Origin of the sequence: Caballeronia sp. GAFFF1 (assembly GCF_023630705.1) — a bacterium.
Classification (GTDB): domain Bacteria; phylum Pseudomonadota; class Gammaproteobacteria; order Burkholderiales; family Burkholderiaceae; genus Caballeronia.
Window position 1 is genome coordinate 57,672 of record NZ_JALQEM010000040.1, and the last position, 57,671, is coordinate 115,342.

51 protein-coding genes and 1 pseudogene (2 of these 52 cut by a window edge) are annotated in these 57,671 nt (G+C 62.8%); 36 read left to right on the forward strand and 16 right to left on the reverse strand.

The window, feature by feature from the left end; all coding sequences use genetic code 11:
* From NCR37_RS24500 to NCR37_RS24520, 5 genes are all read left to right on the forward strand, one after another.
* Positions 1–978, forward strand: partial view of a sigma-54-dependent Fis family transcriptional regulator gene (locus NCR37_RS24500; RefSeq protein ID WP_250475401.1) — the 3' end only. 996 nt of this gene lie to the left of the window's left edge; the window shows 978 of its 1,974 coding nt (coding positions 997–1,974); the start codon falls outside the window, past its left edge; it ends in the stop codon at positions 976–978.
* A 170-nt stretch (positions 979–1,148) separates the two neighbouring features.
* On the forward strand, positions 1,149–2,189 hold the full coding sequence (locus tag NCR37_RS24505; protein ID WP_250475402.1) for an ATP-NAD kinase family protein: 1,041 nt from the start codon (positions 1,149–1,151) through the stop codon (positions 2,187–2,189).
* A gap of 18 nt (positions 2,190–2,207) precedes the next feature.
* Complete coding sequence (locus tag NCR37_RS24510; protein WP_250475403.1) at positions 2,208–3,206, forward strand: thiamine pyrophosphate-dependent dehydrogenase E1 component subunit alpha; 999 nt, start codon at positions 2,208–2,210, stop codon at positions 3,204–3,206.
* A gap of 18 nt (positions 3,207–3,224) precedes the next feature.
* Entirely contained in the window at positions 3,225–4,241 is a 1,017-nt protein-coding gene (locus NCR37_RS24515; protein ID WP_250475404.1) for an alpha-ketoacid dehydrogenase subunit beta, read from the forward strand.
* A complete protein-coding gene (locus tag NCR37_RS24520) occupies positions 4,241–5,365 on the forward strand; it encodes an acetoin dehydrogenase dihydrolipoyllysine-residue acetyltransferase subunit (RefSeq protein WP_250475405.1) in 1,125 nt (374 codons plus the stop codon). The genes NCR37_RS24515 and NCR37_RS24520 overlap by 1 nt, the downstream gene beginning before the upstream one ends.
* Before the next feature lie 60 nt (positions 5,366–5,425).
* Here the strand turns inward: NCR37_RS24520 and NCR37_RS24525 are convergent, their stop codons facing one another.
* From NCR37_RS24525 to NCR37_RS24535, 3 genes are read right to left on the reverse strand one after another with little or no spacing between them, the layout of a single operon-like run.
* Positions 5,426–5,830 carry a cupin domain-containing protein gene (locus NCR37_RS24525; protein WP_502800585.1) on the reverse strand — a complete coding sequence of 135 codons (405 nt, stop codon included), beginning with the start codon at positions 5,828–5,830 and terminating at the stop codon, positions 5,426–5,428.
* A gap of 4 nt (positions 5,831–5,834) precedes the next feature.
* On the reverse strand, positions 5,835–6,314 hold the full coding sequence (locus NCR37_RS24530) for a carboxymuconolactone decarboxylase family protein (RefSeq protein ID WP_250475406.1): 480 nt from the start codon (positions 6,312–6,314) through the stop codon (positions 5,835–5,837).
* Positions 6,315–6,361: 47 nt separating this feature from the next.
* A complete protein-coding gene (locus NCR37_RS24535; RefSeq protein WP_250475407.1) occupies positions 6,362–7,114 on the reverse strand; it encodes an SDR family oxidoreductase in 753 nt (250 codons plus the stop codon).
* 174 nt (positions 7,115–7,288) lie between these two features.
* Here NCR37_RS24535 and pdxR point away from each other — a divergent pair, with 174 nt between their 5' ends.
* The gene (gene pdxR, locus NCR37_RS24540) at positions 7,289–8,779 is read left to right on the forward strand and encodes a MocR-like pyridoxine biosynthesis transcription factor PdxR (RefSeq protein WP_250475408.1); all 1,491 of its coding nucleotides are present in this window, start codon (positions 7,289–7,291) and stop codon (positions 8,777–8,779) included.
* Between the two features lie 513 nt (positions 8,780–9,292).
* Here the strand turns inward: pdxR and NCR37_RS24545 are convergent.
* Positions 9,293–9,829 (reverse strand): MarR family winged helix-turn-helix transcriptional regulator, encoded by a 537-nt coding sequence (locus NCR37_RS24545; protein WP_250475409.1) that lies wholly within the window; start codon positions 9,827–9,829, stop codon positions 9,293–9,295.
* 361 nt (positions 9,830–10,190) lie between these two features.
* On the opposite strand from NCR37_RS24545, the gene NCR37_RS24550 reads away from it, so the two are divergent.
* The 10 genes from NCR37_RS24550 (at position 10,191) to NCR37_RS24590 (ending at position 20,750) form a co-directional block, all read left to right on the forward strand.
* Positions 10,191–11,513 carry an MFS transporter gene (locus NCR37_RS24550; RefSeq protein ID WP_250475410.1) on the forward strand — a complete coding sequence of 441 codons (1,323 nt, stop codon included), beginning with the start codon at positions 10,191–10,193 and terminating at the stop codon, positions 11,511–11,513.
* A 204-nt stretch (positions 11,514–11,717) separates the two neighbouring features.
* Positions 11,718–12,986 carry a M20 family metallopeptidase gene (locus NCR37_RS24555; RefSeq protein WP_250475411.1) on the forward strand — a complete coding sequence of 423 codons (1,269 nt, stop codon included), beginning with the start codon at positions 11,718–11,720 and terminating at the stop codon, positions 12,984–12,986.
* Positions 12,941–13,330, forward strand: coding sequence for a trimeric intracellular cation channel family protein (locus NCR37_RS28750; protein WP_502800586.1), 390 nt, complete (start codon positions 12,941–12,943; stop codon positions 13,328–13,330). The genes NCR37_RS24555 and NCR37_RS28750 overlap by 46 nt, the downstream gene beginning before the upstream one ends.
* A complete protein-coding gene (locus NCR37_RS28755; protein ID WP_502800587.1) occupies positions 13,267–13,629 on the forward strand; it encodes a trimeric intracellular cation channel family protein in 363 nt (120 codons plus the stop codon). Before NCR37_RS28750 ends, NCR37_RS28755 begins: the two co-directional genes overlap by 64 nt.
* 108 nt (positions 13,630–13,737) lie before the next feature.
* Entirely contained in the window at positions 13,738–14,751 is a 1,014-nt protein-coding gene (locus NCR37_RS24565; protein ID WP_250475412.1) for a GlxA family transcriptional regulator, read from the forward strand.
* A 172-nt stretch (positions 14,752–14,923) separates the two neighbouring features.
* Complete coding sequence (locus NCR37_RS24570) at positions 14,924–16,135, forward strand: M24 family metallopeptidase (RefSeq protein ID WP_250475413.1); 1,212 nt, start codon at positions 14,924–14,926, stop codon at positions 16,133–16,135.
* Between the two features lie 69 nt (positions 16,136–16,204).
* Positions 16,205–17,464 (forward strand): serine hydroxymethyltransferase, encoded by a 1,260-nt coding sequence (gene glyA, locus NCR37_RS24575; RefSeq protein WP_250475414.1) that lies wholly within the window; start codon positions 16,205–16,207, stop codon positions 17,462–17,464.
* A gap of 42 nt (positions 17,465–17,506) precedes the next feature.
* Positions 17,507–18,286: a creatininase gene (locus NCR37_RS24580; protein WP_250475415.1), complete on the forward strand. Its 780-nt coding sequence runs from the start codon at positions 17,507–17,509 to the stop codon at positions 18,284–18,286.
* Positions 18,283–19,743 carry a purine-cytosine permease family protein gene (locus NCR37_RS24585; protein ID WP_250475416.1) on the forward strand — a complete coding sequence of 487 codons (1,461 nt, stop codon included), beginning with the start codon at positions 18,283–18,285 and terminating at the stop codon, positions 19,741–19,743. The genes NCR37_RS24580 and NCR37_RS24585 overlap by 4 nt, the downstream gene beginning before the upstream one ends.
* Before the next feature lie 8 nt (positions 19,744–19,751).
* A complete protein-coding gene (locus tag NCR37_RS24590) occupies positions 19,752–20,750 on the forward strand; it encodes a GlxA family transcriptional regulator (protein ID WP_350029091.1) in 999 nt (332 codons plus the stop codon).
* Between the two features lie 53 nt (positions 20,751–20,803).
* On the opposite strand, the gene NCR37_RS24595 is transcribed toward NCR37_RS24590, so the two are convergent.
* Positions 20,804–21,847 (reverse strand): YncE family protein, encoded by a 1,044-nt coding sequence (locus NCR37_RS24595; RefSeq protein WP_502800592.1) that lies wholly within the window; start codon positions 21,845–21,847, stop codon positions 20,804–20,806.
* Positions 21,848–22,167: 320 nt separating this feature from the next.
* Here NCR37_RS24595 and NCR37_RS24600 point away from each other — a divergent pair, with 320 nt between their 5' ends.
* Positions 22,168–23,334, forward strand: a complete 1,167-nt coding sequence (locus NCR37_RS24600; RefSeq protein WP_250475418.1) for a TIGR03118 family protein — start codon at positions 22,168–22,170, stop codon at positions 23,332–23,334.
* Between the two features lie 83 nt (positions 23,335–23,417).
* Here NCR37_RS24600 and oxlT read toward each other — a convergent pair whose 3' ends face one another.
* Positions 23,418–24,698 (reverse strand): oxalate/formate MFS antiporter, encoded by a 1,281-nt coding sequence (oxlT, locus tag NCR37_RS24605; protein ID WP_250475419.1) that lies wholly within the window; start codon positions 24,696–24,698, stop codon positions 23,418–23,420.
* 196 nt (positions 24,699–24,894) lie between these two features.
* On the reverse strand, positions 24,895–25,260 hold the full coding sequence (locus NCR37_RS24610) for a hypothetical protein (RefSeq protein ID WP_250475420.1): 366 nt from the start codon (positions 25,258–25,260) through the stop codon (positions 24,895–24,897).
* Between the two features lie 258 nt (positions 25,261–25,518).
* On the opposite strand from NCR37_RS24610, the gene NCR37_RS24615 reads away from it, so the two are divergent.
* The 9 genes from NCR37_RS24615 (at position 25,519) to NCR37_RS24655 (ending at position 36,793) form a co-directional block, all read left to right on the forward strand.
* A complete protein-coding gene (locus NCR37_RS24615) occupies positions 25,519–26,358 on the forward strand; it encodes a hypothetical protein (RefSeq protein ID WP_250475421.1) in 840 nt (279 codons plus the stop codon).
* Positions 26,359–26,632: 274 nt separating this feature from the next.
* Positions 26,633–29,104, forward strand: coding sequence for an ATP-binding protein (locus NCR37_RS24620; RefSeq protein WP_250475422.1), 2,472 nt, complete (start codon positions 26,633–26,635; stop codon positions 29,102–29,104).
* 264 nt (positions 29,105–29,368) lie between these two features.
* Complete coding sequence (locus NCR37_RS24625; RefSeq protein WP_250475423.1) at positions 29,369–30,601, forward strand: AMP-binding protein; 1,233 nt, start codon at positions 29,369–29,371, stop codon at positions 30,599–30,601.
* A gap of 94 nt (positions 30,602–30,695) precedes the next feature.
* Entirely contained in the window at positions 30,696–31,121 is a 426-nt protein-coding gene (locus NCR37_RS24630; protein WP_250475424.1) for a phosphonate transporter, read from the forward strand.
* 5 nt (positions 31,122–31,126) lie between these two features.
* Positions 31,127–32,398, forward strand: a complete 1,272-nt coding sequence (locus NCR37_RS24635; protein ID WP_250475425.1) for a sensor domain-containing diguanylate cyclase — start codon at positions 31,127–31,129, stop codon at positions 32,396–32,398.
* 196 nt (positions 32,399–32,594) lie between these two features.
* A complete protein-coding gene (locus NCR37_RS24640) occupies positions 32,595–34,373 on the forward strand; it encodes a putative bifunctional diguanylate cyclase/phosphodiesterase (protein WP_250475426.1) in 1,779 nt (592 codons plus the stop codon).
* 321 nt (positions 34,374–34,694) lie between these two features.
* On the forward strand, positions 34,695–35,297 hold the full coding sequence (locus tag NCR37_RS24645; protein WP_250475427.1) for a DUF1326 domain-containing protein: 603 nt from the start codon (positions 34,695–34,697) through the stop codon (positions 35,295–35,297).
* Positions 35,294–36,091: a DUF2182 domain-containing protein gene (locus tag NCR37_RS24650; RefSeq protein WP_250475428.1), complete on the forward strand. Its 798-nt coding sequence runs from the start codon at positions 35,294–35,296 to the stop codon at positions 36,089–36,091. Before NCR37_RS24645 ends, NCR37_RS24650 begins: the two co-directional genes overlap by 4 nt.
* A gap of 183 nt (positions 36,092–36,274) precedes the next feature.
* The gene (locus NCR37_RS24655; protein WP_250475429.1) at positions 36,275–36,793 is read left to right on the forward strand and encodes a GNAT family N-acetyltransferase; all 519 of its coding nucleotides are present in this window, start codon (positions 36,275–36,277) and stop codon (positions 36,791–36,793) included.
* A 61-nt stretch (positions 36,794–36,854) separates the two neighbouring features.
* On the opposite strand, the gene NCR37_RS24660 is transcribed toward NCR37_RS24655, so the two are convergent.
* Both NCR37_RS24660 and NCR37_RS24665 read right to left on the reverse strand, forming a co-directional pair.
* A complete protein-coding gene (locus tag NCR37_RS24660; RefSeq protein ID WP_250475430.1) occupies positions 36,855–38,285 on the reverse strand; it encodes a chemotaxis protein CheW in 1,431 nt (476 codons plus the stop codon).
* A gap of 29 nt (positions 38,286–38,314) precedes the next feature.
* Positions 38,315–40,114: a methyl-accepting chemotaxis protein gene (locus NCR37_RS24665; protein WP_250475431.1), complete on the reverse strand. Its 1,800-nt coding sequence runs from the start codon at positions 40,112–40,114 to the stop codon at positions 38,315–38,317.
* 190 nt (positions 40,115–40,304) lie between these two features.
* Here NCR37_RS24665 and NCR37_RS24670 point away from each other — a divergent pair, with 190 nt between their 5' ends.
* From NCR37_RS24670 to NCR37_RS28605, 4 genes and pseudogenes are all read left to right on the forward strand, one after another.
* The gene (locus NCR37_RS24670; protein ID WP_250475432.1) at positions 40,305–40,811 is read left to right on the forward strand and encodes a GAF domain-containing protein; all 507 of its coding nucleotides are present in this window, start codon (positions 40,305–40,307) and stop codon (positions 40,809–40,811) included.
* 109 nt (positions 40,812–40,920) lie between these two features.
* Positions 40,921–42,153 carry a Zn-dependent hydrolase gene (locus NCR37_RS24675; protein ID WP_250475433.1) on the forward strand — a complete coding sequence of 411 codons (1,233 nt, stop codon included), beginning with the start codon at positions 40,921–40,923 and terminating at the stop codon, positions 42,151–42,153.
* A 115-nt stretch (positions 42,154–42,268) separates the two neighbouring features.
* Complete coding sequence (locus NCR37_RS24680; protein ID WP_250475434.1) at positions 42,269–42,526, forward strand: hypothetical protein; 258 nt, start codon at positions 42,269–42,271, stop codon at positions 42,524–42,526.
* A pseudogene (locus NCR37_RS28605) lies at positions 42,510–43,227 on the forward strand (DUF4142 domain-containing protein). The gene NCR37_RS24680 and the pseudogene NCR37_RS28605 overlap by 17 nt, the downstream one beginning before the upstream one ends.
* On the opposite strand, the gene NCR37_RS24685 reads toward NCR37_RS28605, so the two are convergent.
* The 3 genes from NCR37_RS24685 to NCR37_RS24695 all read right to left on the reverse strand — a co-directional run bounded on the left by NCR37_RS24685 (position 43,160) and on the right by NCR37_RS24695 (position 46,308).
* Positions 43,160–43,603 carry a MarR family winged helix-turn-helix transcriptional regulator gene (locus NCR37_RS24685; protein WP_250475435.1) on the reverse strand — a complete coding sequence of 148 codons (444 nt, stop codon included), beginning with the start codon at positions 43,601–43,603 and terminating at the stop codon, positions 43,160–43,162. The pseudogene NCR37_RS28605 and the gene NCR37_RS24685 overlap by 68 nt on opposite strands.
* Before the next feature lie 10 nt (positions 43,604–43,613).
* Positions 43,614–45,539: an FAD-binding monooxygenase gene (locus NCR37_RS24690; RefSeq protein WP_250475436.1), complete on the reverse strand. Its 1,926-nt coding sequence runs from the start codon at positions 45,537–45,539 to the stop codon at positions 43,614–43,616.
* A gap of 181 nt (positions 45,540–45,720) precedes the next feature.
* Positions 45,721–46,308 (reverse strand): MarR family winged helix-turn-helix transcriptional regulator, encoded by a 588-nt coding sequence (locus tag NCR37_RS24695; protein WP_250475437.1) that lies wholly within the window; start codon positions 46,306–46,308, stop codon positions 45,721–45,723.
* Positions 46,309–46,569: 261 nt separating this feature from the next.
* On the opposite strand from NCR37_RS24695, the gene NCR37_RS24700 reads away from it, so the two are divergent.
* From NCR37_RS24700 to NCR37_RS24725, 6 genes are all read left to right on the forward strand, one after another.
* Positions 46,570–47,895, forward strand: coding sequence for an MFS transporter (locus NCR37_RS24700; protein ID WP_250475572.1), 1,326 nt, complete (start codon positions 46,570–46,572; stop codon positions 47,893–47,895).
* 184 nt (positions 47,896–48,079) lie between these two features.
* Positions 48,080–49,054, forward strand: a complete 975-nt coding sequence (locus tag NCR37_RS24705; RefSeq protein WP_250475438.1) for a PDR/VanB family oxidoreductase — start codon at positions 48,080–48,082, stop codon at positions 49,052–49,054.
* A gap of 19 nt (positions 49,055–49,073) precedes the next feature.
* Positions 49,074–50,399: a Rieske 2Fe-2S domain-containing protein gene (locus NCR37_RS24710; protein WP_250475439.1), complete on the forward strand. Its 1,326-nt coding sequence runs from the start codon at positions 49,074–49,076 to the stop codon at positions 50,397–50,399.
* Positions 50,399–51,568: a Gfo/Idh/MocA family protein gene (locus tag NCR37_RS24715; protein ID WP_250475440.1), complete on the forward strand. Its 1,170-nt coding sequence runs from the start codon at positions 50,399–50,401 to the stop codon at positions 51,566–51,568. Before NCR37_RS24710 ends, NCR37_RS24715 begins: the two co-directional genes overlap by 1 nt.
* Positions 51,569–51,605: 37 nt before the next feature.
* Entirely contained in the window at positions 51,606–52,598 is a 993-nt protein-coding gene (locus tag NCR37_RS24720; RefSeq protein ID WP_250475441.1) for an ABC transporter substrate-binding protein, read from the forward strand.
* A 231-nt stretch (positions 52,599–52,829) separates the two neighbouring features.
* Positions 52,830–54,221, forward strand: a complete 1,392-nt coding sequence (locus NCR37_RS24725) for an MFS transporter (protein WP_250475442.1) — start codon at positions 52,830–52,832, stop codon at positions 54,219–54,221.
* A gap of 19 nt (positions 54,222–54,240) precedes the next feature.
* Here NCR37_RS24725 and NCR37_RS24730 read toward each other — a convergent pair whose 3' ends face one another.
* The 4 genes in view from NCR37_RS24730 to NCR37_RS24745 are tightly spaced (at most 18 nt apart) and all read right to left on the reverse strand, a layout consistent with a single transcriptional unit that may run on beyond the window.
* On the reverse strand, positions 54,241–55,056 hold the full coding sequence (locus NCR37_RS24730) for an amidohydrolase family protein (protein ID WP_250475443.1): 816 nt from the start codon (positions 55,054–55,056) through the stop codon (positions 54,241–54,243).
* Positions 55,053–56,075, reverse strand: coding sequence for a hydroxyacid dehydrogenase (locus NCR37_RS24735; RefSeq protein WP_250475444.1), 1,023 nt, complete (start codon positions 56,073–56,075; stop codon positions 55,053–55,055). Before NCR37_RS24735 ends, NCR37_RS24730 begins: the two co-directional genes overlap by 4 nt.
* Positions 56,072–57,151 carry a LacI family DNA-binding transcriptional regulator gene (locus NCR37_RS24740; protein ID WP_250475445.1) on the reverse strand — a complete coding sequence of 360 codons (1,080 nt, stop codon included), beginning with the start codon at positions 57,149–57,151 and terminating at the stop codon, positions 56,072–56,074. The genes NCR37_RS24735 and NCR37_RS24740 overlap by 4 nt, the downstream gene beginning before the upstream one ends.
* 18 nt (positions 57,152–57,169) lie before the next feature.
* Positions 57,170–57,671, reverse strand: the final stretch of a protein-coding gene (locus NCR37_RS24745) for a TRAP transporter large permease (RefSeq protein WP_250475446.1). 1,394 nt of this gene lie beyond the right edge of the window; 502 of the gene's 1,896 nt are visible here — the last part of the coding sequence; the start codon falls outside the window, past its right edge; it ends in the stop codon at positions 57,170–57,172.

Sequence of the window (57,671 nt, forward strand, 5' to 3'; positions counted from 1 at the left end):
TCGCCACGCAGCGTCGAGGTGCCCGCGCCGCTCGCCGCGCTGGGCGGCGGCGATGCCGCGCTCGCGCGTCAGCTGGAACGCGCCGCGAAGCTCGTCGATTCGCCCATCAACCTGCTGATCAACGGGGAAACCGGCAGCGGCAAGGAATTCTTCGCGAAGGCGCTGCACCGCGCGAGCGCGCGTCGCGCGGGACCGTTCGTCGCCGTGAATTGCGCCGCGATTCCGGAGACGCTCATCGAAAGCGAATTGTTTGGGCATCTGCCGAACAGCTTTTCGGGCGCGGGCGCGAAGGGCAAGCGCGGCCTGATTCAGGAAGCCGACGGCGGCACGCTTTTTCTCGACGAGATCGGCGACATGCCGCGCGAACTGCAATCCCGTCTGCTGCGCGTGCTGGCCGAAGGCGAAGTGCTCGCAATCGGCGCGTCGCGGCCCGTATCGGTCGATGTGCGCGTGATTTCCGCGACGCATCATTCACTCGATGCGCTCATGCAGGACGGACGTTTCCGCGAAGACCTGTACTACCGCCTGAACGGCGCGCGCTTCACGCTGCCGCCGTTGCGCGAACGAAGCGACCTCGACTGGCTCATCGACAAGTTCCTCGAAGGCGCGGTCACGCTGTCGCCTGCGGCGCGCGAGCGCTTGCACCGGCACGAATGGCCGGGCAATCTGCGCGAGCTGAGCAACGTGCTGCGTTATGCGCGCGCGGTGTGTTCGCACGGCGTGATCGACATAGATGACCTTCCGGAAGGATTCGCAAGCGACTCCGTGCCGGTCGAGGCGCCGCCGCGCGCCGTCGAGGACTTCGACCCGCACCGTCTGCCGCCGGAAGGCATGTTGCTGATGCAATACCTGCGCGCGGCAAGCTGGAACCTGAGCGCAGTCGCGCGTCAGATCGGCGTGAGCCGCATGACCCTCTATCGGCGCATGGCGCGTTACGGCATCCGCTCGCCGAATCAGCGCGACGCGAATGGTCACTAACGGCTGATACGCCTGTACTCCCGCCGATACACCTGCCGCTGTGACACCTGTCACGGCGGCGCTTGTCACATCGCACCGAAATGCGGCTTTTCTACGGGAAATCCCGCGTTTTTTCGATTGGCATAGGCTTTGCCTTTATCCGCCGCACACAAGAACGACGGAGACAAGGCATGTCAAAGCCGCTCGTCGGCATCATTGCCAATCCTGTTTCGGCGCGCGATATCCGGCGCGTGATCGCCAATGCCAACAGCCTGCAACTTGCGGACCGCGTGAATATCGTGTTGCGGCTGCTTTCGTCGCTGGCGTCGTGCGGCGTCGAGCGCGTATTGATGATGCCGGACCGCGAAGGCCTGAAGGTCATGCTCGAACGTCATCTCGCGCGCAAGCACGGCCCGGACGCATCGCTTGCCCAAGTCGACTTCCTCGACATGCCCGTGACCGCGCGCGTCGACGACACGTTTCGCGCCGCACGGATGATGCGCGAGGCGAGCGTCGATGCGCTCATCGTGCTCGGCGGCGACGGCACGCATCGCGCGGTCGTGCGCGAGTGCGGGCAAGTGCCGATTGCGGGTCTATCGACGGGCACGAACAACGCGTATCCGGAGATGCGCGAGCCGACCATCTCGGGACTCGCGACAGGGCTCTATGCGAGCGGCCGCGTGCCGCCCGCCGAAGCGCTCGCGTCGAACAAGCGGCTCGACATCGAGATACGCGATGCGAGCGGCAACGCCCGCCGCGACATTGCGCTCGTCGATGCCGTCATCTCGCATGAGCAGTTCATCGGCGCGCGCGCGCTCTGGAAGATCGACACGCTCGCCGCCGTCTACGTCTCTTTCGCCGATCCCCAAGCCATCGGCATGTCCGCGATCGCGGGTCTGCTCGAACCGCTCGGGCGTCACGAAACGGGCGGCGTGGCGATCGAACTCGCCGCGCCGGGGCAAGGCGAATTCGTACTGCATGCGCCGATCGCGCCGGGGCTCATCGAACCGGTGCCGATCGCGAACTGGACGCGCCTCGCCGATGGCGTGCCGCATCGCGTGAAGCAGCGCTCGGGCATCGTCGCGCTCGATGGCGAACGCGAGCTCGCCTTCGGCCCGCGCGATGAAGTCACGATCACGCTTACGGAAAACGCCTTTCGCAGTATCGACGTGGCCGCATGCATGCGTTACGCGGCTGCGTCCGGGCTGATGCGTCAGCTCGAGCTTCGCTAACTCAACCGGGAGACAACCATGACAGCGTCGCGACAGCATGCGGGCGGCTTGCCGCTCTCGAAGGATGAACTGTTGAGCGCGTATCGCAAGATGCGCACGATCCGCGATTTCGAGGAACGTCTGCACGTCGATTTCGGACGCGGCGACATTCCAGGCTTCGTGCATCTTTACGCGGGCGAAGAAGCGGCGGGCGTCGGCATCATGATCCATCTGAACGACGGCGACCGCATCGCGAGCACGCATCGCGGACATGGACACTGCATCGCGAAGGGCGTCGATCCTGTCGCGATGATGAAAGAGATCTACGGCAAGAAAGGCGGTTCGTGCAACGGCAAGGGCGGCTCGATGCATATCGCCGATCTGTCGAAAGGGATGATGGGCGCGAACGGCATTCTCGGCGCGGGCGCGCCTTTGATTTGCGGCGCGGCGCTCGCGGCGAAGTTTCGCGGCAAGGGCGAAGTCGGCATCACGTTCGCGGGCGATGGCGCGTCGAATCAGGGCACGTTTCTCGAAAGCCTGAACCTCGCGGCGGTGTGGAATCTGCCGGTCATCTTCGTGATCGAGAACAACGGCTACGCCGAATCGACGGCGCGCGACTACGGCACGGCGGTCGACAGCTACGTGGATCGCGCGGCGGGCTTCGGCATTCCGGGCGTGACGGTCGACGGCACCGATTTCTTCGCGGTCTATGAGGCGGCGGGTGAAGTCATCAAGCGAGCGCGTGAAGGCGGCGGACCGGCGCTGCTCGAATGCAAGATGATCCGTTTCTACGGCCACTTCGAAGGCGATGCGCAGACGTATCGCGCGCCGGGCGAACTGGACGATATCCGCTCCAACAAGGATTGCCTGAAGAAATTCGCGGCCGCCGTCACGCAAGCCGACGTGATCTCGCCCGGAGAACTCGACGCCATCGATCGCGAAGTCGCCGCGTTGATCGACCGCGCGGTGCAGGAAGCGAAAGACGCGCCGTTGCCGACCGCCGCCGATCTGCTCACCGACGTCTACGTCAAATATTGAATCGAGGAGACAACCATCATGGCCCGCAAACTGAGCATGAAGATGGCGATCAACGAAGCCATCGATCAGGAAATGACGCGCGATCCGAGCGTGATCGTGCTGGGTGAGGACATCGTCGGCGGCGCAGGCGCGGACGGCGAAAAGGACGCGTGGGGCGGCGTGCTCGGCGTGACGAAGGGACTCTACGCGAAGCACGGCGACAGGTTGCTCGACACGCCGCTGTCGGAAAGCGCGTATGTCGGCGCGGCGATCGGCGCTGCGGCGTGCGGCATGCGACCGGTCGCGGAACTCATGTTCATCGACTTCATGGGCGTGTGCTTCGACCAGATCTTCAATCAGGCCGCCAAGTTTCGCTATATGTTCGGCGGCAAGGCTGAAACGCCGGTTGTTATTCGCGCGATGGTGGGCGCGGGCTTTCGCGCGGCGGCTCAGCACAGCCAGATGCTCACGTCGCTCTTCACGCACATTCCGGGGCTGAAAGTGGTCTGTCCTTCGACGCCCTACGACACCAAAGGATTGCTGATTCAAGCCATTCGCGACAACGACCCTGTGATCTTCTGCGAACACAAGAACCTGTACGGCTTCGAAGGCGAAGTGCCCGAGAGCTCGTATGCGATCCCGTTCGGCGAGGCGAACATCGTGCGCGACGGCAAGGACGTGTCGATCGTCACCTACGGATTGATGGTGCATCGCGCGCTCGAAGCGGCATCGACGCTCGTGAAGGAAGGCATCGAGGCGGAAGTGGTCGATTTGCGCACGCTGTCGCCGCTCGATATGGACACTGTGCTGGAAACGGTCGAGAACACGGGACGGCTCGTCGTCGTCGATGAAGCGAATCCGCGCTGCAACATCGCAACCGATATTTCCGCGCAGGTCGCGCAACAGGCGTTCGGCGCGCTGAAGGCCGGCATCCAGATGGTCAGCGCGCCGCATACGCCGGTGCCGTTCTCGCCAGCGCTCGAAGACTTGTACATTCCGAGCGCCGCACAGATCGCCGAGGCCGCGCGAAAAACCATGCAGGGAGGAAAGCACTAATGTCCGCAATCACACCGATCGTGATGCCCAAATGGGGCTTGTCGATGAGGGAAGGCACCATCAATGAATGGCTCGTGGGAGAGGGCACGGAGATCACCGTCGGCATGCCGATTCTCGACGTCGAGACGGACAAGATCGCCAATGCCGTCGAAGCGCCCGACGCCGGCCTGCTGCGGCGCAAAGTGGCGCAGCCCGGCGACACGCTGCCCGTTAAGGCGCTGCTTGGCGTGCTCGCGCCGTCCGAGGTGAGCGACGCCGAAATCGATGCGTACGTGTCCTCTTATGTGACGCCCGCCGAGGACGAGGAACAAGGCGAGGAAGCGGCGGCGTATCACTTCGTCGATGTCGATGGCATCCGCGTGCGCTACGCATCGCGCGGCGGCGATGACGCGAGCCGCGCTGCCGTGCTCTTCATTCACGGCTTCGGCGGCGACCTCGACAACTGGCTGTTCAATCTCGACGCGCTCGCCGAGAAGCATCGCGTGTTCGCGCTGGATTTGCCGGGGCATGGGCAATCCACGCCGAAGGTGCCGGGCACGTCGCTCGCGGATCTGGGGAACTTCGTCGGCAAGTTCATGGACGCGGTGGGTCTCGAACGAGCGCATCTCGTCGGGCACTCGATGGGCGGCGGCATCGCGGCGCAGATGGCCGTCGATCAGCCGAGGCGCGTGCAATCAATCGCGCTGATTTCGCCTGCCGGTTTCGGCGATGAAGTGAACAACGCGTACACCGAAGGCTTTGTCACAGCCGAATCGCGCCGCGAGCTGAAGCCGGTCGTCGAACTGCTGTTCGCGAACCCTGAACTGGTGAGCCGCCAGATGCTCGACGATCTGCTGAAGTACAAGCGGCTCGACGGCGTGAGCGACGCGCTGAGATCGCTCAACGGCGGATTGTTCGCGGGCGGCAGGCAGAGCGCGCAGCCGGGCGCAGAGCTCGCCGCGACAGAAAAGCCGGTGCTCGTGATCTGGGGCGCGAAAGACCAGATCATTCCCGCCGCGCACGCGAAGCACGCACCGGAAGGCGCGACCGTGCGCGTCTTCGAAGACGCCGGTCACATGAGTCAGATGGAGAAAGCAAACGAAGTGAATGCGCTGTTGAAGGCGCATGTCGAGAACGGCGGCTGATGTTTTCTTCGACGTGCGCGCGCCCCGCTGGAAAAGGCCGCCAGCGGGGCGCGGTCGACGCTACTTCACCGGCGTCAGGATCGGTGCGCCTTGCTTCTTGAGCAGGAAGACGACGAACTTCGCCGGCTGCGTCGCGCTGGCATTGCGTCCGACGGTGTGGATGTCGTTGGGGCCTTCATGAAACGTGTCGCCAGGCTTGAGCGTCACTTCCTTGCTGCCCTTAACGCCCATGACGATGCTTCCCTCTAGCACATACACGAAGGCGTGAGCGTCATGACGATGCACGGGATCCACTGCGCCGGGCGGATAGTCGACGACGATCATCTGAAGTTCCTTGCCCGGATAGTCAGGCAACGGCTCCGAGCGAAGTGGCGTCACGCTTGCCTCTGGCGCGGCCATGACGGGCGGCGCGATCACTGAGCCGATACTCATTACGGTTGCAGCGACGCAAAGCATTGTCTTCATGACATCACTCCAGGCCGGCCTTGTCCAGCCCGAACGCCTTGTCGGACGAACCGGGCGCCGTGCGGAACGCGACATTGAGTCGGTTCCAGCTATTGATCACTCCCACGAGGAAGGTGAGGTCGGAGAGCTCCTTATCGGAGTACTGGGCGCGCACGCTGTCGTAAATGTCGTCCGGCACGCCCTCAGAAGGAATGTTCGTCAGCACCTCGGCCCATGCGAGCGCGGCCCGTTCGCGCGGCGAGAACAGCGTCGACTCGCGCCAGATTGCCACGTGATGCAGGCGCAGTTCGCGCTCGCCATGAATCTTCGCCATCTTCACATGCATGTCGACGCAGAAGGCGCAGCCATTGAGCTGTGACGCCCGAATCTCGACGAGCTCGCGGATGTGCGTCTCGATCGTCGATTCCTGAAGCAACGTGCCAAGCTGGATGAGCTTCTTCGAAAGCTCCGGGGATTGCTGAAAGTAGTCGATGCGTCGCGTCATAATGGACTCCTAAGTGATGATGTGTCGTGAAAGTTCGGTGAGGACAGTCAGCCGCGTTTGGCCTGAGCGAGCCACTGGTCGAGACCGATCTGACCGATGCGCGCTTCGCCGAGCGGCACGAGCGATAGTTCCTCGACCACGCCGCCGTAATACCGCGCCTTCGAATCCGTCACGACCGGGCGTGCGTCGCCTACGGATTTCAAGTATCGCGCGACAATCTCCGCGAACGGCGCGCGATCCGGGCCGGCTATGTCGATGGTGTCGTTCAGAGGCCCGGCGAGCGCGACCTGCGAAAGGATCGCCACGATGTCATCCACGGCGATCGGCTGGAACTGTCCGTCGCCGACCCGTACTGTGCCGCTCTCCGTGCTGAAGTCCGCGATGCCACCGATGAACTCCATGAACTGTGTGGCCCGCACGATCGTGTACGGAACGCCGGCCGCCCTGATGGCCTCTTCCTGCGCTACTTTGGCGGCAAAATACGCATTCTCCGGCATGCGGTCGGTTCCGACGATCGACAGCGCGACGTGATGGCCCACGCCCGCCGCCACTTCGGCCTTGCCGAGATTGCGCGCCGAGGTGCGAAAGAAATCGAGCACCGCCTGCGGTTCCCATGACGGCGCGTTCGTTACATCGACGACCGCGTCCGCGTTCATGAGCGCCGTGGTGAGACCTTCGCCCTTCACGGTGTTGACGCCGCTACGCGGCGATGCAGCGAGCGCCTGATGGCCTGCCTCGTTGAGCAGTGCGACCAGACGCGAGCCGACGAGGCCCGAACCACCGATTACGACGATCTTCATGGCAGATCCTCCAGATAGGTCAGTGAAACGGCGGGCGTGGTGACGCGTGAAGGTTCTCCGCCGTCGCATTGCCCACAACCAGTATGGGACAATGATGGTCTACAAATAAGGGGCAAGAATCGTCGACACGACTAGTCCAAGATTGCCCCGCTGCGCGTTGTCGGAGAGACGATCATGAACGCCCGAAGTCCTGCATTGGCTATCGAGATCGATCGGCTGAAGCCTTTGCCGATCTATTTACAGATATGCGAGCGATTCAGGACGGCGATCGCAGCCGGGCATTTGCGTCCGGGTGATCGCGTGCCCGCGCTGCGCAACCTCTCGACGCAGTTGAGCACGGCCCGCGGCACGGTCGAGCTGGCCTATTCGATCCTCGTCGACGAGGGCTATCTGCAAATGCGCGGTGCCGCCGGCACGTTCGTATCGCCGTCGCTACCGGCGTCGGTCGTGCATGGCGCGGAGGAAAAGCGAGCGGGCAGCGGGAAGACGCGAGACGCGCAACGTAGCCAGCCGACGCGGTCCGACGGCGCGGTCACCGTTGCCATGAGCGGCGAGCCGCGGCCGTTGCAGCCGGGGCTGCCGGCGCTGGACGCGTTTCCGCGCAAGATATGGAGCCGGCTGGTTTCGCATCGCGTGCGTAGCGGGGATCGCGCGATGCTCGCCTACCCTGATCCAATGGGCTACAGACCGCTGCGCGAACGCATTGCGACCTATCTCGGCTTGTCGCGCGGTGTCACTTGCCTGCCCGAGCAAGTGTTCATTACCGGCGGGTATCGCGCGACGCTTGAACTCGTGCTGCGCAGTCTTGCGCAATCGAACGATCGCATGTGGTTCGAGGATCCCGGCTATCTGCTCGCGCGAAATTTTCTGACGGAGACCGGCGTCCAGTTGACGCCCGTGCCGGTCGACGATGACGGAATGGACATAGCGCGCGGCATGGAACTGGACCCCGAGGCGCGCTTTGCGCTGGTCACGCCGTCGCATCAGAGCCCGCTCGGACAAGTACTGTCGCTGACGAGACGCCTCGCGCTGCTGGACTGGGCGGAGAAGGGCGCGCGCTGGATTATCGAGGACGATTACGACAGCGAGTTCCGCTACTCAGGCAGGCCATTGCCGGCCCTGAAGAGCCTCGATCGGCACGATCGGGTGATTTACACCGGTACGTTCAGCAAGGTGTTGTTTCCCGGCCTGCGGCTCGCGTATGCGGTGGTGCCGGACCGTGCTGTCGAGCGCGTCGGACGGGTGGCGTGCTCCATGAACGCCGGGTCGCCCGCGCTATTGCAAGCTGCAGCGACGGACTTCATCGAGCAGGGGCATTTCGCGCGGCATGTGAAGAAGATGCGCGCGTTGTACGGGCAACGACGCGTCTTCATTGCGGATGCGCTGGAGCAGGCGTTCGGCAAGCGGTTGCGTATCGATTTGCCGCCCGGCGGAATACAGTTCGCCGTGCGATTCGCTGAAGGCTCTGATGGGCCGGTCGACGATGTCGCTGTCGCCGCGCGTGCCCGCGAAGCGGGCCTCGGCGTGCTGCCGCTTTCGATCTGGTATGCGAACGCACGTATGCCGCGCACGCCACGGGGTCTTGTCATGGGTTTTGCGAACATCACGGATGCGAGCGAAGCGGCTCGTCTCGCCAGGAAGTTGCGAAGCTGCCTGGAACGCTGAGAGGGGCGACCGTTTCAGTTCCGACGCGAACCTCGTGACGCTGGAACATCGGTTGCTCAGACGAATAGCCTGCGGAACGCTGTCGTGCTGTTGCGATGCTCTCCAGCGGGTATTCTTTGAGAGGAACTCGGAATGAAAACACGTCATCTTGTCACGGCCGCGGCCGCCGTACTTGTCGTTGCGAGCGGCACCGCTCTCGCCCAGGAACAAAGCGCGCCGATGGCCGGCGCATCTCACACTACCGATTCGAGCATGGCAACGTACGGTCCGTCCACCTACCGCGGCTCGGACTATGGCGGCGCCGCCTACGGCGATAGCTCGGCCGGCGCCCGCAACTACGGCGAGTGGGCCCGAGCCCGCAATCCGGCGAACTGCCCGCCGGGACTCACGTGTAACGTTTATAAGGGATCCTGATTTTCTGCGTCCGGACACCGCCTCGCCCTGTATGAAGCCGGCCGCATGCGACGGCTGCATCGAGCATGCAGTGCGAGGAGGTGGCTGGACGCGAGCTGCTCAGCTTTGTCCCTTGGCCGCTCTGCGGAATTCTTCCACCAGCTTGTCGACGATGCTGTTCAACTGCCGGCGCTCGGACGCGCTCAGGATCGACAGCATCTCGGCCTCCATCGACTGCCCGAGTTCGTCGCTGGACTCGCGCATGCGCTTGCCGGCAGCAGTCGGCCACAGCTGAAAATGGCGCGCGTCGTCGGGATGGATGGAGCGCCGCACCAGATTACGATCGATCAGGTCGGACAGTAGCTTGGACAACAGCGTCTTCTCGATGAGCGTCTGCTCCTTGAGCACGCTCGCGGTGATGCCCGGCGTGTCGCAGATCGCCCGCAGCACGCGTAGCGAGCGCACATCCACGCCGAATCGGGGCCGATAGCCCGCATTCGCTCGGCTGATCATCTCGCTTTTGATCAGGTCCAACTTGAAGGTCAAATAATGCGTCGCCCCGCCACAAGCGGCGATGCTGTCTCCTGGCTTACCTCCGTCGTCGCCGTCCTCTTCCTGTCGCTCTTTCTTGAGCGCTCGTGGCCTTCCTGCTCGCATCTGATGCCGTCCTGTCGGGAGACTTCATTCGAAAAGCGTCTAGCCGCCATGTAGGCATGCCGGCAGCCGCGCTGTTATCGGTGCTGTTATCCGTGATGATAGCCCAGCTCGGCGACGCGGTCCGTTTGCGTTAGGGAATGTCATTAGTTGAATAATGCAACTATTGAAATACTATCTGAACGTCGCGCGGTCGATTGCTTTCATTAGAGGATTAGGCGGTCCGGACCGCCAAACAGGCAAGAGCTCAACACTTTCCGACGACGGAGCCACCGGCACTCGACGCGGCCGTTCACCTTCGAAGCCCGCGGGAACGTATCGCAGACGGCATCCGAGGTCATTTACGAGAGAGGACACGATGGACATGAACCGAACAGGCGCGCGCGTTCCCACACCCGCGATGGTGCGCAAGGTTGTGATTGCGTCGGTGCTGGGAAACGCGTTTGAGTGGTTCGACTTCGCAATCTACGGCCTCTTTGCCGTAATGATCGCGAAGCTCTATTTCCCAAGCGGAGACGAGTTCGCGTCGCTGTTGCTGACGCTGGCGACCTTCGGCGTCGGCTTCGCCATACGGCCGCTGGGCGGGGTTCTGCTGGGTCTGTACGGCGACCGCGTCGGCCGCAAGAAGGCGCTGTCGTTGACCATCGTTTTGATGTCGGTCGGCACCGGAATGATCGGGATTCTGCCGACGCACGAGGCCATTGGCCTTGCAGCGCCGATTCTCATGGTGCTCGCGCGACTCATTCAGGGATTCTCGGTCGGCGGGGAATTCAGCGGCGCGACAACCATGCTGGTCGAATTCGCGCCGGTGAATCGCCGCGGCTTTTTTGGCAGCTTCCAGATGTGCTCCCAAGCACTCGCGTTCTCCATAGGCGCGCTGGTCGCGTATTTGTTGACCGTCAATCTCACGCCGCATGATCTGGAATCGTGGGGCTGGCGTTTGCCGTTTCTATTCGGCATCCTGATTGGTCCGGTCGGATGGCTCATCCGGTCGACGGTAGACGAGTCGCCGGAATTCATCGCCTATGCAAACGATGTTCAACGGGGCAAGGTGAAGCGCGTGAATACACCGCTTCGTGCCGTGTTTCGCGACCATTCGCGCGCAGTGCTCGGCACACTCGGCGTGTCGATCGTCGGAACGGTGTCGGCCTACGTGTTCGTGTTCTTTCTCCCAATCTTCGCGAAAAAGCAACTCGGCATGCCGGCCTCGGATGTGAACCTGAGCACATTCATTGGCACGCTCATCGTTCTCGCTGTTTGTCCGCTCGCCGGTTATCTGTCGGACCGCTTTAGCCGCAAGTCGGTGATGCTGCCCGCAATCGTCGCCTACGGCATCGCCTCTTATGTGCTGTTCAAACAACTCGTGAACGTGCCGACGTTCAGTTCACTGCTCGCGGTGCAGATTGGCGTCTCGTTCCTGATGAGCTTTTTCTGGGGCCCCACGCCGGTCGTGCTGACCGAAGTGTTCCCTGTGAGCGTGCGCTCCACCGGCGCCGCGGTCACATACAACCTCGCGGTGTTGATCTTCGGCGGACTCGCGCCTTTCGTGAACACGTGGCTCGTGCACGTAACGGGCAGCAACCTCGCGCCGATCTACTATGTGCAGTTGAGCGTGGTGATCGGCATCGCAGGCGTGCTCGTGTTGCCGTCGACGGGACGGCGCACGTCGCCGGGTTTCGCGACTTGAGCGGCTTGGGTGGCGAAGACGCAGGGGCGAGCGTCTGCATGCAGTATCGCAAGCTGTCTCTAGAATGAAGCTATTGATGACCACAGTCGTTCTCCGGCGCGAATAGCGAGTCGGGAGGCGATACGGCCAGCTATCGACGCACGCTTGCAGCCGCGTATCAAAGTCATACGACTAATCACACGCCTCACATCTCGGGAGTTGCCCATGTCGAACATGATGAAAGCGATGCTCGGCAGCATCGACGATCTGCTGCCGGAGCTCGAAGCGATCTACAAGGATCTGCACCAGCATCCCGAACTTTCGATGCAGGAAGTGCGCACGGCAGGCATCGTCGCGGACTACGTGCAGAAGCTAGGATTCGACGTTACGCGTCAGGTCGGCGTGACAGGTGTGGTGGCGGTCCTTTATAACGGAGAGGGCCCGACCGTTATGCTGCGTGCCGACATGGACGCTCTGCCCATGACGGAGGCGACCGGCCTGCCTTATGCGAGTACGGAGAGGGCCAAAGACGAAGACGGCGCTGATGTCGGTGTCGCGCATTCGTGCGGGCATGACATGCATGTCACGTGGCTCATGGGAGTCGCACGCTTGATGGCCGAGCATCGCGATGTCTGGCGTGGAACGCTCATGGCCGTATTTCAGCCGGGTGAAGAAGTCGCGCGCGGGGCGCGCAGCATGATCGACGACGGCATGACCGAACGGTTTCCCAAGCCCGATGTCATCCTCGGTCAGCATGTGATGGTAGGCGAGGCAGGAACTGTCGGCTATCGAAAGGGCACTATTCTTTCGGCGGGTGACAGCCTCAAGGTGAAGCTCTTCGGACGCGGGTCACACGGCTCGCAACCGCAGACGTCCATCGATCCGGTCATCATGGCCGCATCGACGACGCTTCGCCTGCAGACGATCGTGTCGCGCGAAATATCGCCTCGTGACACTGCCGTTTTGACGATTGGTGCGTTGCAGGCCGGAACGAAGGAAAACATCATTCCGGATGACGCCACGCTCAAGCTGAACATGCGCACGTTCGACGACGACGTGCGCGAATACATGCTCGGTGCCATTCGCCGCATCTGCTGCGCCGAGTGCACGGCATCGAACGCGCCGCGTGAACCCGAGTTCACGACCCTTTCGAGCTATCCGCTCACCATCAACGATGACGCAACGAGCGAGCGACTGCGCGTTGCATTCGAGGCGCACTTCGGTGAACGCGCGTATGAGACGCAGCCCGCAGCGGCGAGCGAAGACTTCAGTGTTTTCGGTCGCGAATGGAACGTGCCCTATGCATTCTGGTTCGTCGGTGGAACGGACCCCATTGAGTTCAGGCGCGCGCTCGCCGCAAAAAAACTCAACGAGATTCCGAGCAATCACTCGCCCAAATTCGCGCCGGTGCTCGATCCGACGCTGCGCACGGGGCTCGAGACGATGATATGCGCGGCCGGCGCGTGGCTCGATCGGCCGGACGAGGCTGCGTGAACGCACACTCGATCTATGCCGTTCTCGACCTGATCGGAACCTTCGCTTTTGCAGTGAGCGGCGCGGTCGCCGCCCGTCAACGGCGGCTGGACTTGTTCGGCATCGTGGCCGTGGCCTTCATGGTCGCATGCGGGGGAGGCATTACGCGCGACATCTGTATCGGTGCCATTCCGCCTGTCGGGCTTTCGGACTGGCGCTATCTGGCCGTCTCCGTCCTCGCATCGGCTGTGGCGGTCCTCGCCTATGCGCCTATGCGCCTGTGCGGCGCTTGCGGCAGCCCGTGCTCTTTTTCGACGCCATCGGACTCGGCTTGTTCGCCGTGGCCGGTGCGCAGAAGGCGCTGATTTACAGCCACAACGCGGAATCGGCCGTCCTGCTCGGCATCGTCAGCGCAGTCGGTGGAGGCGTGATGCGCGACGTCGTGCTTTCACGCGTGCCCGCGATACTGGAGCGCGAGATCTATGCATCCGCCGCGCTACTTGGGGCGAGCGTAGCAATCGGATTCAGCTACGCCGGATGGACAGCATGGTGGACGCCGTGGTTCGCTACGTTGGCATGCGTTGGGCTGCGCCTGGCATCGCTTCGCTTCGGCTGGCGACTTCCGGCATTTCGCGGGCCTGCAACTAAGGTCGACGGTGACTAGCTTCGAGGTTGCACGTTCTCGCGTGTGCCGTGTTCGAGACCGATTGCAATGCATCGCAAGGCGCTTGCTTCGCACGTAGCCCGAAGAGCAAATCAACATAATGGAACGATGCCATCCAATTCAAAGAGCGAAGCAGAAAAGCAAGCCACAGAAAGTTTGCATGATCTACGCGTACTTCGCATCGGTTTTCTTCTCCTCGAAAACTTCTCGCTCATCGCGTTGGGGACGGCCGTCGATCCGCTGCGCATCGCGAACATGGTCGTCGAGCGCACGGTGTACGAGTACGAGCTGATAGGTACCAGCGGCGACATCGTGCGTTCGAGCGACGGCATCCGCGTCGTGCCCGACAAATCGATGGCTGAAGCGAGTGATTTCGATGCGGTATTCGTCGTCGGACCCAATCCGATTCCGCGCAAAGGTATCGGCGGCATTCTGGACTGGCTACGTCTACAGGCGCGTCAGGGCATCGCTCTCGGAGGGCTGGACACGGGAAGTTATTTCCTCGCCCGTGCCGGCCTCTTGAACGGCTATCGCTGCACGATCCACTGGGAAGATCAGGATGTGTTGCTCGGACAGTTTCCCAACCTCACCGTATCGAATCGTCTCTACGAAGTGGACCGCGACCGGTACACATCGAGCGGCGGCGTCGCACCTCTCGATTTGATGGTGCATTTGCTACTTCTGCCCCCGGGCACGCCATCGCTGGCCGCGCGCGTGCTGGAATTGCTTGTCGCGGAGCGCAGGCGGGGCGAAGAACGACAGGTCACGTCCCTTCGTCAATACTTCGGCAATGAGCATGAAAAGCTCAACGAGGTTCTTCAGGTCATGGAGAGCAACGTGGAAGAACCGCTGAGCGTTGAAGAGATTGCCGAGTTCGTCGGTGTTTCGCAGCGCCAGGTCGAGCGATGGTTCCGAGAGCGGTTGAACAAAACGCCCGCGCAGGCGTATCTCGAGATCCGCCTTCTGCGCGCGCGACAACTGCTGTATCGCACGGCGCTTCCACTCGAAGAAGTGTGCGCGCGTACTGGCTTTACGTCGCTGACTCACTCCTCGACCCGCTATAAGGCCAAGTTCAAGATGCCACCCATCGCTGACAGGCGCCGCTATCAGAAGGCCCTCTGACCGTCGCTGGGTCCTTTGCTGAGCGACTCGATGCACGGCTAAGGGTGTTGATGATCGTTAACCCTCAATGTCGAAAACAGAAAGCCTTGAGTCGGATATGAAAATATTCGAAAAGCTGAGGCTCATAACATTCGCTCACACCAACGGATTATTCCTGAAAGGAGCAGAGCGAATGAAGATGGAGAACCTCATCCGGATCGAGAATGGCGAGAAGGTCAAGCACACGTTTTCCGATGCCGAGTATGCGAACCGCCAAGGCAAGCTGCGCGAGCTCATGGCGCGTGAAAACATCGATGCCGTGCTGTTCACGTCGTATCACAACATCAACTACTACTCGGACTTCCTGTATTGCTCGTTTGGCCGCAAATATGGGCTCGTCGTGACGTCGAAGAAGGTGGTGTCGATCTCGGCCAACATCGACGGCGGCCAGCCGTGGCGACGCACCGTCGGCGACTACAACGTCGTCTATACGGACTGGCAGCGCGACAATTTCTTTCGTGCCGTACAAGGCGAGATCGAAAACAAGGGCCGCGTGGGCGTCGAATTCGATCAGTTGCCGGTCGAGATGCTGTCGAAACTCAAGGCGGCGCTGCCGGACGTCGAATTCGTCGATGTGGGCGCGCAGACGATGCGCATGCGCATGATCAAGTCTGCCGAGGAAATCGAGGTCATCAAACACGGCGCGAACGTGTGCGACGTCGGCGGCGCGGCGCTCGCGGCGGCGGTGCATGAGGGGGTGCCTGAGTACGAAGTGGCGCTCGCATCGACGCAGGCCATGGTGCGCGAAATCGCGCGCCGCTTCCCGCACTCGGAGTTGATGGACACCTGGACATGGTTTCAGTCCGGTATCAACACCGACGGCGCGCATAACCCCGTCACCACGCGCAAAGTGCAAAAGGGCGACATCCTGAGCCTCAATTGCTTCTCGATGATTGCCGGCTACTACACGGCGCTCGAGCGCACGATGTTCTTCGATCACTGCTCCGACGAGCATCTGCGTCTGTGGAAGATCAACGTCGAAGTTCACGAAGCGGGTCTGAAGCTCATCAAGCCGGGCGCCCGTTGCTGCGATATCGCGAACGAACTCAACAAGATCTACGCCGAGTATGGCGTGCTGCAATACCGCACCTTCGGTTACGGCCATTCGTTCGGTGTGCTTTCGCATTACTACGGACGCGAAGCCGGTCTCGAACTGCGTGAGGACATCGACACGGTGCTGGAACTGAACATGGTCGTCTCGATGGAGCCGATGATCATGCTGCCGCAAGGCTTGCCGGGTGCGGGCGGCTACCGCGAACACGACATTCTCGTGGTCGGTGAAAAGGGTGCGACGAACATCACGGGCTTCCCCTATGGTCCGGAGCGAAACATCATCGCAGGCTGACGCAACCCACCCGCGCGGTCCGCGGCACGCGTCGCGGATCGTGCGACGAACGAGCACATCGAGGGATTCATGTATTCGAACGAACAGACCATTGCCGGCTTTGACCCGGAACTCTACGCGGCCATGCAGGCGGAGCGGCAGCGCCAGGAAGATCACATCGAGCTTATCGCTTCCGAAAACTATGCGAGCCCTCGAGTATTGGAAGCACAGGGCTCCGTGTTGACGAACAAGTATGCAGAGGGATACCCGGGCAAGCGCTATTACGGCGGATGCGAAGATGTCGATGTCGTCGAGAGGCTGGCCATCGAACGCGCGAAGCAGCTGTTCGGGGCCGCCTATGCCAACGTGCAGCCGCATAGCGGATCACAAGCCAATGCCGCTGTCTATCTCGCTCTGCTCGCACCGGGCGACACGATCCTCGGCATGAGTCTCGCGCATGGCGGGCATCTGACGCACGGCGCGAAAGTGTCGTTCTCCGGGAAAGTGTTCAATGCGGTGCAATACGGCGTGAACGAGGCGACCGGCCTGATCGATTACGACGTCGTCGAACAGGTGGCGCTGGAACATCGACCGAAGATGATCGTCGCAGGCTTCTCGGCCTATTCGCGCGTGCTCAATTTCGCGCGTTTTCGCGCCATTGCGGACCGCGTAGGCGCTTACCTGTTCGTCGATATGGCTCACGTCGCGGGTCTCGTCGCAGCGCGCCTCTACCCGAATCCGGTGCCCTTCGCCGATGTGGTCACGACGACGACTCACAAGACGCTGCGTGGTCCGCGAGGTGGCTTGATTCTCGCGCGAGCCGACGAATCGATCGAAAAGAAGCTCAACGCGATGGTCTTTCCCGGCACGCAGGGCGGCCCTCTCATGCATGCGATCGCGGCTAAGGCGGTGGCACTGCGCGAGGCCCTTGGCGGTGAGTTCGTCGCTTATCAGAAGCGTGTTCTCGACAACGCGCGAGCGATGGTGAGCGTATTCATCGAGCGAGGCTTCGATGTGGTGTCGGGAGGCACGGACGATCACTTGTTTCTTGTCGACCTCGTGAAGAAAGGCATCACGGGCAAAGACGCCGATGCCGCGCTCGGGCGGGCACACATCACGGTCAACAAGAACGCGGTGCCGAACGATCCGCAGTCGCCGTTCGTGACGAGCGGGATTCGCATCGGGACGCCGGCAATCACGACGCGCGGATTCGACGAGGACGACGCGAAGCTCACGGCGTCGCTTGTCTGCGACGTCCTGGATAACCTCGGCGATGCACGGGTCGAGAGCCATGTGCGCGAGCAAGTGGCCCGGCTTTGCAAGCGCTTGCCCGTCTACAAGGGACTGTAGCCATACCACCGAGAGGGAAGAACGGCGATGAACGATAGCGTGATGATAGGCGAACTTGCCTGGCCCGAGTACGCTCGTCGTATCGGCGAAGGACAGGCGGTTTTGATTCCGATAGGCGCATTGGAACAGCATGGCCCGCACATGTCGATGAACCCCGATGTGCTGCTGCCGAGCGCCATTGGCGCCGCTGTCGCGATGAAGATGGGCGCGCTCGTCGCGCCACCCATCGCATACGGATATAAGTCGCAGCAGAAGAGCGGCGGCGGCAATCACTTATGCGGAACGACCAGTCTCGATGGACATACATTGGCGTCGACCGTGAAGGACTTGCTCAAGGAGTTCGCGCGACACGGTGCCCGCAAGTTGTGTCTCATCAATGGGCACTTCGAGAATTCGATGTTCGCGGTTGAGGGCATCGACCTGGCCTTGCGCGAGTTGCGTTGGGAGAACGTGCACGATGTCCAGGTGGTGATGCTGTCCTACTGGGAGTTCGTCGGCGATGCGACCATCGCGCGGATCTATCCGGAGGGCTTTCCGGGTTGGGCCGTAGAGCATGGCGGGGTGCTCGAGACATCGTTGATGCTGCATCTCCATCCGCACCTTGTGGACATGTCGCGCGTTCCCACGCATGGCGCGGCCACGTTTCCACCTTACGACGTCTTTCCGCCTGTTCCGGAGTGGACCCCGGCCTCGGGATGCCTTTCGTCCGCGGCAAATGCAACGGCGGACAAAGGCAAGCTGCTATTCGATGTGTGTGTCGACGGAATCGTCAATGCGTTGCGCGTGGCCTACGACGCGCGAGCGAACGGGAGCCAACTATGAGCACGCAAGCAAGCGAAGTCAGCGCCGACAAGGCGTGGAGCATCGAGCAGCACGCGATCGATCCGATTCCGCGCGAGGACCGCCACGGCACGCCCGGGGAACTCTTCAAGATGTGGATCGGAGCGAATACGAATTACGTTGTCGTAGTCACGGGCGCGCTCGCGCTCTCGCAAGGGTTGTCGCTCTGGCAGGCTCTGTTGGCCATTCTTGTCGGGAATCTCTTCGGCTGCCTGGTGCTCGGACTGACAACGATCATGGGGCCGAAGACAGGCACTTCCGGAATCATGACATCGCGCAGTTCGTTCGGACAGTTGGGCTCATTCTTGCCCAAGGCGGTGAGCCTCGTATCCGCGCTTAGCTGGTTTTCGATCAACTCCGTTGTCGCGACCGAGGCGCTCGAAACGCTTCTGAAGATGAGCGGCTTTCACAGTCACCTCGTGGTGTGGGTGGCGCTTGCAATCATTCTCGCCGCGGAGATCATCCTCGCCATATTCGGCCACGCGACTATCATCGCGGCGGAAAAGTGGATCGCGCTCGTGCTTGCTGTGCTGTTCGCCGGCCTCGCGTGGTTCGTGCTGCCGCACACGAGCCTCGAAATCGCGTCGAAGATCAATCACGGTGGCGGCTCGTTCAGTACATGGCTCATTGCAATGGGCATCGTGTTTTCCTATCCGATCGGCTGGGCCAACTTCGCGTCGGACTATAGCCGCTATTTTCCGGCGGAGACGAACTGGAAGAAGATCGTGCTTGCGGCAGGCGGCGGCCAGTTCGTCGCGCTGATGTTCTGCGAGATCATTGGCGTGCTGTTCGCGACGGCGCTTGGCGGCACGCTCGGCGAAGACCCCGTGAGTCAGCTATCGCGCTTTTTGCCGACATGGTTCATTGTGCCGCTATTGTTCGCGATCATTCTCGGCGGCATCGCAGCGAACGTACCGAACGGCTATACGGCTGGCCTCGGACTGCTCGCACTGCGCATTCCGATCAATCGCGTAACGTCGCTCGCAGTCATCGCGCTGTTCACGCTGGCATTCCGGGTAGTCACTGTGTTTTACGGCGAGTTCTTCGGCATGTATCAGGTGTTCTTGAACTACATGGTCTTCTGGACCGCGCCATGGGCCGCGATCGTGGTGGTGGACTATTTCCTGCGCGCAGGGAGGTATCGTGCAGACGACTGGATGAAGTGGCGTAGCGGCGCGTACTGGTACACGGGGGGAGTGTTCTGGCCGGGAATCATCGCGTGGTTGCTGGGCATCGGCGCAGCGCTGGCTTTTTCGAACTCGCCAACGTTCGTGAGTCCTCTCATTCGTGATGTGCTCCGATGGGGCGATATGAGTTTCGAATGCTCGCTTCTGGTAGGCGGCCTCGTGTATTTCGTGCTTGCTCGGCGGCATCCGCTGTTTCGTGGCGCTACGTCCGTCGATCGCGTGCAGGCGGAAGCAGGTTCAACACCCGTCTGAGTACCGCCGTGAACCGCACATGCAAGCAAGTGAAGTTCGGAATCGTCCTTCTGCCGAACTTCACGCTCACTGCGTTTTCCGGCTTCATAGATGTACTGCGACTCTGTGGCGACGACGGCGATCGGAGCGAGCCGGTGCGGTGTGCGTGGACCGTCGTCTCGGACACGCTCGCGCCGATTCGTGCGAGCTGCGGCGTCCAGGTGCAACCGTGGCGCACATTCGACGATGCAGACGCGTTCGACTATGTCGTCGCCATCGGCGGACTGCTGCATTCGGGCTCTACCGTAAGCGATGCCGGTTTGCGATTCATTCGGCGATCGGCTGAATCATCGGCGACGGTCGTCGGTGTGTGCACGGGCGCATTTGCGCTTGCGCAGGCAGGGGTCATGGAGGGACATCGCATCTGCGTGAGCTGGTTTCACTATTGGGACTTTCTGAGCTGGTTTCCAGGCATAAGTGAAGCGTTGCTGGTGGTCGACCGCTTGTTCGTGATCGACGGGCGGCGCATCACCTGTTCAGGCGGGCGCGCTTCAATAGATGTAGCGGCGGCCATCCTTCTACAACATATCGATGCAGCAGTAGTACAAAAGGCGCTACGCATCCTTCTCGTCGACGAAGCACGGTGCGCGGATGCTCCGCAGCCTCATCCACCGGGTTCCGAGCCGATGATTCATCCGCGGCTGCGGCGCGCGGTTCATCTGATCGAGCAGCACATAGGCGCACTGCTTAGTGTCGAAGCATTAGCAACTCGTCTCGATACATCGCCGAGGCAACTTCAGCGCCTTTTCAAAGAGGAAACCGGCGAGTCACCGCTGGCGTATGCGCTTCGCATTCGATTGAAAACGGCGGCGTGGCTGCTCGCCGGTACGCATCGAACGACTACCGACATTGCCGGCCACTGCGGCTTTTTCGATGCCTCCCATATGGGACGACAATTTCGTCGCGTTTATGGTGTGACTCCGCAGATGTATCGGGTGAAGCATCACGCCGAGTCGTCGACGGTCTGACGGTGGGAAATGCCGCGCGTGCGTACATGTAAGCGCGTTTCTCGAACTGAAGCTCATCGTGGCTGCATCACACGAAGCATCGGACGTCCCCCGATGTTTTTCAACGGGAAGTAGACGCGATGTGTCGTTGGATCGACACTGACGACGTGGGCGTTCGGCGCGATGCTGCCTTCACCGATCTTGGTGACGCCCGAAGGTCGGACCGCGAACATCGAGACGACGCCGGCTTCACCGGCAACATACAGGACGCTTAGACCGGCATCGAATGCGAGTACATCGGGATGCTCTCCGACTTCGAATGTCTGGACGACCTGCCGCGAGAGCAGATTCAGTTGCAGGAGCCTGGCGTTGTCCTGACAGGCGACAAAAGCGAGGCGCGCTTGCGGAACGATCTGGAGACCGTGATTGCCTTTAGCGCCTGGCAGGTCGATGCGGGCGACTATCGTGTCATTCGATGGATCGATCTCGATCAGTTGCCTTCGCGACTGTGCATTGACAAAGATGTGGCGAGATGCGGCGTCGTACTGGGTGTTGCCGATAGTGCCGCCTATCTCGATCGTCTTCATGCGGCGATTCGATACGGTGTCGATAACGGTTTCGGTGCCGCCCGTCTCATCGGAGACATAGAGCTTCCTGGCGTCCGGCGCATACGCCATGCCATCGGGATAGACGCCACCCGGCATGCGCGCGAAGATCTTCAGTGTGGCCTCGTCGATTGACACGACCTCATTCGTGCCTGTCGCTGTGGCGAAAACGCGGGACATTTCGGGTACGACCAGCACGCCGTGCACTTCAGCGATGTTCTGAATGCGAGCCACGACTCGCGACGTCCGAGTGTCGAAAGCGATGACCTCGCTATCGCCGAGATGCGCGATGAACAGCAGATGGCGCTCCGGATCGTAACTCGTGTAGTCGAGCCGCGTGGCGCGACCGGGCAACGGGAAGTCGGCGACGCGCGACAACGGCAGATCCGTCACAGCCGCATCGTCGGCTGGTTCCGCTGAATGACCGATGCCGGAGGCTACCGCAAAGCCGATTACGAGTGCCTTAAAGACGTTCGCAGCGCGGCAAAAGTAGCGCTTGCTTAGATCTCTCATGGCGAACGTCCTATCGCGTTTCTTGCTATCTGCGATCATTCACCAGTCGAGCGATACCCGCAAGCGACAGGCCTCAAACAACGCAAATATGTCGTTGACCGATTCGGTGACTCCCTATGAACTGGGTTTGTTGGACGGAAGGCACGGACGATGAAGCAACGATTCACTGAAACTCACTCAAGCCATTGTGAGCGTGGTGTCGACACCACTTAATTCATGCGATGAGAAAAACACGCTTGCCATTCATCGTACTGGAATAATGCCGCGCTCTTGCCCGTTCGAAGCTGTTGTGACTCACGAACGGGACAGGGAGCGCGGTCATGAAACTCGCAATGTTGACACTCTTAGCCTGCGGCGCCGCGCTAGCGACACTCGCATCATGCGGCGGCAGTTCGGGCTCGAATCAATCGGGACCACCGGTGGAGTCTTCGTTCGCTGCGACCACGCTGGTGTCGAATGGTCCCATCCCAGCGACTCACGCCGACGCCAATCTGAAGAACGCGTGGGGCGTTGCGTTCAATCCGAAAGGGTTCGTCTGGGTCGCGGATAACGGAACGAACCTCGCGACGCTCTACGACGGCAACGGGGTACCTCAGTCATTGGTGGTGACCATACCGGACGGCGCGAGCGGACCGGCGTCGCCGACGGGCATCGTCTTCAACGGCACGCAAAGCTTCAGGGTGACCGAAAGCGGAAAATCGGGCGTCGCCGCGTTCATCTTCGCGGGCGAGGGCGGCACCATCACGGCGTGGGCGCCTGCTGTGGGGCCGACCAGCGCGTTCGTGATGTATGACGACGGCGCGGGTGGTGCCGTCTATAAGGGGCTCGCGCTCGCCGAGAACAACGGCAGCAACTTTCTCTATGCCACTGATTTCCATAACAGCAAGATCGATGTCTTCGACGCCAACTTCGTTAAGGTGAACATGCCCGGCGCATTCACGGATCCCGCGATTCCCGCCGGGTTTGCGCCGTTCGGCATTCAACTGGTTGGGTCGAGCTTGTTCGTGACCTATGCGAAGCAGGACGCCGACAGGCACGACGATGTCGCTGGCGCGGGACTTGGCATGGTCGACGTATTCGATACGGCGGGCAATCTAAAACAGCACTTTGCAACGGGCGGCGCGCTGAATGCGCCGTGGGGCATTGCGCAAGCGCCGAGCAATTTCGGCTCGTTGGGCGGCGCGGTTCTCATCGGCAACTTCGGGGATGGGAGGATCAACGCATTCAACGCGTCGAGCGGTCAGTTGATCGCTGCGGTCCATGACTCGAACGGCAACGCGATCGTAGAGCAGGGCTTATGGGGCATTGCGTTCGGCAACGGCCTCAATAACCAGCCGTCCAATACGCTTTTCTTCGCCGCGGGACCGAATGACGAAGCGGACGGCGCGTATGGAAGAATCGATCTCAAGCCAGCGGCCGCCTCCGGCTCGACGACAGGTACCAGCAGTGGCACCAGTTCGAGCGCAGGCGCGGGCACAGGCATGTAGATCATATATAACGCGGCTGCCTGAGCAACACGGGCGGTTGGGCGGGCTGTCCGTCACCGCCGTCAAAACTCATGCCTCGCGGCTTAGGCGACCTCCTTGCTGAGAAACCGCGCGCGCATCGGCTTGAGCACCAGAATGGCGAGCACCGCTGTCACGATGTCCAGCGTGATCCCGACGCTGAAAACCGGCACCCAGCTACCCGCATGCTGATGCAGCAGCGCAGCCAGCGGCCCGCCGAAGATCGAGCCGATGCCCTGCGAGATATAGAGCCAGCCATAGTTCTCGGTCGCGTGGCGCGTGCCGAAAGTATCGGTAAGAGTCGACGGAAAGAGCGAGAAGATCTCGCCCCAGCCGAAGAAGACCACGCCCGAGAGCAGCACGAACAGCACGGCGTTGTCGCGGGTGAGCAGCCACATCGCCATCGCGACACCTTCCAGTGCAAAGGCGAAAAACATGGTGTTTTCACGGCCGAATCTGTCCGATACCAGGCCGAAGAGCGGGCGCGTCAGGCCGTTGGTGAAACGGTCGATGGTGAGTGCGAGCGGTAGCGCGGTCATGCCGAACACCACGACCTTGGTGATGCCGAAGTCCGCCGCGAAGGTCGCCATCTGCGAAGTGACCATGAGACCCGAGGTCGACATCATCGTCATCATGGCGAACATGAGCCAGAAGAGCGGAGACTTCATCATCTGCGAAGGGCGCAGGTTGCGCACGTCCGATGCTGCCGTTGCCGATGCCTTCAAAAGCGTTGCGTCGTGCGGCACGCGCAAGCCTTGCGATGCGACGAACCCTACCACTGCAAACGCGATGCCGTAGAGCCAAAGCGTTGCGTCGAGTCCGCGCGCCGCCAGCGATGCCGAGATCGGGAACGTCGTCACGATCGCGCCCATGCCGTAGCCCGCGGCCACTGCGCCCGCTGCGAAGCCGCGCCGGTCGGGGAACCAGCGCACCATCAGGCCGACCACGCCGACATACACGATGCCGGTGCCGAGACCGCCCACGAGACCATAGGTGAGATAGAGCATCGGTGTGCTGGTCGCCATCGACGAAAGAACCCAGCTCAGGCCCGACATGACCGTGCCGAGCGAAATCAGGAGGCGCGGACCGAAGCGGTCGATGAGCTTGCCCTGGAACGGCGAGAAGAATGTCTGCAAAATGATGAGCAGCGAGAACGTGATCTGCAGCTCAGGCAGCGGCACGCCGAGCTTGGCCGACAGCGGTTTGGTGAGCAGCGTCCATACGTATTGCGGGCTGGAAATGGACATCATGCAAAGCAGGCCGAGGCCGAGCTGAAGCCAGCGGTGATGTGTCGTGCCCGCGGGCGCACCTGCTTCTTCGTGCAGTGTCTCGATGCGTGCGTTCATATGCGTTCCCCGAAAAATTGCAGACAAAAAATGAGTCGTGCCCTCCGGTCCCGACGAACGCGGTCCGGAAAGTGTTTGAGCAATGCGGCTTAAGGATTACCGGTGAGCGCCCGCTCCGTGGGTGATCGGAACGTGACCGGCTTGCATTGGACCATTAGGATGGCGAACGATTACGTATGCTTGGCTCATCGCCTCGTCACAGGCGCCGAGCATTATCGACGTCGCGGCCGAGTGCGCGCGATGCGTCGGCGGTCTCGGACGTCAGAGCGCTGCCCGACTCAGTTAGTTTGCGGCGAAATGCGCGTGCGCCAGAAGCAATGAAGATGTCCTTGTATGCAACGGGAGAAGACAATGCGAGATCCGTGCCAATCCTCGGTGGAAACCCTGAGAGCGCCTTCAGGCAAGGGGTCTTAGCCCGCCATTGCTGATTCGTAGCGACGTAGCGCGATGCCGTCATATGGTGCGCCGAAACCTTGCCAGTGCGCGCGCAAAGGCGACGCGCCCCGGCGCGGTGCGCGCGGCGAAAGGCGTCGGTATGGCCGAGTGTTTCGTCGTAAGTCACTGCGATGCCCGCCGTTCGCGTGAGCGAGCACAACGTGAAGCGCGCCGATGCGGCGGGCCATCGAGCCGGCGAGTTCGAGGTGCGAGCCGGCGCGTACACGGGGATTTGCTGCGCGGGCGCGTGCAGCGTACGCTATCGGCTTGTCCGGTCGAAACCTCCGCGGCTCCTTCACGTTGCGGCTGCGTCGCAGGGCGCGTTCTCCGCGCGACGCGCGAAGACACTGCGCCGCTCCGGCCTGAGCGCGTAAGGCAAATCCAGATGAAGCCGACGAAATTCGCCGTCACCGTGGTCTCGCCGCCGGGCTATGCGCATTCCGCCGCGTTTCACGAAGTGGCCGAGACGCTCCACTATGCGCTGCTGTCGATGGGTCAGGACAGCGTAATGACGACGGAAGGACGGCTCGACGGGCGGCGGCACATCGTGTTGGGCTCGAACCTGCTGCCTCACTTGCCACTGCCGCTCGCGCCCGACGCCATTCTCTATAACCTCGAACAGGTTCACGCGGGGTCGCCGTGGATCACGCCTTCGCTGCTGACGCTCTTGCGCCGTCATGTCGTGTGGGACTACAGCGTGGCAAACGCGCGCGCCTTCGCCACGCTAGGCGTGCATGTCGGTCACGTGGTGCCCATCGGCTATGTCCCGGAACTCACGCGCATACGGTTTGCCGAAGCGCGCGATATCGACGTGCTCTTTTGCGGCTCGCTTTGCGAGCGAAGGGCGCGCGTCATCGACAGAATGCGCGCGGCGGGCATCAACGCGGTCGCGGCGTTCGGGCTCTATGGGCGGCCACGCGACCGGCTGATTGCACGCGCGAAGCTGATGCTGAACGTGCACAGCCGCGCGGATAGCGTGCTGGAAATCGTGCGGCTTTCGTATCTGCTCGCCAACCGCTGCGCGGTGCTGAGCGAGCGATGCGCCGACGCGCTCGATGAAGCCTCGCTCGCGCAGGCGATCGCCTTCGCCGATTATGACTCGTTGAGCGAGCGCGCGGCCCAGCTTCTCTCGTCGGCCGCCGAGCGCGAGCGGTTCGCGCGCAAAGGCTTTTCGCAGATGTGCTCGCGCCGCGCGGCTGACTACCTGCGCGAGGCGCTCGCATGAACTGTCGTGCGGAGCGGTCTCGTCACTAAGCGCATTGACACCACCTTTCTGACGCATGCGTTGTCGGCCCGCAACGACCGGTCGTGCGTTTTGTCGGCGCTGGCCCCATCGCGCGGCGGTCCCTTCATTCAGAGCGCAAAAAGGCGCCCAATGGTCTGGTGGCAAACCGACCGACGCGCGACAATCGCTGCCACGGCGATAACCCGTCCTGCAACCGTGGTTGAATCCGTTCGGTTGGGCGAGCGCGTCGATGCAATGACAAAGGAGCAGTTCAATGCCCGATGTTTGGGACACAATGTTCGATGGCGCCGGCGAGGTTCGCGCGTTGCTGCGCCGGTACGACTGGAGCGCATCGCCGCTCGGGCATCCGTCGCAATGGCCGGCGCCGTTGATCACCGCAGTCAGCATGGTGCTCAACTCGGCTTTCCCGATGTTCGTCGCCTGGGGCCCGGAGTTCGGCTTTCTCTATAACGATGCTTACGCGGTCATCATGGGCCGCAAGCACCCGGCCGCGCTCGGAGGCCGTTTCGAGCAAATCTGGGCGGAGATCTGGCCTGACATCGCGCCGATCATCGACGGCGCAATGTCGAACCGGTCTTCCTATTTCGAGGATCTGCCGCTTACCGTGATACGCCACGGTTACCCGGAGCACAGCTTCTTTACCTTCTCGTACTCGCCGTTGCAGGACGATTGCGGGCGTGTCGGCGGGATGTACTGCACGGTCATCGAGACGACCGAGCGCGTGCTCGCTGAACGGCGTGCCGCGTTCGAACTCAAGGTGTCGGAGGCACTGCGCCCGCTGACTTCACCGGAAGACGTGGTCTCGCGAGCGAGCGCGCTCATCGGCGAGCAGTTGAAGCTCGCCCGGGTGATCTACGGGGAATGCGACGAAACCGGTAAGAACTTCTTCGTGCCGCGCGACTGGACTGCGCCGCCGTTGCCGAGTCTCGCCGGAACGGTTTTCGCCCTCGACGACTTCGGCCTGGCCATCATCGATTCGCTGCGTGCCGGCGAGGTCGTCAGCGTCAGCGACAGCGGCACCGATCCGCGCACCGTCGACTTTGCGAACTCGTACGGACTGACCGGCATCCGCTCGTTCATTGCGGTGCCCCTCATCAAGGCGGGGCGTCTGGTTGCGTTTCTCGGCCTGCACCGGGCCGAACCGTATGAATGGACCGCGAGCGACATGCGGTTTGCGCGCGACATGGCCGAGCGCACGTGGTCGGCGGTCGAGGCAGCGCGCGCGCAGGCCGAACTGCGCGCTGAACGCGATCAAAGCCGCTACATCTTCGACACCATTCGCGAAGGCTTCATGCTGATGAACGCGTGTTCGATCGTCACTTACATGAACGCCGAGGGTCTGCGCATCCTGGGTCGCACGAAGGAGGAGGTGGTCGGGGGCAGTCACGCGCGACTTTGGCCCGAAGTGATCGCCACGGATCTGACACGCCTGTATCAGCGGGTGATCGAAAGCCGCGAGGCAGGCGCGTCGGAATACTGTCACAGTCGCGCCGATGGCGAGATTGTCTGGGTCGAACTGCGCGCCTATCCGACCGGCGAAGGCGGAATTGCCTCGTTCTTTCGCGACATCACCGATCGCAAGATTGCCGAAGAGAAACTGAAAGCGGCCGATCAGCGCAAAGACGAGTTTCTCGCCATGCTCGCGCATGAATTACGCAATCCACTGGCGCCGATCTCCGCCGCTGCGCAGCTATTGAAGATCAGCAAGCTGGACGAAGAACAGGTGCGCCGCAGCAGCGCCATCATCGCGCGCCAGGTCGCACATATGACCGGACTCGTCGACGATCTGCTCGACGTGTCGCGCGTGACGCGTGGACTCGTCACGCTGGCCAGAGCGCCGGTCGACGCGCGGCTCGTGATAGAGGAAGCCATCGAGCAGGTTCGCCCGCTGACGCAGGCGCGCGCGCAGCGCCTGGCAGTGCGCCTGCCCTCGCACGAGGCGACAGTGCTGGGCGATAAGGCGCGGCTGGTTCAGGTCGCGGCCAACCTGCTCCATAACGCGTCGAAATTCACGCCCATCGGGGGCGGCATCGAAATATGCCTCGACATAGACGGCGACCAACTTGCGCTGACGGTGCGCGACGACGGCATCGGCATGGAGGCGGAACTGACGGCGCGCGCATTCGACTTGTTCACGCAAGCCGAGCGCTCGTCCGACCGCTCTTTGGGCGGCCTGGGCCTCGGGCTCGCGCTGGTCAAGCATCTGGTGGAACTGCACGGCGGGACGGTGCATTGCTTCAGCGCGGGACTCGATGCGGGAAGTACTTTCGTGGTCAGGCTGCCGCTAATGCAGGCGCAGCCGGCGGCAGCCGAGCGACAAGCGGATCAAGCAGACTGGGCGCCGAACGAGCGCCTCAAGCTGCTTATCGTCGACGACAACGTGGACGCGGCCGAGGCACTGGGCGCGCTACTCGGGTCCTGCGGACACGAGGTAATCGTCGAACATGAAGCGCGGCGTGCGCTGGAGCGCGCGTCGCAGGAACGTCCCGATGCATGTCTGCTCGACATCGGCCTGCCGGACATGGATGGCAACGAACTTGCACGGCGCCTGCGCGAGCGCCCGGAGACGGCCGAAGCGACGTTGATCGCGGTGACCGGGTACGGGCAAGCAGAGGATCGTCACCGCAGCGCGCAGGCCGGGTTCGATCACCATCTGGTGAAGCCGATCGTCATGGAGCAACTGGCGGCGCTGCTCGCGGGCATCGGCGCGAGAACCGATGATTGAGTCCGCATGCGCTGCGTGCCTCTGCCGCCGGGCTGGCATTGCATGTCGCGCACGCGCTTGAATGCAGCGCACCGTACTCTCGCTTGCGCGACCGGTAGCGTTGGCAGTCAGCCTTTGCGGGCCAGGCAAAGCGCTAAAGCTTCCAGAAGCCCTGCCGTAAATAGAATGAGACGTCATCGGCGCGGAGCCGAATGAACCGAAGCGCAGGCGCGGAAAAGCAGTGATTCCCGGGCTTTTTCTCAACTCTACAGAGAAGATACAGAGATGTCCGTTGCACTGGACTCACGTCACAGCGAATGGCACGAAGCGCCCGGTACGTTGGCGCGCTTTCTCGGCGATGCCATTGCAGCGGAATTGCGACACCTGCGGCCCGGAAGCGCGACGCCAGAACACTTTCCCTGCTCGCCCGAACTCAGTATGGGAGAAGACGGCCTTGGTCTCGATTCCATCGAACGGCTTTCCATTGCGACGTCACTCGCGGAACTGACTCAACTGCACGAGAGCGGACTCGACGATGCACTCCTGGCCCAGCGCTGCTTCGGCGACTGGCTGAACGTCGTCGCCAGAGGCTTGAAGCAGTACAGCGCCCAACTGGTTTTCCGGACCTCGGGCTCGACGGGCAAACCGAAAACATGCGTCCATGCATTAGCCGACCTCGAGCGAGAGGCTGAACACGTCTCCGCAACCCTCGGCGGAACGCGCCGGGTTCTCGCGGCCGTGCCAGCGCATCATATCTACGGCTTTCTCTTCACCGTGCTTTTGCCATTGCGGCTGGGTAACATCGAGGTCATCGACGTTCGGCACGTGACGCCGTCTGCATTGCCGCGCATGATGGCATCGGGCGATCTATTGGTCAGTCATCCGGCGCATCTGGCGCTGGTTGCTCGCTTCGCAGGCTCGATTCCTCGTGGCGTATCGGCATTGACATCGACTGCTCCGTGCCCGCCGCAACTCGCGCAGGCGCTTACCGCCGAAGGGGCGTTTGGTCGCGTGCTGGAGATTTATGGCAGCTCGGAGACGGCTGGCGTCGGTGTGCGTGAAGTCCCTGCGCCGGCCTTTCAGTTGATGCCATTCTGGACGCGAACCACCGCGGACGCCACTCGACTCATTCGCGTCGCTCAAGACGGCCGCGAAGGAAGCGTGGCGCTGCAAGACCATGTGCAATGGGCGACCGAGAATAGCTTCATCGTCCGTGGTCGAATGGACGACGCCGTGCAGGTGGCGGGCACTAACGTCTTTCCCGCGCGGGTGCGTGAAGTGCTGTTGCAGCATCCTCACGTCGCTGATGCCGCTGTCCGTTTAATGGACCCGAGCGAAGGTGCTCGATTGAAGGCATTCGTTGTTCCGGCCGCGGGTGTCGACATTGAACGGCTTCCGATCGAACTCGACCGATGGGCAATGACACGACTGTCTGCTCCGGAGCGGCCCAAAGGTTTTACGTTCGGTGAACGACTTCCTGTCAGTGACTGCGGCAAGCTCTCTAACTGGCGCGTCTAGGCGGCGACACGCGAGCGCACCGCGGCTCGACCGTTGCCTCCGCCCCCGGTGACGGAGCGGACGATAAAGTATTCGAGCTTGCTGCCGTTATAGCTTGCGAAAGACGATCCTTCACGCGGAGAGAAGAATAATGATTGGCCAGTCTACTTTTAAGCATACGTTCGATTCAGTGTTATTCGACGACCTCGTCGCAGCCGGTGAGCCGGAGCTCGATGAACTCGAATTCGGAGTGATCGGATTCGACGCGACTTACGCCGTGACTCACTACAACGCTCTCGAGTCATCGAGCGCGGGGCTGAGCGCCACTCGCGTCCTCGGCAGACATCTGTTCGAAGAAGTCGCGCCGTGCATGAACAACTTCATGGTGGCGCAACGGTTCGAGGATGAAGCCGAACTCGACGAAGTGCTGCCGTACGTTTTGACGCTGCGCATGAGGCCGACGCCCGTGCAGCTGAGGCTCATGAAGTCCAGCCGCAGCGAAACCCGCTTTCTTCTCGTTCAACGTCAGACCGGCAAGTGAACGTCATGACCACCGTGGAAGGCGCATTGGAAGCGGAGCACGAGGCGCTGCTGTCGTTCATGTATATGTCACCCATCGGCATCGTCCGTAGTGGCTTGAATGGCGATGTGGACATGCTCAATCCGGTCGCCGTCCAGTTGCTCATGCCGCTTGCCGGGCGCATGGGCGTCGGTAACGTCTTCGAGAGCCTGACCAACGTCGCGCCGGAGTTGCGCAACCTCGTGTCGAGTTTTCCGGCCGAGCGGGGTCGGGTTTGCGAGGGCCATCGGATTGTAATTGCGCCCAGTGCCGATCGTCCGATGGTGCTCTCATGCAACATCATCAAGGTCAATAGCAGTACGTTGATGATGACGCTCTCCGACATCTCCCGTCAGGTCGAGGCCGAACGACGCGCGAGACAGCATGAGTCGTGGCTCGCGGGCATCTATACCAGCGTCAACGATTTCGCGTTCTTCACCCTCGACGCCGCTGGCCGTATCGACAGCTGGAATGCTTCCGTCGAGCAGCTCACGGGCTTTGGCGCGGAAGAAGTGCTCGGCCATACGCTGGACCTCTTCTACGCGCCCGAGGCCGTGGATCCGTATTGCAGCCCCGAGCACATCTCGCTGACGCGCGAGGAGGGCTGGCACATTCAGGAGCGTTGGTGCGAAAGCAAGCAGGGCCGCCGCTATGCCGCGCAGATTATGGTTGCCGTCTTGCGAGAAGATGATGCGGACATCGCGGGATATTCGGTCGTCATACGCGACGTCTCCGAACGCAAGATTTCGAGCGACGAACTCACTCGCCTTCTCACCACGGATCATTTGACCGGCGCGGTCAATCGCGCGCATTTCTTCAAACTTGCGGAGAAGGAGCTTGCGAGAACGAGGCGACTCGGCAAAGAGTTGTCTGTCGTGATGATCGATGCCGATCATTTCAAGCGAATCAACGACACGGCCGGGCATCAAGCGGGAGACCTGGTTCTGACGCAGATCGTTCAGAAGGCGAAGGCGCATTTGCGGTCGATCGACCTGCTGGCCCGACTCGGAGGCGAAGAGTTTTGCCTGTTGCTTCCAGGAACTGCTCGCGGGGAGGCGTTCGTCATCGCGGAACGCGTGCGCGCAACGATCGCGGACACCGAGATCGCTACAGGCGCTGGCCCGATACGGGTGACGGTCAGTGCGGGCATTGCCTCGGTGACCGATGCGACGTCTTGCGTGAACGACTTGCTCGCCGCAGCCGACAAGGCACTGTATGCGGCCAAGGCAGCCGGTCGGAATCGCGTGGAACTCGGTTGAGAGCAGGCACTCTTTGTGCGCTCACTTTGCGCAATTGTCCCTGGCATGTCTGTTTGGTCGTCGAGGAACCTAAGAAGCTCGACGCATGAGAATGAGTGAAAATCGATGCAACGGCGTAGCGGTGTCACGCCACGGATCCCAAGATAGCGTCACATCGCGCGGCGCGACAAGCGAGGAAGCTCTCTGCGAGCTACCCGTGGATGAGGCTGTCACGCCTTCGGCCGACTCGGTGTCCGCGAACGAAGCATTGATGGAGTTTCTCTATCGGGCGCCGATAGGGCTTCTACAGATCTCGGCACTCGGGGTGATCGAGATGATCAACCCTATGTCGGCCCGCTTGCTGATGCCGCTTTCGCCGGATGGCAACCTCGTCAATCTGTTCGACGTGCTGGAAACGATTGCGCCGCAATTCCGGCGAATGGTCCAGGAATACGAGGCGCCTGCTGGACCTGTTTGCGATGCCGTACGCATCACGGTTCCGCGTTCTTCCAGAAACTCGCTTGCCCCTCAGGTCTTGTCGGTCAGCTTGCTCAAGCTCGACCGGAACCACCTGATGGCAATGGTGAGCGATGTAACGCTGGAGTCGCAGCGCGAGCAGTCTATTCTGGACAAGAAGCTCGGCGAGGCCGCGCGCCGGGACAAGCTGACCATGATGCCGAACCGCACGTCGATCTGCGAGTTCATTCAGGGTGGCATGCACCATCGGAGTCAGGACCAGCGCCGCGATCTCAGCGTGCTGTTCATCAATTGCGATCGCTTCAAGCAGATCAACGACTCCCTCGGTCACTCCGCGGGCGATGAAGTATTGGCAGAGGTCGCCAATCGGTTGATGACGACACTGGGTATGCCGGATTCGCAGAAAGGCCAACATGATAGCGGCCTGCTCGCGGGTCGGCTCGGGGGCGATGAGTTCGTCGTGGTCATCGGCGAGCCGCAACCCGAATCGGACGTTCTCTCGCTTGCGGATCGGCTGCTCAGAGCGTTGAGCGAACCATACCGGATCGCCGGCCAACAGCTGCACCTTAGCGTCAGTATCGGGATCGTCCACTCGACGACGTCGAGCGCGCACCCCGACGCGATACTGCAAGACGCGAGCATCGCGATGGTGGAAGCCAAACGTCGCGGCGGAGCCCGGTATGTGAGTTTCGAACCTTCCATGCACGAGCGCGCAGCGCGTCGAGCGCAGATGGAGAACGATCTGCGTCGCGCGATCGGGAATCAGGAACTCTTCGTCGTCTATCAACCGGTCGTCATGCTTGCGCCGACTGCGGACCGCTGGTCTTTCCCGCCACATGCCGCTGCTGTCGAAGCACTGGTGCGGTGGCGCCACCCGGTCAGGGGCGTCGTGCCGCCGGTCGAATTCATCGGCGTCGCCGAGGAATGCGGCTTGATCGGCGCATTGGGCGAATACGTGCTGGATACCGCGTGCCGCCACTTCGTCGCATGGAAAAGAGAACTGGGGCGCCTGGCCCCGCGCCTTCTGGCGGTCAACCTCTCTCGCGCCCAACTGACCGACGAAGGATTCGTCGCCTATGTTTCGCGTACGCTGCGAGACAGCGGCATGAGTCCGCGTGAGCTGCAACTCGAAGTGACAGAAAGCCTCGCCGCGCAGGATGAATCCGTGCAGGCCACGTTGCAACAACTCAAGTCGCTCGGACTCACGCTGGCGCTCGACGACTTCGGGACGGGTTATTCCTCGCTTTCCAGCCTGCACCAGCTACCCGTGGCTACGGTCAAGATAGATCGGTCGTTTGTCAGCCAGGCAGTGCAGAGCGCGCATCATCGCGTATTGATCGAAGCAACGGTTCGCGTGGCGGCGAGCCTGAACATGAGCACCGTTGCGGAGGGAGTGGAAAGCGAGGCGCAGGCGTCCGTGGTCCGCTCGCTTGGCTGCGAGAAAGGCCAGGGCTATCTGTTCAGCAAGCCCATTGTGTCGGAAGATCTCGTCAGTTGGTTGAAGAGCAATGACGCGTGACGGCGACAGGTTGATTTCTGAGCGATCGTTCGAAGCGACGGCGGCAACACAGCGAATGGTCCTGTTCTAGACAGTTCCGAGCGCGCCGCCGTCGCTAACTGACTTCGCGTTGCGCACGGGGCTTTCGCCCGAGATGCGTTCTTGCCGCCATCGGCGATGATCGCCAGTGTCTTTCCCCTCGCGGCCTGAATTTGTACACACTACTTCAATAAGCGCCTATTGCGCCCCTTCGCGATGCTTTGCTTCCCGCCCGCTTAACGCCTAAAACAGGAATTGTCGGGCGATGTGATGCCCGCCGGTTCAACCGCAGGGGAGGCGCAAGTGAGCTATCAACTGATGGGAAGCATCCTCGAAGTGTGCGAGTGCAAGATCCTGTGCCCGTGCTGGGTCGGCGAAGACCCGGACAACGGCACGTGCCGTAGCGCGCTCGCTTACCACTACGAAAAGGGCGTGATCGACGGCGTCGATGTCTCGGGCAGGACGGTCGCGTTCGCCGCGTTCATCCCCGGCAACGTGCTGAAGGGCGGCTGGCGCGTCGCGATGTTCATCGACGATCAGGCGAGCGACGCCCAGTTCGATGCGCTTGCTAGCGTGCACCGTGGCGAGCGCGGGGGACCGCTCGCGGACATCGTGAAGCTCATCGGCGAGATGGTGTCGGTGCAACGCGCGCCGATCGAGTACGCCGTGGTCGAAGGCAGGGGCAGAATGAAAGTCGGGGACGTCGTGGAAGCCGACATGGAGCCTTATCGCGGTCCGACCGGCGAGCCGACGAAACTCGTCGAGAGCATCTTTTCGACGATACCGGGGTCGCCCGCCTTCGTCGCCAAGGCGAGCTCGTTCCGCCTGCGGTACGACGCGCTCGACCTCGACCTGAACTTGAGCGGACACAACGCCATTCAGGGATCGTTCAGCTTCTCGTCATGAAAACGCGGCCGCGCGCGCGGCTTTTCGCGCCGCTTTTCATCGCCCTGACGGCGAGCGCATGGATCGTGCTCTGGATCTGGGACGCCGGGCCGTATGCGCGTTACCTGCACCTGGCGGACTGGAACGACCTCGCGGGCGTCGGCGCGTTGTGCCGCGCGCTGCCCGGCGCGAGCGCGGCGCTTGCGGCATCGCTCTACAGCGCCGCGTGGCTCGTGATGATCGCCGCGATGATGCTGCCCACCGCGTTCCCGCTCTTCGACGCTTTCGTGCGCATGACCGTCGCGCGCGAAGACAGGCGCGCGCTGATTGCCTTGCTGATCGCCGGCTATGCGGCCGCGTGGGCGATCTTCGGTCTGCTCGCGCACGGCGTCGACGCGGCGCTTCACGCGCTCGTGGCGCGGTCGCCGGCGATGTTCGCTCACGCCTGGCTCGTCGGGGCGGCGATTGCCGCCGTCGCGGGGGTCTATCAGTTCGGCGGGCTCAAAGCGCGGTGTCTCGACAAATGCCGCTCGCCGCTCATGTTCATCGCCGGGCACTGGCGCGGCAGGAGCGCGCGCCGCGAGAGCTTCGTGCTGGGCGCAAGTCACGGCGTATTCTGTGTCGGCTGTTGCTGGGCGCTGATGCTGGTGATGTTCGCGGTCGGGACCGCGAGCGTCGGATGGATGCTGGCGCTCGGCGCGATCATGGCTGCGGAGAAGAACCTTCGCGCGGGCAGGCGCATTGGCAAGCCGCTCGGCGTCGCGCTCATCGCGTGGTCCGCGTGGCTCGTCGTGGAGCACGCGATCATCGCATGACGCGGTAGCGGCTCCACATGCAATTCGACTGGCGCAAGCGGGGAAGCCGGTGCATCCCGAACGAGCGTGGCCGAACGCCGCTAGTCTCGGACCGGTTCGGGCGAGAAGAGACAGTCGATCGGATCGCCGGAATCACAGACAATCACGCAAGTCATCCCTATTCTCTCCGTGAAAGGACCGTCCATGCTCGTTCGCCAGCTCACTCCATCCGACGCTGCATCATTCGTCTCTCTGCGGCTTGCCGGACTGAAGGAGTGTCCCGCCTCATTCGCTTCCAGCTATGAAGAGGAAGCAAGCCGCTCGCTGCATGACGTCGAGAAGCAACTCGCAGCGGATCGGGGCCAAGGCGTGTTCGGCTCTTTCGATGGAACGCGCCTGGTCGGCGTCGCGGGCCTCGGACGCGAGCACCCGCGAAAGCTGAGTCACAAGGCGTTTGTCTGGGGCGTCTATGTCACGCCGGACATGAGAGGCCGGAGCATCAGCAGAGCGCTCATTGCCGAACTCATCGAGTTCGCGCGGCTTACGCCTGACACCACGCAGATCAACCTGACCGTGAACGCGAACAACGAGCTCGCCGTCCGGCTTTACGAGTCGTTGGGCTTCGAACCCTTCGGACTAGAGCGGAACTCGTTGTTGGTGGACGGATGCTTTCACGACGAGGTGCACATGTCGCTGAAAATCGATCGTCAGACTGCGTCATAGGCCGGGGACGCGGATTTCGCTCGACGCCAGGATGAAGCGGCAATCGCTTCACTCGTGAAGTCTAAGCAGCCGCTTCCTCACCGACCTGTAGCGCGCCGAACCTCTCGGACACCTTCTGAGCGAGGTCGATGAGTCGATAGCTGATCCGGCTCGGTTCGTACATCGTCACGATCTGGTATGTGCCGCCTGTTTCAGGGTCGAAAGCTCGCGAAATCTGCGTCGCGTCGGTCGGCCCCGACATGGTCAGCACAGCGTCCACCGCGAATGCAAGCGTGAGCCCGTCCACCACGACCACCAGTGCCTGCCGCGGCTCCGAACGCTCGATGTCGCTGCCGCCCGCAAAGTCCACGTTCACGAGCTCGACAAAGTCATTGCGCCAGTTGATCAGTCCAAGGCTCGCCTGGTCTACGCCGCCGCGCACTTCGACCTTAGGCTTCGTCACGATTCCGGCCACGTGTTCGATGTTCGTCGCATAAGGACGTCCCGCCACCGAGAAAACAATGTAGGACCCGGTGTATGCCGCTGCCTGATTCGCCGTGGCTGAACTCTTCTGCGGTGCCGCGGTGCGCGGTAGATGCATCAGGCGTCCGCTGCTGGAAAGCGCTTCCGGGTTCAGAACCAGCGCCGTTCTGTTTCGAAAGGTACCGATAGCGCCGAAGAAGAAGCCGGGTTCGGCGAAGGCAGCGGGCGACACGGGCCGTATGTCCTTCGGCGCGAGCAGTACCAGTTCTGAAAGCTCGTCAACGGCGAAACCGGTCACACGGTCGCCGTGCGCGAGGACGAGCAGATACTTGCCTTGCCCCGTTTCGCGCTGGGGAAGGCCCGATACCGCAGGAAGGTCCATGACGGCCAGGTCTGCCCCCAGCCAATGCGCGACGCCCAGAAACGTGGTGTTGCCCGGACTTGGTTGCTGAAGCTCGGGCATGGGAATGACACATCGGACACTGAGCGCGTCGATGCCGAGCAGGTGTTCGCCACAACGTACGATCGCGTGCTGCCTGCGTCGCGACTTCGCCTCCTCGTTCGAGCAGTCTTCGGCGCTTCCAGCGTTGCGCGGCCGAACCGCCTTGCGCGCAGCCCTTCCCGCCGTTGCTTCGTAGAGCTTCCCGACATTCGCAATGCCGATGAGCGACGACGGTTCTCCGAGCGCGGCCAACACAGGAAAGAGGCCCGCTGCGGAGTCATCGTCTGGCGCAAGCGTAATCAGGCCATCTCGGTCGATCGCTTCGGTTTTGCCGACTGCATCGACTTCGATGCCGAACACGGCATCGCCCTGGCGCAGGACGATGACGTGCCTCGCTGGCTCATGCGCAGTCTCATCGGGGCAAATAAGCCCGTATGTATCGAGCGTGGCGACGGCGTCGCCGCGCAGCAGGAAGTATCCCTTCATGCCGGCCGGCTGACCCGGTACGCGCTGGTAGGCGCACGGCGCTTCCACCGCTTCCACGATGTGCTCGACAGGAATCCCGAAGCGGATCGAGCCGACCTGCACGACGCCGACAACAAGTGCTGACGAATCCATCATTGCGTCTGGCGGGACAGCGCGGCCACGGTGGAAGATGAACGAACCGCCGCTTCGCCGCCTGTTACCAGCGTAAGCTCGCGCAACAGTTCCGAAACGGTACGCGTGGCGGTTGCCTGCTTCTCGGTAACCTGATGGATTCCGGCGATGGTCTCGGTCGTACGGTTGACACCGGCGCGGATACGGTCGAAGCCATTGGCTGCGCGTCCGGACGTTTCGCTTCCGGTCTTGATCCGATGCACGGACTCGTCGATGTGGCGGCGAATCTCGTTGGTCGCCTGCGAGCAACGCTCGGCCAGCCGACGCACTTCGCTCGCGACGACGGAGAATCCCAGTCCATGCTCTCCTGCGCGCGCCGCTTCGATGGCTGCGTTGAAAGCGAGCATGTTGGTCTGGGTGGCGATCTCGCTGATGACCTTCACCACTTCGCTGATACCGGCGGAGGACTGTTCGATCTCCTTGATCGCCGACATCGATTCAGCCAGCGTACGGCCGCCCGTATCCGCCTCGGCCTGCGTTTCGGTCGCGACTGCCGTTGCTTCGCGCGTGCGCGTGGCGATGCCGTCGATGGACTGGGACAACTCGTCGATCTTCTCGCTCATTGCGATCAGACTGGCCTGCATCCGGCGTTCGCGCTCCACCTGCGCGGTGATGTCGCTCGCGTACTTCACGATCTTGTAGGGCCGGCCGGACTCGTCCAGCACAGGATTGTACGTAGCCTGAAGCCACACGCGGTATCCGTGCTTCGATACGCGCTCGAAGCGCCCGGCATGATAGTCGCCGCGGCTCAGTCGCGCCCAGAAGTCGCGATATTCGGCCGTCGCAGTCGTTTCGGGATCGCAGAACATCCTGTGATGCTTGCCGACGATCTCGCGCAGCGTATAGCCGATCGCATCCGTGAAGTTCTGATTCGCGGCGAGAACGTTGCCCTCGAGGTCGAACTCGATCACGGCATTGGCCCGGTCGATGGCGGCCAACCGGCCATCTCGTTCAGCGACGCCGCGTTTGAACTCGGTGATGTCGGAGGCGAACTTCACGATCTTGATGAGCCGGCCGTCCGCGCTATAGATCGGGTTGTACGTCGCCTGAATCCATACTTCGCGGCCGCCCTTCGCGATGCGCTTGTACTGCCCGGCGTCATACTCGCCGCGCCCGAGCTTTTCCCAGAACGAGCGATACGCGTCCGTGTTCAGGTACGACGGCTCGCAGAACATCCGATGATGCTGGCCCTTCACTTCTTCGAGGCTATAGCCCATCAGATGAAGGAACAGGTCGTTCGCCGCAAGGACGTGGCCATGCAAATCGAACTCGATGACAGCTTGAGCGCGTTCCATCGCCCGCACCTTGCCGGCGTGATCGTCGGCGAGCGTGCGCGCGCCGGTAATGTCGGTGGCGACTTTCACGATCTTCTGGACATTGCCGCTTTCGTCGAGAACAGGCGTATAGGAGCCGTGTATCCAGACTTCCGAGCGCGTCTTGTTCAGGCGTCTGAATTCGCCGCTCGCTTCGCGTCCGGACGCGAGCATGATCCAGAAATCCTGGTATGCCTGACTGTTGGCGTATGCGGTGTCGCAAAAGACGCGGTGATGCGATCCGACCACCTCATCGGCCCGGTAGCCCATCAAGGTCAGGAAGTTGGCATTCGCGCGCAGGATCACGCCGTCGGGCGAGAATTCAACGACGGCTCGCTCCTTCTCTGTGGTGGCCCACAAGGAGCGCAATTCCGCGAGGGGCTTCTGACCGGCTGCTGCCGCGTTCGACGCGCATACGGTGAGGGAGGGTTCGGCGTTCGGGTTCATGGTTCGAGTCTTTCCAGAGCGTGCTCGATGGCTGTCAGGGCTTAGCGGGCTTAGGCGGGCTTAGGCTCTTGTTAGCGGCACCAGCACGGCCGATCTTTAGCTGCATCGCGGAAAGAAAGCGCTCAAGTACGGGTCGAATTCTGCCGACAAGACATCGATCAAAGACCTATCCTTAGCCCAACGAGTAACGATGTCCGAGTATCCGGTTTTATATAACGAAGAAGACAGACTCGATGCGGTCGCGCAGTGCGGCTTGCTCGACACGCCCGACGATCCCCGGCTCGACCGAATCACGCGACTTGCGGCGTATGTCACGGCGTGTCCGATCGCGCTCGTGTCGATCGTTGCCGCGCACCGGCAGTGGTTCAAGTCGCGGCACGGGCTCGCGGCCAGGCAAACGCCTCGTGATATCGCCTTCTGCAACTATGCGCTCGTCGAGCCGGGCATTTTTGTGGTCGAAGATGCGACGAAGGATGATCGCTTTCGACTGAACGCACTCGTGACGGGCGACCCGGGCATCCGGTTCTATGCGGGCATCGCGATCAACGGGGCGAGTGGCCACCGTTTGGGCACCTTATGCGTCATCGACACGTCTCCTCGGGCGCTGTCGCCTGTTCAGAGGCGCTTGTTCGAGGATCTCGCGGGCTGTGCCGCCGACGTTCTGCGCGTGGTCGAAGCCGAAATGACCGCGCGGTAACGCTATAAGGCCCTTTCGCGGGCGATGGATCGACGCACTCAAACGTGCGGCCTCGTGAACCACGCTCGGCTGATACGCTACGTCTTTGCCACGCAAAGGAAGAGACGCCGTGTTGAAGATCGATCCCGCCCGCCTGTTGAACGACCTCGAGCACCTGCGCAGCTTCGGCGCGGCGGGTAAGGGTGTCGTACGTCTTTCGCTTTCGCTGGTGGATATGGACGCGCGCCGCTGGCTGGCGCAGCGCATGAACGAGGCCGGGCTCGATGCATCGATCGACGGCGTGGGCAACGTGTTCGGCCGCTCGCGCAACGACGGCCCGGCGCTGTTAATTGGCTCGCATACCGACACGCAGCCGACCGGCGGCTGGCTCGACGGCGCGCTCGGCGTGATCTACGGCCTCGAAATCGCCCGCGCGCTTGGCGAGTGCGATGCGACGCGCCATCTCGCCGTGGACGTCGCGTCGTGGATCGACGAGGAAGGCACGTTCTCGGGCTTTCTCGGCAGCCGCAGCTTCGTCGGCGAACCCGTCGACGAGGCGATTCGCAGCGCGCGCAATCGCGAAGGCGTTCTGCTCGGCGACGCGCTTGCAGAGGCCGGCATCGCAAACGCGCCGCGCGCACGCATCGACCGCGCGCGTCACAAGGCGTACATGGAACCGCACATCGAGCAGGGTGGCAGGCTGGAGGCGCATGGCAATGCCATCGGCGTGGTGACGACGATCGTCGGCATACGCGAGTTCCGGCTGCGCTTCGCGGGGCAGCGCAATCATGCGGGGACGACGCCCATGTCGATCCGCCGCGACGCGGGCGCGGGGCTGATCGCGTTCATTACGCGCATGAACGAAGCATTCGAGCGGCTCGCCGATGCCGATACCGTGTGGACGGTCGGCCGCATCGATCTCGATCCGGGATCGTTCAGCGTGGTGCCGGGTTCCGCCGACATGTACCTGCAATTCCGCGACGCCGACGCACAACGCCTGACCGCAATGGAAGCCGCGCTCGCCGAACTGGTCCGCGACTTCAACGCGCAAGAGAAGATGAGCGTCGAGATACGCGACATCGAGCCGCCCGAAGAACCGGTCACGATGGACGCGGCGCTGCAGGCCCACCTCGCGGATGCAGCGGAAGCGCTCGCGCCGGGCCAATGGGAGCGCATGCCGAGCGGCGCGTCACACGACGCGCAGGTGCTTGCGCATCATCTGCCTGCGTGCATGCTGTTCGTGCCGAGCATCGGCGGAGTCAGCCATGACTTCATCGAGGATACGGCGGAGGCGCACATCGTGCTGGGTTGCGAAGTCGCGGCGCGCGCGGCTGCGAAGATACTGCGAGGATTGCAGGGATAAGCGGCCGAATCCGGCTTCGCAGATTGACGCGCGCCGGTGCCCGAGCAGTGCTCATCGAGTGTGAACGCCCTGATGCACGGAGACACCCATGCTGACACGCCGTCTCGAACCTCAATTGCGCGACATCGCACTCGACCAGGCAGAGCGGCCCACGCAGGCGCGCCTTGCTGTCGCCTCCCGCGCAGCCGCCTGTTTGCTGCTTATAGCGGGCGCCACCCTCGCGCACGCCGATGACGTTGAAGACCTCGCCGATTTCCTCGGCTATGCGCTACAGGATGGCCGCGCCGGGATTCAGTCGTGCGCAGCTCGCGCTGCGCAAATCGTCGGACCCATCGGTGCAGGCATTTCCGAAGCGCATGATCGCCGACCATAAGTCGCTCGATGCCAAGAGCGAAAGTCTCGCCAAGCGAAAGCGACAGCTTGCCTGGCGGCATTTCGATCACTCACGAGGCGACTCACACCGCGCTCAAGCCGCTCACCGGCCACGCGTTCGACAAGGTCGTCATGGACCATAACGTCTCCGATCACAAGGGCGACATGCAGCAGTTCAGCGATGAAGCACAGCATGGCAGCGACCCGGATGTGCGCGCACTCGCCGCGACTGCCACGCCCGTTCTACGGAAGCATTCAAGTTGGCAGACGAGACGCAGGCGAATATCGACAAGCAGGGCGGCGCGGGCGGGGCCGCAGTGTGCGGATGCGTCATCGCGCGGTGAGAGGCAGAGGGTTGGCGCGAACCGTCGATCGTGCGTTGGCTTGCCCGACCGTGGCGAAAGCACATTCGGCAAGCGCTTTACTGACAAAGCGACACGACACATAAACGAATCACAAGACGCGTCTGCTTGCACACCTGAGCCGCAAGACTGCCCGCTCCTGCAAATCCTGCAGGAAGGCATCCCACGCGCAGCGGATGCTGCGACAGGAATCACACGGCGCGGCCGGCCTCTCGGCGGCAGACCGTCGGGCGAATGTCAGCGGACGTCTTCCCACTACACGCTCGAGAGCGTCACGTTTCATTCCGCGGCAGCAACGCCGAAAGCAGCCGGCGCAGTTCGAGGCATTCTCGCGGCGTGAGCCGTTCGGTGAGCACGCGCTCCACTTTCTCGACCCGCGGCTGCAGCGCAGCGAATTGCTTTTTCCCGGCGGCGGTGAGGAAAAGGACGTAGCTGCGTTTGTCCACGGCATCGTCCGAGCGCTCGACAAGGCCATTGCGAACCATGCGCGCGACCAGATCGGCGATGGTCGATCGGTCCACGTCGAGCTCGTCGCCGAGTTGTCGCTGATTGACGCCCGGCGTCCTGTGGAGCACTTCGAGCGCCGCGTACTGAACGCTCGTAATCTCGGCGGACACCTCGGCGAGCCACACTGCGATATGGCGTTGCTGGGCACGGCGCACGAGACTGCCCGTATATTTCGACAGCGCATCGCGCCCGCTTGGTTTGGTCGGCAATTTGGCTACGTCAGGAGCAAGTGAAAGGCTGAGCGAAGGCACGCGGAAATATCGGCCGGAAGAAGCCTGCCAGTTCCGCGTATGCGTCCAGTGGCAAGACGTGCGCGACGAACTGGTCCGGACGGACCACGACGAGCGCGCCGCGATTGCGGTCGATTCCGCGCTCATCGAAGATATCAGTCACGGCGTCGCTGGTAAATATCTTCTCGTAGTCGACGAGTCCGTGGCGGCCCTTCTTCGGCAAAAGCAAGCGCGGCATGCCTTCGAGTCGCACGTCGCGATGGTCGCGCTGAAGCACCGCGCGCAAGTCGAGCACGCTGTCGGGGTCGGCGCCTGCCGGCGTCACGAGCCGCAGAGCGGATTCCGGCGACGTCGCAAGGTGTTCACACAGCGCGTGAAGCGCGGTTTCCTGTGCGTCGGCGAAGGCGTACAGACGCCAGCAGCCGTCGGCGCGCGCGGCGTGCCCGAGTTGAACCGGCTTCGCGTCCGCTGCGCGAAGCACGGCCGACGAGTGAAAGCGCATGCCGATCACGAAGCCGCTCGCGAGCGCCTGATGAGTCGGCTCGCCCGTCAGCATGGCCGGCCGGTAGCGGGTCGCGACGCCCGCCGTATAGCGACCGGCCCGCACGAAGTACGCCTGTAGTTCGGCCGGATCGACGCCGCCGGCTTCAGGCCGGTTGGGGTCTTTGGGTGGCGCGGCCATCATCGCCGACCACTCCTTGTCGAAGTCGATGAGTTCCTGCGCAACGGGCTGGCGCTCGTCGGAATATGTGCGCAGCAGACTGGCATCACTGAGTCCGTTCAACACCGCGCCGAGCTTCCAGCCGAGATTGAATCCGTCCTGCATCGAAACGTTCATGCCCTGACCGGCTTTCGCGCTATGCGTGTGGCACGCGTCCCCCGCGATGAAGACGCGCGGTTCGCGCGAGGTGCCGTCGGCGGCCAGGGCATCGTCGAACCGGTCTGTCAGACGCTGGCCGACCTCGTACACGGAAAACCAGGCCACTTCCTTCACGTCCAGCGAATACGGATGCAGAATGCGCTGCGCCGTCTCGATGATCCGGTCGACGGTGATCTGCTTGATGGCATCGCGGTTGCCCGGCGTGACCTCGCCGAGATCGACGTAGAAGCGAACGAGATAGCCGCCTTCGCGCGGAATGATGAGCAGATTGCCTTCGCTTGCGGACTGAATGGCCGCCTTCAGGCGGATGTCCGGAAAATCCGTGACTGCGAGCGCGTCCATGACGCCCCACGCATGATTGGCCGCGTCGCCGCGCAGCGTCTGGCCGATGGCGGCGCGCACGCGGCTGCGGGCGCCGTCGCAGCCCACGACATAGCGCGCGCGCACGGTGACGAGTTCGTCGAGGCGCGATGCGTCGGTGCGCCGTAACGTGACGCGCACCGGATGCTCGCCTTCGCTGTCACGCTCGACGCGCTCGACGCTCACGAGTTCGAGATCATAGTCGGGCTCCAGCCGCCGCGGAGAGCGGCGCATGACATCCAGAAGATAGTCCTGCACTCGCGCCTGATTGACGATGACGTGCGGGAATTCCGACAGACCTGTTTCGGTATCCTGAACGCGTCCGGTACGCTTGATCGCGCCGCGCTTGTCGGAATCGGGCCGCCAGAAGACGGTCTCGTTGACCCAATAGGCTTCGCGCAACAAGCGGTCGCTCAGGCCGAACGCATCGAACATCTCGACGGTGCGGCACGCGACGCCGTCGGCCTGACCCATGAGAAGCGGCCCGGAACGTCGTTCGACGATACGCGTATTGATTGCCGGGAACTGCGACAGTTGAGCCGCGAGCACAAGACCTGCCGGGCCGCTGCCGACGATCAGCACATCGACGGTGTCGGGCATGTCAGCGGTGTGCGCCACGGCGGCGGGGTCGATCGTCGGGTCGCCTGTGCGGAAGCCGTCGAGATGAAACTGCATTTGTCTTCCCCTTCAGTGAGCGTCTCGTTGACCCGAATATACTCCGTACACCAACCATTTGTCGGCGGATGTTTACCCTAGTCATTGAGGCGCGAAGGGGCGGCCTTCATTTGTAAGCCAGGAGTGCCGGACGCCTGGTGACGACTCGTTTCTTTGCGCGCCATTGCCGTCGAATCAGCCCTCAGGCATCCTCCAGACTCTCGCCACGTTCGGCGATCAGCTTGCCGATCTCGCGGGTCGACAACACTCGCCGCCGCGGATCCGTCGATTCCGACTCGTCTTCCGCCAGGTTTTCGATGATGGTTAGCAGCACCTTGCGCGCGACCTTGATATCGCGCTCGCTCAGTCCGGTCACGCTGATTTCGTTGACTTCCTCGGCGAGCGGCACGAGCTTGTCCTTCAGAGCGCGACCCTCGGCAGTGAGATAGACGTGCGTGTTCTTCTTGTTCTCGGGGCGCTGCTGGCGCTCGACGAGTCCGAGCTTTTCCATCGCCGTCACGGCGGCGAACGTGGTGGGGGCCATGACGCCTGCCTGCTCGCTGAGCTCGCGCTGCGTGAGGCCGTCGCTTTCCCACAGGATGCGCAGGAACGTCCAGTGTCCGAACGACACCGAGTGCGCCGCGAGCCGCATCTGCAAGGCGCGGACCATCGAGCGTGTCGCGTCCTTCACGAGGTGCGCGAGACGGTCGTTCGGCACCGATTCGTGCCAGTGGCGCAGCATTTCGGCGGTCTCGCGCGGCGCGCCTTCCACAGTTTTCTTTCGTGTCATGACGAAGTTCTTCATCCGTGAGCGGGTTTCTTCTACATGATAGCCGGTGGGTCTCGTGCGTGACTGTCTCACCCGTGCGCAGGACATGTCGGTGCAAACCCGAGCTTGTTCAGCGCGGACGCTCTCCTTACCATAATCGTTAGATATCGAATAAAACGAAGATGCAGGGCAGGCGCGCCCAAGCCCGCGCGTGCCGGCGCATCGTCCTCATGAGCAGGGCAAAGGAGACGTTTGGTGGCCAAATCCACAGTCACGCAATTCATGCCGGAATCGGACGCCACAACCGCGCGGGTCGAGGCCACGTATCAGAAGGTCACCTGGCGGTTGATGTCGTTCATTTTCGTGTGCTGGGTGCTCAATTATCTGGACCGCGTGAACGTGAGCTTCGCGCAATTGCATCTGAAGCAGGACCTAGGCTTGTCCGATGCCGCGTATGGCCTCGGCGTGAGCCTCTTTTTCATCGGCTATATCCTGCTCGAAGTGCCGAGCACCCTTTGGCTCAAGAAGATCGGCGCGCGCCTGACGATCTCGCGCATCATGGTGCTGTGGGGCGGCATTTCCACCGCGATGGCCTTCATGACCACGCCGGCGCAGTTCTACGTCGCGCGGATTCTGCTCGGCGCGGCCGAGGCGGGTTTCTGGCCCGGCATCATCCTGTATCTGACCTACTGGTATCCGGGAGCGCGGCGCGCCCGCATCACGTCGCGCTTTCTGCTGGCGATCGCGGCGGCGGGCATCATCGGCGGACCGTTGTCGGGCTGGATCCTGCATAACTTCGTGGATGTGCTTGGCTACAAGAACTGGCAGTGGCTCTTCTTCCTCGAAGGCCTGCCCGCGCTCGTGATGGGCGTCGTCGCCTTCTTCTATCTCGTAGACCGGCCGCAGGATGCGCGCTGGCTCGACGACGAGCAGAAGCAGATCATTCTCGATGCGCTCGCCGCCGACCGCGCCGAGAAGAAGCCCGCGAAACACTCGCGGCATCAACTGCTGGCGGCGCTGAAAGACCCGCGCGTGTACATCCTCGCGGCGGGGTGGGGCACGGTGCCCTTGTGCGGCACGATCCTCAATTATTGGACGCCGACCATCATTCGTCAGGCGGGCGTCTCGAACGTCCTGAATGTGGGCCTGCTGTCGGCGCTGCCCTACATCATCGGCGCGCTGGGCATGTTCGCGGTGGCGCGCAGTTCGGACGTGACGCTCGAGCGGCGCTGGCACTTCTTTCTGTGTACGGCAATCGGCGCGCTCGGCGGCTTTCTGCTGCCGCTCGTGTCGGGCAACACCACGGCGGCCATTGTCTGTCTGGGCATGATCTCGATTTCCTACTTCGGCGCGGCGGCCATCATCTGGTCCATTCCGCCTGCCTATCTGTCCGATGACGCCGCCGCCGCGGGCATCGGCGCGATCAGTTGTCTCGGGCAGGTCGGCGCGTTCTGCGGCCCCATCGCGCTCGGCTGGATCAAGACGGTGACGGGCAGTCTCGCCATCGGGCTCGCGTCGATCGCGGCGATCGTCATGATCGGCGGGCTCGCCGTGCTGATCGGCGTGCCCGCCAACACGCTGCGGGAACACGCGGAAAAGCATTCGTGAGCACCGGATCTCGCAGCACGGGCGGCGTCTTCATCATGAAGGCGCCGTTTTTCTTTTGCGGCACCCGACGCCGTTTGAGGGAAAACCCGCTTGTGTCGTAATGATTAGATATCTAACATAATGAACATGGAGATCGGCGCCGATGGACAGCGCCGGTGGGCCCGGAACAAGCGGGGGAAGGGATATGAAGGACTCGGCCAGCAACGAGCTGTCGTTCAGGACGGTCGTGGTGACGAAGAAGGATCAGGTAGCGGAAGGCGTTTTCCGCTTCGAACTGCGCGATGAAGCCGCGCGGGCGCTGCCCGCTTTCACGGCGGGCGCGCATCTCACGGTGCGCGTGCCGAGCGGCGCGAACCGCAATTATTCGCTCTGCAACGATCCGGCCGAGACGGACCGCTACGTGATCGCCGTCAAGCGCGATGCGGCTGGCCGTGGCGGTTCGGTCAGCATGGCCGACGAGGTTGCGGAAGGCGACCGGATCGACGTTTCGGAGCCGCACAACGAGTTCGGATTGAGCGAGCGCGCGCGCAGCTTCGTGTTCGTCGCAGGCGGCATCGGCATTACGCCGATTTTGTCGATGATGCGGCATTTGAAGGCAACGTCCGGTCCGCGTTTCAAGCTCTATTACGTGTCGCGCAGCCCGCAGACGACGGCTTTTCTCGATGAACTTTCAAGCGCCGAGTGGAAACCGCATGTGGTGATTCACCACGATCACGGCGAGCTCGCCAACGCTTTCGATTTCTGGCCGGTCTTCGAAAAGCCCGGCAGCGGCGCGCATATCTACTGTTGCGGTCCGCGCGCGCTAATGGACAGCGTGCGTGACATGACCGGTCACTGGCCCACCGGCACCGTGCACTTCGAGAGCTTCGGCGTGGACCAGTCGCGCGCGGCGGAGAACACGCCGTTCAACATCAGGCTGGAACGGACGGGCCGCTCTTTTCAGATCCCGAAGGACCGCTCGATTCTTGAGATTCTGCGCGACAACGGCATTCGGGCGCCGAGTTCCTGCGAGAGCGGCACGTGCGGGTCGTGCCGCACGACGCTGTGCGCCGGGGAGGCGGACCACCGCGACATGGTGCTCGGCGACGACGAGAAGCGCGATCACATCATGATCTGCGTGTCGCGTGCGAAGAGCCAAGAACTTGTACTCGATCTTTGAGAATTCCGGAGAAGCGTAAATGCTCACGCACGAAGAAAACGAATTGCTGTGCCGCGTAGAAGGCGATGCGCCGATGGGGCAACTGATGCGCCGTCACTGGACGCCCGTGTGCCTCATCGAGGAAGTCAGCGAGCCGGACGGCGCACCGGTCAAGGCTCGCGTATTCGGCGAAGACCTCGTGGTGTTCCGCGATACCGACGGCAATGTCGGCGTAATGGACGAGTACTGTCCGCATCGGCGGGTCTCGCTCGTCTACGGGCGCAACGAGGATTGCGGCCTGCGTTGCCTCTATCACGGCTGGAAAATGGACGTGAAGGGCAACGTAATCGAGATGGTGTCCGAGCCTTCATGCAGCGACATGACGAAGAAGGTCAAGCATAAGGCGTACGAAACGAAGGAATGGGGCGGCTTCGTTTGGGCCTACATGGGGCCGCAGGACGCGATTCCCGAGTTCGTGCCGCCCGCCTGGGCGCCCACCGAAGATACGCGCGTGAGCATCGCGAAGGCGATTCTGCCGTGCAACTGGGCACAGATTCTGGAAGGCGCCATCGACTCCGCGCACAGCTCCAGCCTGCATTCGTCGGACTTCGTGCCGGCGCGCGTCGGCGGCGCCGAAGCGACCTCGAAGAACTGGCTGCGTCCGTCGACCGACAAGGCGCCGCGCTTGCAGGTGCATCGCACCGAATACGGCTTTCGGTACGCCGCGTTGCGACGTCCGATTCAGAACGCTGCCACGCACGACTACGTGCGCTCGACGGTGTTCGTCGCGCCGGCCACCGCGCTGATTCCGCCGAACAATCTGTACAACGTCGCGAATATCAACGTGCCGTGCGACGACACCAGCACCGCGTTTTATTTCATGGCGTGGGGCCACCCGGACAAAACGCCCGAAACCGAGACATGGCGCAAGTTCCTCGGCCAACAGGTCGGCATCGATCTCGATGCGTACTACCGGCCGCTGCGCAATCACGAAAACCGCTTCTGGCAGGATCGCGAAGCGATGAAGGCGGGCAACTTCACCGGCATCAAGGGCTTCCCGAATCAGGACATCGCGATGTGGCTGACCATGCGCCCGATCGCGGACCGCACCGAAGAGCGCCTCGGCGCAAGCGATGTCGCCGTGGTCGAATTCCGCCGCCGCATGCTCGATGCGTTGAAGGCGTTTCAGGCGGGTGAAGCGGCCATCGGCACAGGCGACAAGGCGATTCCGCGCAGCGTGTGCTCGTTCCAGGCGATGGTGCCGAAAGACACCGACTGGAAGCAGTACCCCGCGCGACCCGTGTGGGTCGAGACGGCTGCGAAAGCCTCGCCTGAACTCGAATCGAACTATCAGGTTCAGGTCTGATGGAGAAGATTCGCCTCGGCATAGCGGGACTCGGCCGCGCCTTTTCGCTGATGCTGCCGACCTTTCTCGCGGACGCGCGCGTGCAGCTGGTTGCCGCCTGCGATCCGCGCGAAACGGCGCGTGCGCAGTTCGAGGCCGATTTCGGCGCGCCGACCTTCGACGACATCGACGCGCTCGCCCGCCGGCCCGACATCGACGCCATCTATGTCGCGAGCCCGCACCAGTTTCATGCGGCGCATACGCGGATCGCGGCGGCGCACGGCAAGCACGTGCTCGTCGAAAAGCCGATGGCGCTGTCGCTCGCCGAATGCGACGACATGATCGCTGCATGCCGCACGGCGGGCGTGCACCTGATCGTCGGACATTGCCACAGCTTCGATACGCCGTATCTGCGCACGCGTGAGCTGATTGCATCGGGCGCGGTCGGCGCGGTGCGCATGATCCACGCGCTCAATTACACCGATTACCTGTACCGGCCGCGTCGTCCGGAGGAATTGAAGACCGAAGAGGGCGGCGGCGCGGTATTCAGTCAGGCGGCGCATCAGGTCGATATCGTCCGGATGCTTGCGGGCAGCCGCGCGACGCGTATCCGCGCGGCCGTCGGCAACTGGGATGCGGCGCGTCCCACCGAAGGCGCATACAGCGCGACACTATGGTTCGAAAGCGGCGCTTTCGCCACGCTTTCCTATAACGGCTATGCGCATTTCGATTCCGACGAGTGGACCGGATGGATCGGCGAGATGGGACAGCAGCGCAATGCCGATGAATACGGCGTCGCGCGCCGCAAGCTCTCGCAGGTGACGTCACCCGATGAGGAAGCGCGTCTGAAGGCAGCGGGGACCTACGGCGGAAAAGCCTATACGCCCGTCTCCAGAGCGCCCGATGCGCGCCGGCATCAGCACTTCGGCCCGATCATCGTATCCTGCGAACGTGGCGATGTGCGGCCGTTGCCGCATGAAATCGTGGTGTACGGGAACGAACGGCGCGAGCGCATCGAACTCGATGCGCCGCGCGTGCCACGAGCGGAAGTCATCGACGAATTGATCGGCGCCGCGCACGGCGGCATCGCGCCGCTGCACGATGGCGAGTGGGCGCGCGGGACGCTCGAAATATGTCTCGCGATGCTTCGGTCGAGCGCCGAATCGCGCGATGTGCTGATTAGCGGCTGATGAGCGGCGAAACAACCAATACCTGGAAATGTTGATTATGGCGAAGCTGAACCTCTCTATTGCAGTGGGTAACTACGATCGCATGCGGCCGCTGGTCGACGGCGAAGTGCAGATCGACGGCGTCGAACCCGTCTTCATGCTGCAAGACCCGGAGGAGATTTTCTTCCGCGCCTTCCGCCATGCCGACTACGACATCTGCGAACTGTCGCTCTCCAGCTACAGCGTAAAGACCGCAGCGGGCACGAGTCCGTATATCGGCGTGCCGATATTTCCGTCGCGCGCGTTCCGTCACACGTCGATCTACGTGCGCAACGACTGCGGCATCGAGACGCCGGCCGACCTCAAGGGCAAGCGCATCGGCGTGCCCGAGTATCAATTGACGGCGAACGTGTGGGCGCGCTTGTTCCTTGAAGAAGATCACGGACTGAAGCCGTCGGACGTTACCTGGGTTCGCGGCGGGTATGAGGAGGCAGGCCGTCTGGAGAAGATCAGTCTCAAGCTGCCCGACGACGTGCGCCTCGAAAACGCGCCCGAGAACCAGACGATCTCCGGCATGCTCGCGTCCGGCGAAATCGATGCGCTCATCGGGCCTCGCGCGCCGTCGTGCTTCACGAATGGTCATCCGAACGTGAAGTATCTCTTCGACGATCCCCAGAAAGCCGCCGCCGACTGGTACTCGCGCACGAAGCTCTTTCCGATCATGCATCTGCTGGGCGTGCGGCGCACGCTGGCCGAGCAGCACCCGTGGCTGCCCGGCGCGGTGGCGAAAGCCTTCGAGAAGAGCAAGGCGATCGCGCTCACCAGGTTGAGCGATACGTCGGCGACCAAGGTGACGCTGCCTTTCGTCGAGGAGCAATTGCGCAATGCGCGCCGGCTGATGGGACACGACTTCTGGCCGTACGGCTTCGAGCCGAACCGGCATGTGCTGTCGCGGTTTCTGAAGCGCCATCACGAAGAAGGGTTGTCGAGCCGCCTGCTGGAGCCGGAAGAACTGTTTCATCCCGCTACGCTCGAAACGTTCAAGATCTGAGGCTTCTCGTTGCTTTCCGCCTCGCTCGGTGCGCCGTGAGGCTGTGCGCATGAGCGAGGCAGCACCATTCGCAAAACGGACAGCGAGCATCGCCACGATGACCCGGCTGAGCGCGGCGCAAGGCGTCCGAGCGTCCGGCATGCGCGACAGCATCGGGTGCGATGACCGGTAACGCATCCCGGAAGATTGCAGCAGTGCTGACTAAAATGAGCCCAAGCGGCCACGGGAGACATGATGCATGCACCGCATTCAGACGACGACACGCGCAGCGTCGTCCTGCAGGACCTCATCAACCAGCGCGGATTGTCGCGCTTCCAGATCGTCACGTTCCTGCTCTGCTTTCTGATTCTCGTGCTCGACGGCTACGATACCGTCGTGGTCGGCTATATCGCGCCGGCGCTGAAGGAGCATTTCGGCGCCGCGCCCGCGCAGCTCGCACCGATGTTCGGTGCAGGGCTCTTCGGGCTGACGCTCGGATCGTTCGTCTTCGGCCCTGTCGCGGACCGCTTCGGACGCAAACCGACGCTCATTGCATCGATTGCGGTGTTCGCGCTCTTCAGCCTGGTCTCGGCGTGGGCGAACTCGATCGGCATGCTGATCGCGTTGCGCTTCCTGACCGGGCTCGGCTTGGGCGGCGCCATGCCGAACGCGTACACGCTGGCGGCGGAATATTGCCCCGACCGCCTGCGCTCGACACTCGTCGCGCCCATCGGATGCGGGATCGCGGTCGGCGGCGCGCTCGGAGGCCTCGTCGCGTCGCGCATGATCGCGGCATTCGGCTGGCAATCCATGCTCGTCCTGGGCGGCGTTCTGCCGCTTCTCGTCATCGCCGTGCTGGCGCGCTGGCTGCCCGAATCGGCGCGCTACCTCGTCGCACGGGGCGGCAGGCAAGCGCAGGCGCGCGAGATTTTGCGAAGCATCGCGCCCGAAGTCGCTTTCGATAAGGTGGCGATCACGCTCGGCGAGAACCGCGTGCAGGGCCAGCCTATCCGCGAGTTGCTGCGCCCGGGCGTGGGCGGCGGCACGCTATGGCTCTGGACGACGGCGTTCATGGCGCTCTTCGTCATCTACTTCCTCGGGAACTGGCTGCCGACGCTCATTCAGCAGAGCGGAGTCTCGTTTCATCACGCGTCGCTGATGACGGCGCTCTACCTCACCGGCAATAGCCTCGGCGCGATCCTGCTGGGCCTGCTGATGGACCGCATGAATCCGCAGTATGTGCTATGCGGCGCCTTTCTCTGCGCCGCGATCAGCCTCGCATCGTTCGGTCATCTGTCCGGCATGCCGGCTCTGGCATTGCTGGCGCTTTTCGTCACCGGCGTGGGCACGGGCGGCACGATGACGGGCACGAACATTCTCTCGGCAGGCTACTACGGCACGGCGGCACGCGCGACCGGCGTGGCCTGGACGCTCGGCATGGGCCGCATAGGCTCGATCGTCGGGGCGATGATCGGCGGCGCGATGCTGGCCGCGCACTGGGGACCGAAGGTCATCTTCGGCGCCGTCGCTGCGCCGCTCGTTATCGCGGCCATGAGCATTCTTGCACTGGCGCGTTATCGCTCGCGTCGCGCCGATGCCGGCATGGCGGAAGAGGGCTTGGCGGTCGAATCAACCGGAACGTGAGCCGGGCGGGGCGGTTCCGTCAGAACTGATACAACTCAGCCGGATTATCGACAAGCACCTTGCGCCGCGTTTCGTCCTCCGCGACGAGATTCATCGCCCAGTCGAGCATGTGGACGTCCTGAGGCACAGGCCGCACATTGGGATGCGGCCAGTTCGATGCCCACAGTGCCCGCTCCGGATACCGCGACGACAGTTCGCTTACGAGCCACGCCACATCGTCGAATGAGGGCGGACCGGCGCGCGAACTTTCGTACGGCGCGGACAGCTTGATCCAGCAGCGCCCGCCATCCAGCAGACGGGACAGCGACGCGAAGCCTTCGCTCTTCGGCGTGACAGGCGCGAGGAACTTGCCGAGATGATCGATCACGAGCCGCGACGCGAGACGCGACAGCATCGGCTCATAGCGCGGCAACGCATGCCCGTCGAGTTGCAGATCGATGTGCCAGCCGAGTGGCGCGATGCGCGCGGACATCTCCGTCAGCGCGTCCCACGGCAAAACGCCGCCCGCGAGCATCATGAAGCGCACGCCACGAATGCCCGCCTCATGCAGACGCTGCAATTCGTCTTCCCCGACATCCGGCGGCACGACCGCGACGCCGCGCGCGCCGTGGCCCAGTTCGGCTATCGCGGCAAGCGTGCAGCGATTGTCGAAGCCATAGCCGGTTGGCTGCACGACGATCGCGCGGGACAGGCCAAGCGCGCGCTGCACTCGCGCATACTCGGACGCAGGCGCCGGTGGCGGAATGAACGTGGCGCTCGCGGCGAGCGGATAGCCTTCCTCGTACACATGAATGTGGCAATCGCACGCGCCTTCGAAAGGAAGCGGCGACTTCATCGCGCATCCGCCGGAACGTCGATGCCCGCGTGACCCCAGCGCGCCAGCCGGAACGCGTGCGCCGCATTCACCGCGCCGGCCGGCATGCGACCGTTGAACAGTGCCTCGGTCTGTGCGACCGTTTCCATCGACTGATGCTCGATCGCGCCCGGCGTCAAGCCGCCGACGTGAGGCGCCGCGATCACACGCGGATGCGCAGCCAGCCGGGGCGATGGCATCTGGTCCGGCGCGCGCCCGACATCGAGCGCGCATCCCGCGATGCGTCCGCTCTCGAGCGCGGCGAGGAGCGCGGCGTCATCGACCAGTTCACCGCGCGCCGCGTTGATGAAATAGGCATCGGGTTTCATCGCGGCGAAGGCGTGCGCATCCATCAGATTCGCGGTCTGCTCGCTCGCGGGCGCGAGACAGACGACGAAATCGGCCTGCGCGAGCAAGGCGTCCAGCGCGACCGCGCGCACGCGCGCATCGTCGATTCGCGCGTAGGGATCGGACACGATCACGCGCATCCCGAATGCGAGCGCAAGCTCGCACAGATAACGCGATATCTGTCCGTATCCGATCACGCCGAGCGTGCTGCCGCGCAATTCTCGGCCCATCTGCGGCACGGGCGCTTCGTGACGGTGATATGCCGATGCATAGGCAGTCGTCGCGCGCGCGAGATCGAGCATTGCGCCAATCACCCATTCGGATACCGCCGGCACGAAGCCCGCGCTGGCCTGCGTGACGAGCACGCCATGTTCGCTGGCGGCATCGACATCGACGGTGCGAATATCCACTGCGCAGCGCACGAATGCAGCGAGATTCGGCAGCGCCTCGAACAACGCGCGCGGCGCAGGCGTCTGACGATACGCGATGAGGACATCCGCGTCGCGCGCCTTGTCCGCGAGTTCGGCCGTGGTCAGCTCGCGGTCTTCGGGGTTGTAGGCGACATCGGCGATCTTCGCGAGCGCCGCCGCCGCGCGGGCGCCGAAATAATGGTCCAGCATGTGCCGGGGGTGACTCACGAATACCTTGTTCATTTTCTGGTCCTGGATTGCTTCGTTACCGGCCTGGCGCTGCCCGGCGGCGCTACCGACTCCCGTTCGACGAGCGTGATCTCCGTGAACAGCGCCTGTTCCGATGCGGGCATCGGCTCGTCGTGCGCGCGCATGACCCGTTCGACCATCGCGGCGGCCATGGCAGGCACCGGAAGCTGCACGGTGGTGAGCGCGGGGTTCGAGATCGCCGCCAGAAAGTGCCCGTCCATGCCGACGATCGACACGTCCTCGGGCACGCGCAGCCCCGATTCGCGCAGGCCCGCCATCAGACCCAGCGCCATCAGGTCGTTGACTGCGACGATCCCCGTCGGGCGCTCGTCGTCGGCTGCCAGTCGACGCGCAAGCGCGCGGCCGTTCTCGGCGATCATCGAGTCGCCGTATTCGTTGACCGGACCGCTGTCGAGCACCTGCGCGCGCCCGGACAGGCCCGCTTCGCTGGCAGCGGCGAGAAAGCCGTCGATCTTGTCGCGCCGGCTCATCGTCATGCCAGTCAGCGTCGCGAACGCAAGCCGCGTGTGTCCCTGTCCGATGAGATGACGTGTCGCCATCCGCGCGGCACTGAAGTTGTCGGGCGTCACATGATCGACGCGCGTGGCTTCGCCTTCGGTCGCTCGGCGGTCGTAACTCACGACGACCATTCCGCGTGCGGCGGCGGTTTCCAGATGGCGTTCATTGGCAAGCGATGAGATCACGATCACGCGGCGCACTCCCTGCGAGAGCAGGTCCTCGAAGAACGAGGCCTCCTTCGCGGGATCGCGATACGTGTTGCCGATCATCACGCGGTAGCCGTAACGCTCCTGCGCATAGGTCTCGACTTCGCGCGCGATATAGCCGTACATCGGATTGGCGATGGACGGCACCAGCAAGCCGACGATCGGCGTCTGCCCGGTCTTCAACTGACGCGCCAGCGTGCTCGGGCGATACCGCAGCGTGCTGATGGCGGCCTGCACGCGGGCAAGCGTTTCCTGGCGCATCTGATCGATACGGCCGTTGAGCACGTTCGACACGGTGCTCACGGACACGCCGGCTTCGCGGGCCACATCCTGAATGGTGCTCATAGCGTTGACTTCTACCGGCTACAGGCCGAGCCGGGTCGGCAACCAAAGTGAGAAAGACGGCACCAGGACCAGCGCCACCAGTGCGATGCCCAGCACCAGCAGATATTTGACCATGGGACGCGCCACCGCCTTCATGTCCGTGCCGGTGATCGCGCAGGTCGCGAACAGGCCGAGACCGACGGGCGGAGCGAAGAGGCCGAAACCCATCGCAACGACGATCACGGTGCCGAAGTGCAGAGGGTTGATGCCGAGTTGCGTCGCGATCGGCGTCAGCAGCGGCCCGAAGATGATGAGCGCGGGCGCGCCTTCCAGCACCGCGCCGAACACGATCATGATGAGCACCGACAGCAGCAGGAACATCGTCGGGCCATACTGATGCGCGAAGGCGATCATGGAATCGGACACGAGCGCGGGAATCTGCTCGATGGTCAGCGCGAACGAAACGCTCGATGCCGCCGCCACGATGAAGAGAATGCTGCTCGCCATCGATGCCGAGCGCACGAACACGCGCGCGATCGAT

Coding starts and splice junctions, on each gene's coding strand:
- NCR37_RS24505 (WP_250475402.1), top strand. CDS start 1,149: ATGTCAAAGCCGCTCGTCGGCATCATTGCCAATCCTGTTTCGGCGCGC.
- NCR37_RS24510 (WP_250475403.1), top strand. CDS start 2,208: ATGACAGCGTCGCGACAGCATGCGGGCGGCTTGCCGCTCTCGAAGGAT.
- NCR37_RS24515 (WP_250475404.1), top strand. CDS start 3,225: ATGGCCCGCAAACTGAGCATGAAGATGGCGATCAACGAAGCCATCGAT.
- NCR37_RS24520 (WP_250475405.1), top strand. CDS start 4,241: ATGTCCGCAATCACACCGATCGTGATGCCCAAATGGGGCTTGTCGATG.
- NCR37_RS24525 (WP_502800585.1), bottom strand. CDS start 5,830: ATGAAGACAATGCTTTGCGTCGCTGCAACCGTAATGAGTATCGGCTCA.
- NCR37_RS24530 (WP_250475406.1), bottom strand. CDS start 6,314: ATGACGCGACGCATCGACTACTTTCAGCAATCCCCGGAGCTTTCGAAG.
- NCR37_RS24535 (WP_250475407.1), bottom strand. CDS start 7,114: ATGAAGATCGTCGTAATCGGTGGTTCGGGCCTCGTCGGCTCGCGTCTG.
- pdxR (WP_250475408.1), top strand. CDS start 7,289: ATGAACGCCCGAAGTCCTGCATTGGCTATCGAGATCGATCGGCTGAAG.
- NCR37_RS24545 (WP_250475409.1), bottom strand. CDS start 9,829: ATGCGAGCAGGAAGGCCACGAGCGCTCAAGAAAGAGCGACAGGAAGAG.
- NCR37_RS24550 (WP_250475410.1), top strand. CDS start 10,191: ATGAACCGAACAGGCGCGCGCGTTCCCACACCCGCGATGGTGCGCAAG.
- NCR37_RS24555 (WP_250475411.1), top strand. CDS start 11,718: ATGTCGAACATGATGAAAGCGATGCTCGGCAGCATCGACGATCTGCTG.
- NCR37_RS28750 (WP_502800586.1), top strand. CDS start 12,941: ATGCGCGGCCGGCGCGTGGCTCGATCGGCCGGACGAGGCTGCGTGAAC.
- NCR37_RS24565 (WP_250475412.1), top strand. CDS start 13,738: ATGCCATCCAATTCAAAGAGCGAAGCAGAAAAGCAAGCCACAGAAAGT.
- NCR37_RS24570 (WP_250475413.1), top strand. CDS start 14,924: ATGAAGATGGAGAACCTCATCCGGATCGAGAATGGCGAGAAGGTCAAG.
- glyA (WP_250475414.1), top strand. CDS start 16,205: ATGTATTCGAACGAACAGACCATTGCCGGCTTTGACCCGGAACTCTAC.
- NCR37_RS24580 (WP_250475415.1), top strand. CDS start 17,507: ATGATAGGCGAACTTGCCTGGCCCGAGTACGCTCGTCGTATCGGCGAA.
- NCR37_RS24585 (WP_250475416.1), top strand. CDS start 18,283: ATGAGCACGCAAGCAAGCGAAGTCAGCGCCGACAAGGCGTGGAGCATC.
- NCR37_RS24595 (WP_502800592.1), bottom strand. CDS start 21,847: ATGAGAGATCTAAGCAAGCGCTACTTTTGCCGCGCTGCGAACGTCTTT.
- NCR37_RS24600 (WP_250475418.1), top strand. CDS start 22,168: ATGAAACTCGCAATGTTGACACTCTTAGCCTGCGGCGCCGCGCTAGCG.
- oxlT (WP_250475419.1), bottom strand. CDS start 24,698: ATGAACGCACGCATCGAGACACTGCACGAAGAAGCAGGTGCGCCCGCG.
- NCR37_RS24615 (WP_250475421.1), top strand. CDS start 25,519: ATGAAGCCGACGAAATTCGCCGTCACCGTGGTCTCGCCGCCGGGCTAT.
- NCR37_RS24620 (WP_250475422.1), top strand. CDS start 26,633: ATGCCCGATGTTTGGGACACAATGTTCGATGGCGCCGGCGAGGTTCGC.
- NCR37_RS24625 (WP_250475423.1), top strand. CDS start 29,369: ATGTCCGTTGCACTGGACTCACGTCACAGCGAATGGCACGAAGCGCCC.
- NCR37_RS24635 (WP_250475425.1), top strand. CDS start 31,127: ATGACCACCGTGGAAGGCGCATTGGAAGCGGAGCACGAGGCGCTGCTG.
- NCR37_RS24650 (WP_250475428.1), top strand. CDS start 35,294: ATGAAAACGCGGCCGCGCGCGCGGCTTTTCGCGCCGCTTTTCATCGCC.
- NCR37_RS24655 (WP_250475429.1), top strand. CDS start 36,275: ATGCTCGTTCGCCAGCTCACTCCATCCGACGCTGCATCATTCGTCTCT.
- NCR37_RS24665 (WP_250475431.1), bottom strand. CDS start 40,114: ATGAACCCGAACGCCGAACCCTCCCTCACCGTATGCGCGTCGAACGCG.
- NCR37_RS24670 (WP_250475432.1), top strand. CDS start 40,305: ATGTCCGAGTATCCGGTTTTATATAACGAAGAAGACAGACTCGATGCG.
- NCR37_RS24690 (WP_250475436.1), bottom strand. CDS start 45,539: ATGCAGTTTCATCTCGACGGCTTCCGCACAGGCGACCCGACGATCGAC.
- NCR37_RS24695 (WP_250475437.1), bottom strand. CDS start 46,308: ATGACACGAAAGAAAACTGTGGAAGGCGCGCCGCGCGAGACCGCCGAA.
- NCR37_RS24700 (WP_250475572.1), top strand. CDS start 46,570: ATGCCGGAATCGGACGCCACAACCGCGCGGGTCGAGGCCACGTATCAG.
- NCR37_RS24705 (WP_250475438.1), top strand. CDS start 48,080: ATGAAGGACTCGGCCAGCAACGAGCTGTCGTTCAGGACGGTCGTGGTG.
- NCR37_RS24710 (WP_250475439.1), top strand. CDS start 49,074: ATGCTCACGCACGAAGAAAACGAATTGCTGTGCCGCGTAGAAGGCGAT.
- NCR37_RS24715 (WP_250475440.1), top strand. CDS start 50,399: ATGGAGAAGATTCGCCTCGGCATAGCGGGACTCGGCCGCGCCTTTTCG.
- NCR37_RS24720 (WP_250475441.1), top strand. CDS start 51,606: ATGGCGAAGCTGAACCTCTCTATTGCAGTGGGTAACTACGATCGCATG.
- NCR37_RS24725 (WP_250475442.1), top strand. CDS start 52,830: ATGATGCATGCACCGCATTCAGACGACGACACGCGCAGCGTCGTCCTG.
- NCR37_RS24730 (WP_250475443.1), bottom strand. CDS start 55,056: ATGAAGTCGCCGCTTCCTTTCGAAGGCGCGTGCGATTGCCACATTCAT.
- NCR37_RS24735 (WP_250475444.1), bottom strand. CDS start 56,075: ATGAACAAGGTATTCGTGAGTCACCCCCGGCACATGCTGGACCATTAT.
- NCR37_RS24740 (WP_250475445.1), bottom strand. CDS start 57,151: ATGAGCACCATTCAGGATGTGGCCCGCGAAGCCGGCGTGTCCGTGAGC.